Source organism: Pseudomonas putida, assembly GCF_009883635.2.
Lineage (GTDB): Bacteria > Pseudomonadota > Gammaproteobacteria > Pseudomonadales > Pseudomonadaceae > Aquipseudomonas > Aquipseudomonas putida_W.
Genome location: NZ_CP026115.2, coordinates 337,853 through 393,312, shown reverse-complemented (window position 1 = coordinate 393,312; position 55,460 = coordinate 337,853). Strand labels below are relative to the sequence as shown.

The 55,460-nt window shown below is 64.2% G+C and carries 52 protein-coding genes and 1 pseudogene (2 of these 53 running past the window's edge); 25 read left to right on the top strand and 28 right to left on the bottom strand.

The window, feature by feature from the left end:
- Window positions 1–109: the 3' portion of a GNAT family N-acetyltransferase gene (locus tag C2H86_RS01770; RefSeq protein WP_159411197.1), read on the top strand. 398 nt of this gene lie to the left of the window's left edge; 109 of the gene's 507 nt are visible here — the last part of the coding sequence; the start codon falls outside the window, past its left edge; its stop codon occupies window positions 107–109.
- Window positions 110–219: 110 nt separating this feature from the next.
- Complete coding sequence (locus tag C2H86_RS01765; RefSeq protein WP_159411196.1) at window positions 220–726, top strand: GNAT family N-acetyltransferase; 507 nt, start codon at window positions 220–222, stop codon at window positions 724–726.
- A gap of 135 nt (window positions 727–861) precedes the next feature.
- Here the strand turns inward: C2H86_RS01765 and C2H86_RS01760 are convergent, their stop codons facing one another.
- Together C2H86_RS01760 and C2H86_RS01755 are read right to left on the bottom strand one after the other, a co-directional pair.
- Window positions 862–3,894 (bottom strand): autotransporter domain-containing protein, encoded by a 3,033-nt coding sequence (locus C2H86_RS01760; RefSeq protein WP_159411195.1) that lies wholly within the window; start codon window positions 3,892–3,894, stop codon window positions 862–864.
- 218 nt (window positions 3,895–4,112) lie between these two features.
- Window positions 4,113–5,675, bottom strand: coding sequence for a winged helix-turn-helix domain-containing tetratricopeptide repeat protein (locus tag C2H86_RS01755; protein WP_163985932.1), 1,563 nt, complete (start codon window positions 5,673–5,675; stop codon window positions 4,113–4,115).
- 241 nt (window positions 5,676–5,916) lie between these two features.
- On the opposite strand from C2H86_RS01755, the gene C2H86_RS01750 reads away from it, so the two are divergent.
- The 4 genes and pseudogenes from C2H86_RS01750 (at window position 5,917) to C2H86_RS01735 (ending at window position 9,824) form a co-directional block, all read left to right on the top strand.
- Window positions 5,917–6,660 carry an SDR family oxidoreductase gene (locus C2H86_RS01750; protein ID WP_159411193.1) on the top strand — a complete coding sequence of 248 codons (744 nt, stop codon included), beginning with the start codon at window positions 5,917–5,919 and terminating at the stop codon, window positions 6,658–6,660.
- Window positions 6,661–6,697: 37 nt separating this feature from the next.
- Window positions 6,698–7,111, top strand: a complete 414-nt coding sequence (locus C2H86_RS01745) for a cupin domain-containing protein (protein ID WP_159411192.1) — start codon at window positions 6,698–6,700, stop codon at window positions 7,109–7,111.
- A gap of 57 nt (window positions 7,112–7,168) precedes the next feature.
- On the top strand, window positions 7,169–8,242 hold the full coding sequence (locus tag C2H86_RS01740; RefSeq protein ID WP_159411191.1) for an HlyD family secretion protein: 1,074 nt from the start codon (window positions 7,169–7,171) through the stop codon (window positions 8,240–8,242).
- A pseudogene (locus C2H86_RS01735) lies at window positions 8,239–9,824 on the top strand (MFS transporter). Before C2H86_RS01740 ends, C2H86_RS01735 begins: the two are co-directional and overlap by 4 nt.
- 20 nt (window positions 9,825–9,844) lie before the next feature.
- Here C2H86_RS01735 and C2H86_RS01730 read toward each other — a convergent pair.
- The 4 genes from C2H86_RS01730 to C2H86_RS01715 form a co-directional block, all read right to left on the bottom strand.
- Window positions 9,845–11,146, bottom strand: coding sequence for an Nramp family divalent metal transporter (locus C2H86_RS01730; RefSeq protein ID WP_159411190.1), 1,302 nt, complete (start codon window positions 11,144–11,146; stop codon window positions 9,845–9,847).
- A gap of 148 nt (window positions 11,147–11,294) precedes the next feature.
- Window positions 11,295–12,203 (bottom strand): glutaminase B, encoded by a 909-nt coding sequence (glsB, locus tag C2H86_RS01725; RefSeq protein ID WP_159411189.1) that lies wholly within the window; start codon window positions 12,201–12,203, stop codon window positions 11,295–11,297.
- A gap of 79 nt (window positions 12,204–12,282) precedes the next feature.
- Entirely contained in the window at window positions 12,283–14,070 is a 1,788-nt protein-coding gene (locus tag C2H86_RS01720) for an IlvD/Edd family dehydratase (protein ID WP_159411188.1), read from the bottom strand.
- A gap of 19 nt (window positions 14,071–14,089) precedes the next feature.
- A complete protein-coding gene (locus C2H86_RS01715) occupies window positions 14,090–15,271 on the bottom strand; it encodes a fumarylacetoacetate hydrolase family protein (RefSeq protein ID WP_159411187.1) in 1,182 nt (393 codons plus the stop codon).
- A 116-nt stretch (window positions 15,272–15,387) separates the two neighbouring features.
- On the opposite strand from C2H86_RS01715, the gene C2H86_RS01710 reads away from it, so the two are divergent.
- From C2H86_RS01710 to C2H86_RS01695, 4 genes are all read left to right on the top strand, one after another.
- Window positions 15,388–16,335: a LysR family transcriptional regulator gene (locus tag C2H86_RS01710; protein WP_159411186.1), complete on the top strand. Its 948-nt coding sequence runs from the start codon at window positions 15,388–15,390 to the stop codon at window positions 16,333–16,335.
- A 98-nt stretch (window positions 16,336–16,433) separates the two neighbouring features.
- Window positions 16,434–18,017, top strand: coding sequence for an aldehyde dehydrogenase (NADP(+)) (locus tag C2H86_RS01705; RefSeq protein ID WP_159411185.1), 1,584 nt, complete (start codon window positions 16,434–16,436; stop codon window positions 18,015–18,017).
- A gap of 74 nt (window positions 18,018–18,091) precedes the next feature.
- Window positions 18,092–19,477, top strand: coding sequence for an MFS transporter (locus C2H86_RS01700; RefSeq protein ID WP_430738569.1), 1,386 nt, complete (start codon window positions 18,092–18,094; stop codon window positions 19,475–19,477).
- Window positions 19,478–19,690: 213 nt separating this feature from the next.
- Window positions 19,691–20,203, top strand: coding sequence for a ProQ/FinO family protein (locus tag C2H86_RS01695; RefSeq protein ID WP_159411183.1), 513 nt, complete (start codon window positions 19,691–19,693; stop codon window positions 20,201–20,203).
- 247 nt (window positions 20,204–20,450) lie between these two features.
- On the opposite strand, the gene C2H86_RS01690 is transcribed toward C2H86_RS01695, so the two are convergent.
- On the bottom strand, window positions 20,451–21,176 hold the full coding sequence (locus C2H86_RS01690) for a tellurite resistance TerB family protein (protein ID WP_159411182.1): 726 nt from the start codon (window positions 21,174–21,176) through the stop codon (window positions 20,451–20,453).
- A 384-nt stretch (window positions 21,177–21,560) separates the two neighbouring features.
- On the opposite strand from C2H86_RS01690, the gene C2H86_RS01685 reads away from it, so the two are divergent.
- Both C2H86_RS01685 and C2H86_RS01680 read left to right on the top strand, forming a co-directional pair.
- On the top strand, window positions 21,561–21,743 hold the full coding sequence (locus C2H86_RS01685) for a type II toxin-antitoxin system Phd/YefM family antitoxin (RefSeq protein ID WP_159411181.1): 183 nt from the start codon (window positions 21,561–21,563) through the stop codon (window positions 21,741–21,743).
- Window positions 21,733–22,344, top strand: a complete 612-nt coding sequence (locus tag C2H86_RS01680) for a YitT family protein (RefSeq protein WP_159411180.1) — start codon at window positions 21,733–21,735, stop codon at window positions 22,342–22,344. Before C2H86_RS01685 ends, C2H86_RS01680 begins: the two co-directional genes overlap by 11 nt.
- A 197-nt stretch (window positions 22,345–22,541) precedes the next feature.
- Here C2H86_RS01680 and C2H86_RS01675 read toward each other — a convergent pair whose 3' ends face one another.
- Both C2H86_RS01675 and C2H86_RS01670 read right to left on the bottom strand, forming a co-directional pair.
- The gene (locus C2H86_RS01675; protein ID WP_159411179.1) at window positions 22,542–24,290 is read right to left on the bottom strand and encodes an OPT family oligopeptide transporter; all 1,749 of its coding nucleotides are present in this window, start codon (window positions 24,288–24,290) and stop codon (window positions 22,542–22,544) included.
- A gap of 98 nt (window positions 24,291–24,388) precedes the next feature.
- Window positions 24,389–25,210, bottom strand: a complete 822-nt coding sequence (locus C2H86_RS01670; protein WP_159411178.1) for a helix-turn-helix domain-containing protein — start codon at window positions 25,208–25,210, stop codon at window positions 24,389–24,391.
- Between the two features lie 107 nt (window positions 25,211–25,317).
- Here C2H86_RS01670 and C2H86_RS01665 point away from each other — a divergent pair, with 107 nt between their 5' ends.
- From C2H86_RS01665 to C2H86_RS01655, 3 genes are all read left to right on the top strand, one after another.
- Window positions 25,318–25,632 (top strand): DUF2834 domain-containing protein, encoded by a 315-nt coding sequence (locus C2H86_RS01665; RefSeq protein WP_159411177.1) that lies wholly within the window; start codon window positions 25,318–25,320, stop codon window positions 25,630–25,632.
- Window positions 25,629–26,057, top strand: a complete 429-nt coding sequence (locus tag C2H86_RS01660) for an MAPEG family protein (RefSeq protein ID WP_159411176.1) — start codon at window positions 25,629–25,631, stop codon at window positions 26,055–26,057. The genes C2H86_RS01665 and C2H86_RS01660 overlap by 4 nt, the downstream gene beginning before the upstream one ends.
- Before the next feature lie 97 nt (window positions 26,058–26,154).
- Window positions 26,155–26,532, top strand: coding sequence for a hypothetical protein (locus C2H86_RS01655; protein WP_159411175.1), 378 nt, complete (start codon window positions 26,155–26,157; stop codon window positions 26,530–26,532).
- A 15-nt stretch (window positions 26,533–26,547) separates the two neighbouring features.
- On the opposite strand, the gene C2H86_RS01650 is transcribed toward C2H86_RS01655, so the two are convergent.
- Both C2H86_RS01650 and C2H86_RS01645 read right to left on the bottom strand, forming a co-directional pair.
- Window positions 26,548–27,297, bottom strand: coding sequence for a class I SAM-dependent methyltransferase (locus C2H86_RS01650; RefSeq protein ID WP_159411174.1), 750 nt, complete (start codon window positions 27,295–27,297; stop codon window positions 26,548–26,550).
- A 39-nt stretch (window positions 27,298–27,336) separates the two neighbouring features.
- Window positions 27,337–28,107 carry an SDR family NAD(P)-dependent oxidoreductase gene (locus C2H86_RS01645; RefSeq protein WP_159411173.1) on the bottom strand — a complete coding sequence of 257 codons (771 nt, stop codon included), beginning with the start codon at window positions 28,105–28,107 and terminating at the stop codon, window positions 27,337–27,339.
- Between C2H86_RS01645 and trbK the strand changes: the two genes are divergently transcribed.
- Window positions 28,020–28,412, top strand: a complete 393-nt coding sequence (gene trbK, locus C2H86_RS28580) for an entry exclusion lipoprotein TrbK (RefSeq protein ID WP_346266754.1) — start codon at window positions 28,020–28,022, stop codon at window positions 28,410–28,412. The two genes, C2H86_RS01645 and trbK, sit on opposite strands and share 88 nt — an antisense overlap.
- A gap of 24 nt (window positions 28,413–28,436) precedes the next feature.
- Here the strand turns inward: trbK and C2H86_RS01635 are convergent, their stop codons facing one another.
- From C2H86_RS01635 to C2H86_RS01625, 3 genes are all read right to left on the bottom strand, one after another.
- Complete coding sequence (locus C2H86_RS01635; RefSeq protein ID WP_159411171.1) at window positions 28,437–28,979, bottom strand: AAA family ATPase; 543 nt, start codon at window positions 28,977–28,979, stop codon at window positions 28,437–28,439.
- A gap of 62 nt (window positions 28,980–29,041) precedes the next feature.
- Window positions 29,042–30,043, bottom strand: coding sequence for a 5'-nucleotidase (locus tag C2H86_RS01630; protein ID WP_159411170.1), 1,002 nt, complete (start codon window positions 30,041–30,043; stop codon window positions 29,042–29,044).
- Between the two features lie 126 nt (window positions 30,044–30,169).
- Window positions 30,170–30,598 carry an Rrf2 family transcriptional regulator gene (locus C2H86_RS01625; protein WP_159411169.1) on the bottom strand — a complete coding sequence of 143 codons (429 nt, stop codon included), beginning with the start codon at window positions 30,596–30,598 and terminating at the stop codon, window positions 30,170–30,172.
- 141 nt (window positions 30,599–30,739) lie between these two features.
- Between C2H86_RS01625 and C2H86_RS01620 the strand changes: the two genes are divergently transcribed.
- The 3 genes from C2H86_RS01620 to C2H86_RS01610 all read left to right on the top strand — a co-directional run bounded on the left by C2H86_RS01620 (window position 30,740) and on the right by C2H86_RS01610 (window position 33,358).
- Window positions 30,740–31,624 (top strand): NAD(P)/FAD-dependent oxidoreductase, encoded by an 885-nt coding sequence (locus C2H86_RS01620; protein WP_159411168.1) that lies wholly within the window; start codon window positions 30,740–30,742, stop codon window positions 31,622–31,624.
- Between the two features lie 321 nt (window positions 31,625–31,945).
- Window positions 31,946–32,734: a formate/nitrite transporter family protein gene (locus C2H86_RS01615; RefSeq protein WP_159411167.1), complete on the top strand. Its 789-nt coding sequence runs from the start codon at window positions 31,946–31,948 to the stop codon at window positions 32,732–32,734.
- 180 nt (window positions 32,735–32,914) lie between these two features.
- Window positions 32,915–33,358, top strand: a complete 444-nt coding sequence (locus C2H86_RS01610; RefSeq protein ID WP_159411166.1) for an acetyltransferase — start codon at window positions 32,915–32,917, stop codon at window positions 33,356–33,358.
- A 23-nt stretch (window positions 33,359–33,381) separates the two neighbouring features.
- Here C2H86_RS01610 and C2H86_RS01605 read toward each other — a convergent pair whose 3' ends face one another.
- From C2H86_RS01605 to C2H86_RS01595, 3 genes are read right to left on the bottom strand one after another with little or no spacing between them, the layout of a single operon-like run.
- Complete coding sequence (locus C2H86_RS01605) at window positions 33,382–34,359, bottom strand: D-2-hydroxyacid dehydrogenase family protein (protein WP_159411165.1); 978 nt, start codon at window positions 34,357–34,359, stop codon at window positions 33,382–33,384.
- Between the two features lie 18 nt (window positions 34,360–34,377).
- Complete coding sequence (locus C2H86_RS01600) at window positions 34,378–35,535, bottom strand: MFS transporter (protein ID WP_159411164.1); 1,158 nt, start codon at window positions 35,533–35,535, stop codon at window positions 34,378–34,380.
- 27 nt (window positions 35,536–35,562) lie between these two features.
- Window positions 35,563–37,242: an amidohydrolase gene (locus C2H86_RS01595; RefSeq protein ID WP_159411163.1), complete on the bottom strand. Its 1,680-nt coding sequence runs from the start codon at window positions 37,240–37,242 to the stop codon at window positions 35,563–35,565.
- A gap of 123 nt (window positions 37,243–37,365) precedes the next feature.
- Between C2H86_RS01595 and C2H86_RS01590 the strand changes: the two genes are divergently transcribed.
- Window positions 37,366–37,986, top strand: coding sequence for a TetR/AcrR family transcriptional regulator (locus C2H86_RS01590; RefSeq protein WP_159411162.1), 621 nt, complete (start codon window positions 37,366–37,368; stop codon window positions 37,984–37,986).
- A gap of 23 nt (window positions 37,987–38,009) precedes the next feature.
- Here C2H86_RS01590 and C2H86_RS01585 read toward each other — a convergent pair whose 3' ends face one another.
- Complete coding sequence (locus tag C2H86_RS01585; RefSeq protein ID WP_159411161.1) at window positions 38,010–38,921, bottom strand: LysR family transcriptional regulator; 912 nt, start codon at window positions 38,919–38,921, stop codon at window positions 38,010–38,012.
- A gap of 95 nt (window positions 38,922–39,016) precedes the next feature.
- On the opposite strand from C2H86_RS01585, the gene C2H86_RS01580 reads away from it, so the two are divergent.
- Complete coding sequence (locus tag C2H86_RS01580) at window positions 39,017–40,186, top strand: MFS transporter (RefSeq protein ID WP_159411160.1); 1,170 nt, start codon at window positions 39,017–39,019, stop codon at window positions 40,184–40,186.
- A gap of 161 nt (window positions 40,187–40,347) precedes the next feature.
- On the opposite strand, the gene C2H86_RS01575 is transcribed toward C2H86_RS01580, so the two are convergent.
- The 6 genes from C2H86_RS01575 to C2H86_RS01550 all read right to left on the bottom strand — a co-directional run bounded on the left by C2H86_RS01575 (window position 40,348) and on the right by C2H86_RS01550 (window position 48,206).
- A complete protein-coding gene (locus C2H86_RS01575) occupies window positions 40,348–43,083 on the bottom strand; it encodes an RHS repeat-associated core domain-containing protein (RefSeq protein WP_159411159.1) in 2,736 nt (911 codons plus the stop codon).
- 107 nt (window positions 43,084–43,190) lie between these two features.
- Entirely contained in the window at window positions 43,191–43,814 is a 624-nt protein-coding gene (locus C2H86_RS01570; RefSeq protein ID WP_159411158.1) for a glutathione S-transferase family protein, read from the bottom strand.
- Window positions 43,815–43,879: 65 nt separating this feature from the next.
- Window positions 43,880–45,127, bottom strand: a complete 1,248-nt coding sequence (locus C2H86_RS01565; protein WP_159411157.1) for an aspartate aminotransferase family protein — start codon at window positions 45,125–45,127, stop codon at window positions 43,880–43,882.
- Between the two features lie 35 nt (window positions 45,128–45,162).
- Window positions 45,163–46,068 carry a LysR family transcriptional regulator gene (locus C2H86_RS01560; protein WP_159411156.1) on the bottom strand — a complete coding sequence of 302 codons (906 nt, stop codon included), beginning with the start codon at window positions 46,066–46,068 and terminating at the stop codon, window positions 45,163–45,165.
- Between the two features lie 61 nt (window positions 46,069–46,129).
- Entirely contained in the window at window positions 46,130–46,666 is a 537-nt protein-coding gene (locus C2H86_RS01555) for a 2,4'-dihydroxyacetophenone dioxygenase family protein (protein ID WP_159411155.1), read from the bottom strand.
- Window positions 46,667–46,793: 127 nt separating this feature from the next.
- A complete protein-coding gene (locus tag C2H86_RS01550) occupies window positions 46,794–48,206 on the bottom strand; it encodes an amino acid permease (protein WP_159411154.1) in 1,413 nt (470 codons plus the stop codon).
- A gap of 206 nt (window positions 48,207–48,412) precedes the next feature.
- On the opposite strand from C2H86_RS01550, the gene C2H86_RS01545 reads away from it, so the two are divergent.
- Together C2H86_RS01545 and C2H86_RS01540 are read left to right on the top strand one after the other, a co-directional pair.
- On the top strand, window positions 48,413–48,925 hold the full coding sequence (locus tag C2H86_RS01545; protein ID WP_240349674.1) for a sulfite exporter TauE/SafE family protein: 513 nt from the start codon (window positions 48,413–48,415) through the stop codon (window positions 48,923–48,925).
- Between the two features lie 79 nt (window positions 48,926–49,004).
- Window positions 49,005–49,730, top strand: coding sequence for a hypothetical protein (locus C2H86_RS01540; RefSeq protein WP_159411153.1), 726 nt, complete (start codon window positions 49,005–49,007; stop codon window positions 49,728–49,730).
- A gap of 37 nt (window positions 49,731–49,767) precedes the next feature.
- Here C2H86_RS01540 and C2H86_RS01535 read toward each other — a convergent pair whose 3' ends face one another.
- Entirely contained in the window at window positions 49,768–50,205 is a 438-nt protein-coding gene (locus tag C2H86_RS01535; RefSeq protein ID WP_159411152.1) for a carboxymuconolactone decarboxylase family protein, read from the bottom strand.
- 201 nt (window positions 50,206–50,406) lie between these two features.
- Here C2H86_RS01535 and C2H86_RS01530 point away from each other — a divergent pair, with 201 nt between their 5' ends.
- Entirely contained in the window at window positions 50,407–51,603 is a 1,197-nt protein-coding gene (locus tag C2H86_RS01530) for a cyanate transporter (RefSeq protein ID WP_159411151.1), read from the top strand.
- Here the strand turns inward: C2H86_RS01530 and C2H86_RS01525 are convergent.
- Complete coding sequence (locus C2H86_RS01525) at window positions 51,596–53,029, bottom strand: PLP-dependent aminotransferase family protein (RefSeq protein WP_159411150.1); 1,434 nt, start codon at window positions 53,027–53,029, stop codon at window positions 51,596–51,598. The two genes, C2H86_RS01530 and C2H86_RS01525, sit on opposite strands and share 8 nt — an antisense overlap.
- 39 nt (window positions 53,030–53,068) lie before the next feature.
- Window positions 53,069–53,407: a hypothetical protein gene (locus tag C2H86_RS01520; RefSeq protein ID WP_159411149.1), complete on the bottom strand. Its 339-nt coding sequence runs from the start codon at window positions 53,405–53,407 to the stop codon at window positions 53,069–53,071.
- A gap of 172 nt (window positions 53,408–53,579) precedes the next feature.
- Here C2H86_RS01520 and C2H86_RS01515 point away from each other — a divergent pair, with 172 nt between their 5' ends.
- Complete coding sequence (locus C2H86_RS01515) at window positions 53,580–54,161, top strand: flavin reductase family protein (protein WP_159411148.1); 582 nt, start codon at window positions 53,580–53,582, stop codon at window positions 54,159–54,161.
- Window positions 54,162–54,194: 33 nt separating this feature from the next.
- Here C2H86_RS01515 and C2H86_RS01510 read toward each other — a convergent pair whose 3' ends face one another.
- On the bottom strand, window positions 54,195–55,460 hold the 3' portion of the coding sequence (locus C2H86_RS01510) for a malate synthase G (RefSeq protein ID WP_159411147.1). It continues 903 nt past the right edge of the window; only the last 1,266 of its 2,169 coding nucleotides appear in the window; its start codon lies off the right edge, out of view; the stop codon is at window positions 54,195–54,197.

Sequence of the window (55,460 nt, the reverse complement as noted above, 5' to 3'; positions counted from 1 at the left end):
GCGGGTTTGGGTACATACCTGCACATTCGACCATCCTGCCGCGCTGCGAAACTATCAGGCGCGTGGATTCCGTATTTTCAAACAGGAGGAGACGGCGCCAAGTTCGTGAGCAGGCGCTGCAGCTGCCACGCTCGCCGAGATACTGGCCCAGGCTGAGCTAGTCGGCTTGACGGATATCGATATCGCCTAAGCCAGTGAAACACACTGTCGGGAGAAAACATGGTGTTCGTACGCCCATTGGAGGCAAGTGAATGGCGGGTCTATCGAGCCTTGCGTTTGAGAGCCTTGCAAGACTCACCGGATGCTTTTGCAAGCCAATACGAAGGTGAGGCCGTCAGGGAGGATTCAGACTGGGCCGCTCGGGTCAGCGCAGCTGCGATGTCCACTAGCGTTCAGGTCTTGATTGCATTTCAACAAACCGAGCCCTGTGGCCTTGTGTGGTGCAAGTCCTCGGCTGCCGAGCCTGCTGTCGTCGAGCTTTTCCAGATGTGGGTAGGTCCTTCGGCCCGCGGACTTGGAGCGGGCAGGGCGTTGCTGGATGCCGCCATCGCCTGGGCGGTAAGGCGGGGTGCGGAACGTGTCTGCCTGGGGGTGACGATCGCACGGAGTGCTGCCATGCACTTGTATGAGAGCAGTGGGTTTTGTCCTGTCGGTGAGCCGGAGCCATTGCGGCCGGGGTCGATGCTGATGTCGCAAACCATGGAACTGCAATTGACGCGCTTCTGATGAGCTGATGGGTACTCCTGCAAGGTAGCGCTGGAGCTTGGATTGTTGGGGGCCGCTTTGCGGCCCATCGCCGGCAAGCGCGGCTCCCATAAAGTTACAGCGCAGGTCTCGAGATCCGCGCTGTAACTGCGAAAGCTAGAAGCGAACCGTAATCCCTGCATTCACCGAGTGGTAGCGGGCATCTGAGCCGAACTGGCCCTGATACGACAGCCCCACATCGGTCTGGCGGTTCAGTTTCACTTTCGCGCCCACTTCCGTCATCGCCACATCGCGCGTCTGGGCGATGCCCTGCACCGCGAAGTCAGGCCCACCGGCAAAGGCCTGGGTACTGCGCGGGTCGAGGTCACCGTACGCTCGCCGCCAGCCCAACGACCCATAGAACTGGGTTTCGTGTTCCGCCACGCGGGTACGGGTTGAAGCGCGCATGCCCACGGTCGAGAACCAGGTGTCCTGCTTCTCACTGGACACATCCAGCGCCGCAGCCCCACCTTTCTCATGGAAGCTGTCGGCGTCGTACTTCACGTACGACACGCCCACGAACGGCTCCAGCGCCACTTCACCCAGGCCGATGCGATAAGCCGCCTCGCCACTGGCCTGCAATGTGTTGGCGTCGCGCTCGCCCTTCAGGTGGTCGCTGAACCCGGCAAAGGCCACGTTGCGTTTGCTGTCGAGTTTGTGCCAGGTGTAGCCGACATCTGCACTCAGGCGCAGGGCATCGAGCTGGGCGCCGGTGTACAGGCCAAGGTGGTAGTTGTCGCTGTGGCCCTTGGCATCGCGGTCATCGGCATCGAACTTGGTGCGGCTGTAGCCACCGTAGAGGCCGGCGCGCCAGTCCGGGGTAATGCTGCCGTCGGCGCCAATCAGCACACCGCCAGTGCGCTGGTGCAGGCCGCCGGCACCGTTGTTGCCGTCCAGCTTCGACCAGTTGCCGAAGGCTTGCGCCCAGGCGCCGCCTTGCGCTTCAGGGGTGGTTGGCATGAAGTTCGCGGCGCCGAGCGGCATGCGCACTGCGGTGCTGTCGAACAGGTCGCGCAGGCGGGTGTTCAGCACGCCGGAGACCACTTGGCTGTTGGCGATCAGCGCGGTGCCGGTGCTGCCGTGGTAGTCGCCGGAGAGCTGGTCGATGGCAGTGCGCGCGGTGTCGGCATCGAGCACCAGCAGGTTGTTGTACAGGCGCAGCGGCTCGCCGCTCTGCTGCAGGTCGCTCAGTGCGCCTGCGGTGTTCCATTGGTTTTCGGTGAGCGCCACGGTCTGGAAGATGCCTGGGGTGGCTGGCCCGCCGGTTTCTGGCGGCTGGACCGGGGGCTGGACCGGTGGCTGTACGGGCGGTTCGACAGGGGGCTCGACGGGAGGTTGAACCGGTGGCTCGACGGGCGGCTGCACCGGTGGCGTGACGGGTGGCTCCACGGGGGGCTCTACCGGGGGCTCGACCGGTGGCTCCGGCGTGGTGGGTTTCTGCGCGATGGTCAGGTTCAGTTCGTTGGCCGTGCGCTGCAGGCTGACGTCGAGAAACGCCGAGTTGGTGAACGCCTGTGCATAGGCAGTACCGGCAGCCGCACCGTCCACCACGCCGCCCTGGGCGGCCAGCAAGGTATAGGTTTGCCCGGTCTGGTAGCTTTGCGCGTCATTGAGCGTGGTGACATCGACCCGTGTGCCACGCAGGGTGGCGGTGCCGCTGACGTTGACGTGATCGGAGCCACCATCACCGGCGATGTCGGCGGCGTAACGCGAGCCGGCCGCCATGTCCAGGTCGCCGTTGATCCTCAGGGTACCCAATGCACCTTCACCCGGCGAGAGGGTGCCGCCCGAGGCGACCTGGGTGGTGCCGACCTGGCCGCTGCCGGCCAGCACACCACCGTCCAGTACCTGGGCGCGGTTGCTGTAGTTGCCAAGGGCGTCGGTGTGGCCGACGGTGCCGTTGACCACCAGGGTGCCGTTGCCGATGCTCAGCAGCGAGGTGCCGCGCGGGTTGCTCTGGTCGACATCGCCGGCCAGCACCAGGCGCCCGCCACGTACCACGGTGCTGCCGGACATCCCGTTCAAGTCGCCGCTCAGGGTGGTGTTGCCGCTGAAACTGTAGACCCGGCCCGCACCGCTGATGCTGTTGCTCACTTGCAGGTCGCTGTCGGTGTGGTTGAACGACAGCGCGCCGCTGCCGGCGCCGAAGCGGATCGCCGTTTGCGGGTCGAGACGGCCGGCGGCTTGTGCGGCGCTGGCGCTGATGGCGTCGATATCGGTGCGGCTGTCGTCCCTGACCACTGCCCCCCCGATGCTGAGGGCGCCGCGTGCGGCCGAGTTGATGCTGGTCAGCTCGCTGATGTCGATGCCTTCGCTACTGCTCAGCTCGGCGCCGTTGGCCAGCACCAGGGTGGTGCTGGAGGTGGTGGTGCCCAAGGTCAGCGCGCGCGTGGCCAGGCGCGTGCCTGCGCCAGTGACGCTGACCACGGTGTTGCGGCTGAGGTTGGCCGAGCCTAGCCTCATCGTGTCGCTGGTCAGTACCGCGCCGTCGCTCAGGCTGAGGTCGTTGCGGTTGGTGAAGCTGCCGGTGTTGTCCCAGCGGGTGTTGGCACCGGACAGGTCGCTGATCGAGTTGATGGCCACACGGTCGCTGAGCAGCTGCCCGCCATTGCGCAGGGTGATGCGCGAGTCGTAGAGGAAGGTGCCGCCGGAGGTCACCTCGACGGCATCCACCTTGGAACCTTGGCCGTCGACCACCAGGTTTGCCCGCGACAGGCCATTGCCGGCATTGCCGTTGTCGCTGAGCTGCAGGTCGCGCACAAACACTTCGCCGCCGTCGAGCACGTTGAGCGTGCCCTGGCCGGCGCCGCCGACGACGATGGTGTTACCTAACACGGCTGTGGTGCGCGGTACGAACCAGCGGGTACCTGGGCCTTGTACCGTGACAGTGGCCATGGCCGTGCTGGCTTCGCTGTTGGTGGACGAGCCACCGATTCGCCCACCTTTGCTGGTGAGTTCGGCACCGTTGTTGATGGTCAGGGTGGCGGGCACGCCGTTGCCGGGGCGCAGCGACACCGTGCCATCGTAGGCGCGGTCGCTGCTGAAATTGTCTTCGCCGCTATCGAGGGTGTAGTCCACTGCGTGGGCATTGGGCAGCATGGCGAGGGTGATGGCGAAGGCGAGCGGGGATAGTCTGAAAAGGGGGTTCATGACGACTCCGGATATTCCATTAGATGCCACGCACGTGGCTGCCAGCCCTGCGGGCGATGGCGTTCCTTGGGTGCAACAAAACAAGGCTGGAAGTATCGGGAGGGGGTTGCGCGGTGAGAATAGTACGCATGTACTAGCGGTTTTCGGAACGTGACGTGGCGCACACCGTGGGCTGCGGCTACTGGGTGTTACCTGGGCCGTCCGTCACAGCTGTGCCCTTACTCTGGCAACCCCGCCAACCTCAGCCCTTCGGCCAACCGCGCCAAATCCTCATCCCGATGAATCGGCAACCAGGCCCGCAACTGCGTCAGCCGCAGTGCCGGGTCCAGTGCGCGCAAGCGCTGCATCGCCTGGTGCGCGCTATCCATTCGCCCGCTCAGCGCATGGCTTGCCGCCAGCAGAGCCACTGCCGCCAGCAGACTGGGCAGGTTCCCCAGCGACTTTTCTGCCCATGCCGCAGCTTCATCGAGGCGGCCGGCAAAAAAGTGCGCCAACGCCATCCCCACCTGCATGCGGAACATTTCCGGGTCGAGCGGGCTAAGCCGTGCGGCGTGGTTGAGGTTGTCGATGGCTGTCTGCGTTTCGCCCCGCAGCGCTCGCAGTATCCCGCCCAGGTACCAGGCTGGGGCCAAGTTGGGATTGAGCAGGCGCGCCCGGTCGAGCAGGGCGATGGCACCATCCAGATCGCCGGTCAGATGCCCTAGCGCATGCCCGCCGCGGGTCAGCGCCACAGCGTCGTCACGCCCCAGTTCAACGGCCAGGCGCGCCAGGCGGGAGCCCTCGGCAATTTCCTCGGCACGGTCATCCATCCAGCCGTTGAGCTTGCGCCAGAAGTAACACCATGCGGCCATGCCGTAGGCCGAGGCGTATTCCGTATCGCAGTCGATGGCCTGGTAGAGCAGCGGCAGCGCCTGGGCAATGGCTTCGCGGGTGCCGTTGTGCAGTTTGGCGGTGCCGCGCAGGTAGTAGTCGTAGGCGCACAGATCGGCTGTGGGCTTTCGCTTGGCCCGCTCGATCTCGGCACGCTCCAACTGGGGCGCGATGGCGCCCACCACGCTTTCGGCCACTTGATCCTGCAGCTCGAAAATGTCGTCGAGCTGACCCTCGAAGCGTTCTGCCCACAAATGCTCGCCGGTACTGGCTTCGATCAGCTGGCCAGTAATGCGCACCCGTTTGCCGGCCTTGCGCACACTGCCTTCGAGCACGTAGCGCACGCCAAGGGCCTGGCCCACCTGCTGCACATCGTAACGTTGGCCCTTGAAGGTGAAACTGGAATTGCGGGCGATGACGAACAGCCAGCGGATGCGCGACAGCGCGGCGATGATGTCCTCGACCATGCCATCGGCAAAATACTCCTGGTCCGGGTCACCGCTCAGGTTGTGGAACGGCAGCACGGTGATCGAGGGTTTGTCCGGGAGCGAGAGTGCAACGGTGACGACAGGTTCGGCAGCTGCGGGGGCTTCAGCGGGCTTGGTTTGCACCACTTCGCCTACGAAGCGATAGCCCTTGCGGGCAACGGTGCGCAGCAGTCGCTGCTCTTCGCCGGAGTCTCCGATGGCCCGGCGCACGGCATTGATATGGCTGGTAATGGTCGATTCGGAGACGATCTTGCCATTCCACACCTGCGCCAGCAGCTCTTCGCGGCCCATGACCCGGTCACGGTGGGTGACCAGTTGCAGCAGCAAGTCGAACACCTGCGGGCCAATGGTCACGGCCTGCCCGCACAGGGTCAGCTCCCTGCGCTGTTCGTCGAGCACAAAGCCGTCAAACTCAAATGGCACGTGGTGTCCCTCGCACGCCCTAGGCTTCGTGTCCGAGGCGACTGTTATCAGGTATGGGCCGATGATAAAGCAGCGCTTCGCTGGCTGCATAGGCTTGGGCGCGTATTGAACAGTTTGGACGCAAAACCAAGCTTGCCTGGAGCTAAAACCAGCCGGCGGGCAAGGACGCTGCACCCGCTGCGGCGCATGCTGGGCCCCAGACGACGGCAATGGTTGCGGTCGTGCAAGCGGAGACAGCCCCATGAAAATCGTGGTCATCGGAGGCACTGGCCTCATAGGTTCCAAGCTTGTCAATGGCCTGCGCGAGCGCGGCCATCAGGCCGTACCGGCGGCACCCAGCACGGGAGTGAACAGCATTACCCGCGAGGGTCTGGCCGAAGCAATGAACGGCGCGGATGTGGTGGTGGATGTGGCCAACGCTCCGTCCTGGGAGGACCAGGCGGTGCTCGAATTCTTCGAAACCTCCACCCGCAACCTGCTGGCGGCCGAGAAGGCGGCGGGCGTCGGGCACCATGTCGCGCTGTCGATCGTCGGCAGTGAGCGGCTACCGGAAAACGGCTACTTCCGGGCCAAGGTGGCGCAAGAGGCGCTGATCAAGCGTGCCGAGGTGCCCTACACCATCTTGCGCGCCACGCAGTTCTTCGAGTTTGTCGAAGGCATCGCCCAGGCCGGCGCGACAGGCGAGGAGATTCGCTTGTCGCCGGCACTGTTCCAGCCCATGGCATCGGACGATGTGGTCCAGGCGCTCACCGACGTGGCACTGGCACCTGCGGCCAATGGCACGCTGGAAGTGGCAGGCCCCGAGGCAGTGCCGCTGGATGAACTGGTGCGGCGGTACCTGCGCTTGAGCGGCGATCCACGCCGCGTGGTGGCGGATGTGCACGCACGCTACTTTGGCGCCGAACTGGACGACAAGGCCCTGACCCCGGGCGAAGGCGCGCGGCTGGGCACCACCCGTTTCGAGGCCTGGCTGGCACGCCAGTGAATCATCCAACCCGGTAATCAACACGAGGAGTATCACCATGTTCACCCGTACTCTCCTGGCCGCCGCGTTCAGTGCGCTGGCCGTCAGCTCGGCGCTGGCCGCCGAGCCACCGCGCAGCAACGTCACCGTGGTATTCGACCGGCCGCTGCCGAACGTGCCGGGCAAAAGCATGCGCGGGGTAATCGTCGACTACGCCCCGGGCGCCGCGTCGCCTGCGCACCGGCACCCGAAATCGGCCTTCATCTATGCCACCGTGCTCGAAGGTGAAGTGCGTAGCAGCGTCAATGGCGAGCCGGCCAAGGTCTACAAACCTGGCGAAAACTGGTACGAGGCGCCCGGTGCTTTCCACGGTGTCAGCGCCAATGCCAGCGACAGCAAGCCCGCCAAGCTGATGGCCGTGTTCGTGCTCGACAGCAACGAGACGGTACTGGTCACGCCGAGCGACAAATGAGCCTTCGGCCCTGCTGGCCGGCACAGGTCGGCAGGGCCGAGTACAGGACAACCCATCATGAACACACATGAACCAGAGCAGGCCGTCGCATCCATGACCGCGCGGCGGGCCAGGCAAAAGAAACTAGGCGCCGGCCTCTGTGTAGTGGGCTTGCTGGTGCTGGCGGTTGGCTGGGTGATGTTGCGCGCGGGGGAGGCGGCATTTACCGACAACGCCTACGTGCGTGGCGACATCACATCACTGTCGGCAAAGGTGTCAGGTTATGTCACGGCGGTCGAAGTCCAGGACAATCAGCAGGTCGCTGCGGGCGATGTGCTGTTCCGCATCGATGACCGCGACTACCGCGCGCACCTGGCCGAGGCGCAGGCCAACCTGAAGGCCGCGCAGGCGCGCCTGGCTGATGTCGAGGCCCAGGCCCGCCTGCAGCAGGCGCAGGTTCGCCAGGCCGAGGCCCAGCGCCGGTCAGCCTGGTCCGAACGGCAACTGGCCGACAAGACCCACGAACGCAGCCGTAAGCTGATCCAGTACAGTGCGGTCAGCCAGGCCCTGGTCGATCAGACCGAGGCTGCCCGCAGCAGCGCCGAGGCCGGGTTCACCGCTGCTACGGCGACGCTCGATGCCCAGCGCCTGCGTATCGACGTGCTGGAGGCCCAGCGTGAGGCGGCAGTCGCAGCCATCGCCCAGGCCACGGCAGCACGCGACCTGGCCTCGCTCGAACTGGAGCACACTGTGGTAAGGGCACCGGTAGCCGGGGTAATTGGCAACCGGCAGGTGCGGGTAGGGCGCTTCGTCACGCCGGGTGGCGGCTTGATTGACCTGGTGCCGGTTGATGGCGTGTGGATCGTGGCCAACTTCAAGGAAACCCAGCTCGAGCATATTCAGCCAGGGCAACGCGCCACGGTCACCCTTGACGGCTACCCTTCTGGTAGCCTTGAAGGTGTCGTCGACAGCTTTGCACCCGGCAGTGGGGCGGCGTTCAGCTTGCTGCCGCCAGATAACGCCACTGGTAATTTCGTGCGCGTGGTGCAGCGGGTACCGGTGAAGATTCGCCTGGCCCATAACCCACTACCGGGGCGCATCGTGCCGGGGCTCTCGGCGCGGGTGCGGATCGAGGCAGGAGGCGGCTCGTGAATGCCCGGCAGGTGGGCAGTCGCGCAGACAGCGGCTGGCTGCTGGTAGCCGGTATCGTATTGGCCGCCCTTACCGATGCCATCGCCAGCAGCGTGCTGGCGCTCGGGCGCAGCGACATCATGGGCGATACCTCTGCCACGCCGGATGAGATCGCCTGGCTGGACGTCGCGTATACCGCCTGCAAGCTGATGGGGTTTCTGTTGGCGCCCTGGCTGCTGGGCCGCATGGCGCCGCGTACGCTGCTCATCGGCGTTACCTTGCTGATGGGCGTTGCCTGTGCGGGCGCTGCGTGGACGGTGGACCTGAACGGGCTGGTCACCTTGCGGGCCTGCCAGGGCATGGCGGGCGGCGTAATGCTGGTGGCGGGGCAAACGGTGGTCTTTCTGGCTTGCAGCAAAGACCGGCAACCCCTGCTGCAAGGGCTGTTCGCCATCGGCGCGGTGGTCGCGCCCGCAGCGCTGGTGCCTTGCCTGCAGGGTTGGCTGATCGACAGCCGTGACTGGACTTGGCTATTCCTCAGTGTGCTACCGCTGGCCTTGGCGGCGGCCGGTGTGCTGCTGATCGCCGAGCCACCTGCCCATGCTCCGCCAGGCCAGCGGCGCTTCGATGGGCCGGGCTCCATACTGGCAGCCATCGCGCTGCTGTGCCTGACCTACGTCCTGAGCCAGGGCAGCCGCTGGGACTGGTTCGAGGCCTCGCACATACGCTGGGCTGGCGTGGTCGGTATCGCGGCGATGTTGCTGTTGCTTGGCCAGCAGTTATTGTGCGAAGGGCAGGGACTTCTCGACTTCAGCGTGTTCCGCTCGAGCGACTTCACTTTCGCCTTCATTGTCAGCTTCGTCGCTGGCGCCGCATTGTTCGGCAGCGCTTACGTCATCCCGGCCTTTGCAACATCGGTGCTGGCCTTCACCGCTAGCGACGCGGGCTTGCTGCTGTTACCCAGTGGGGGCGTGTTCATTGCGGTGCTGTTGGGGGTGGCTTACCTGATCCAGCGGCGCGGGCTCGCGCCTTTTGCCACGGTGCCTTTTGGAATCGTGGCGATCATGGTCGCGATGTGGATGCTGTCAGGGTCGACCCAGCAGAGTGGCATGGGCGACATGATGGCTGCAGTGATGCTGCGCGGTGCCGGGCTGGGTTTGCTGTTCCTGTCGTTGACGCTGATCGCCTTCGGCAACCTGGGCCGGAGCAACCTTGCCAGCGGGATCGGCTTGTTCAACACTGGCCGCCAGGTGGGGGACTGCTGGGGGTGACGGGGTTGCAAACGCTACTCGACCGCCACGCCGTGCTCAACACTCAAACGCTCGGTGTGTACGTCAGCCCAGGCACGGCAGCCGTGATTGAACGGTTGGAATCCACCACGTCGATGTTGAGGCTGGAGGGCATGGACCCACTGGCGGCTGGCCGGGCTGCGCTTGGCCTGTTGGGGCGGGCGATTGCGGGGCAGGGGGCGGTTATCGCCTTCGACACCGCGTTCAATGCTGTGGCCGTGCTTTTTGCCGTGGCAGCGCCACTGCTGGTCTGCATCAAGGTGGTGTTGGCTCGTAGGGCCGGAGGTGGCAAAGACAGCCCCGGCCACCATTGAGCCGGGGCCACCCGTTATCCTCAGGCGATCAGGTCCGTTGCCAGCTGGAAGGCCACCCACAACGCCAGGCCGGTGGCGAAGGCCAGCGCGATGTTCTCGAACCAGTTATTGCGGTATTCCTTGCCCAGCAACGATTTCTGGTTGGACATGATCAGCAGGCCCAGCGAGATCACCGGCAGCCCGATGATGTTCAGCGCGCTCACGCCGATGGTGAGGGTCACGAAGTCGGGCATCCCCGGGATCGACCACACCAGTGGCGTCACCAGAATGAACAACATGAACCACTTGTGCATCGGGTCGTTGTGGAATTCCTTGCCATAGCGCTCGCGGCGCCCGGGCTTCACATGCTGGAACGCGTCGGTGATCAGCATCGGGAACGCAGTGGTCTTGCCAGAAATGCTGGCGAACAAGGTGGCGAAAACGCCGACAAAGAAGATGTACCAGCCGATCGGGCCGAAGAACATCTCCAGCGCCTTGCCCAGGTCGCCCAAGGTTTTCACCTCGATGCCGTTGGGCCGCAGGATTTCCGCGCCAACGATCCAGATCGCCAGGTTGATGACGATACCCACGAAAACGGCGAACAGCAGGTCGTTACGCTGAACGCGCTTGTGTTGCGGACCGACCCAGCCTTTTTCACGCATCACGTAAGGGTGCACGAAGTTGGCGACCGAACCTGCCACGGCGCCGATCACCGAGACCGCTACCAGCAAGGCGCCGTGCACGCCTTCGTCGGCTGGGATGCTGAAACCGATGGTGCCTTTGACGATACCTGCAACGTCCGGACCAGACATCAGCGCCAGCGCCAGGAAGGCCAGGGTCATCACGGCCAGCAGCACTTTCATTACGCCTTCGATCATCGCATAGATGTTGCGCCCCACCAGCATCCACACCGCCAGCACCACGGCGATGGAGCACAGCAGCGGGTAGTCGATGCGTAGCAGCATCGCCAGCGCTTCGCCGGCGCCCTTGATCATGTAGGCGTTCATCAGGTGCCCCATCAGCAGGGCATAGGCCAGCATGAACCAGGCGAACACCGGGTGCAGCTGCGCATAGCCCTGCAGGATGGTCATGCCTTGGTTATTGCACAACTGGAAGCGGGCGATGATGTTGACGATCAGGTAGCGCAGCAGCAGCGAAACGGCCAGCACCCACATCATGGCGTAACCGTAGTTTGCGCCGGCGACCGATGAGGTTATCAGATCTCCTGCGCCTAGCCACGACAGCACCGCGATGATACCGGGGCCAAGCAGCTTGACCAGTTTTGCAAGGCGGTTTTGAGGGGCTGCGGCAGCTTTTCCCTCGACAGAAGGTATGCTCGACATGGTGACTCCATTTGTTTTTTTTGTGAGAGCAGCGCGTAGTCGATCATAGTAGATAGGATGTCGTACAACTTAAATTCGCACAAAAATGTTTCGCAGTATTACAATCCTGGCCGGGGTGCTGGGGCTCACGCAAATGCAGGTAGGCTGATCAGAATACCGACCATCCAATTCGTGAACTGAGCAGCTCCAGCGCCGCCATCCCTGCGTAGGAGTTGCCCGCCGCATTCAGCTCTGGCGACCACACGCACACGGTAAATTGCCCCGGCACGACGGCCACGATCCCGCCGCCCACGCCACTCTTGCCGGGCAACCCCACGCGGTAGGCGAAGTTGCCGGCCTCGTCGTAAAGGCCGCTGGTGGCCATGATCGAGTTCACCTGTTGGGTCTGGCGTCGGCTCAGGATCTGCTCGCCGCTGTGCTTGCAGAACCCGTCGTTGGCCAGGAAGCAGAACGCCCGGGCCAGGTCCAGGCAACTCATTTGCAGCGCGCAGTAGCTGAAGTAGCTGCGCAGTACCGTTTCGACTTCGTTGTGGAAGTTGCCGAAGGACTGCATCAGGTAAGCCATGGCCGCGTTGCGCGCACGGAACTGGTACTCCGAATCGGCGACGCGGGCATCGATCGCGATGTGCGGGTTGCCCGACAGTCGGCGGACGAAATCGCGCATCGACAACGTGGGCGCGGCGAAGCGCGACTGGTTGATGTCGCAGATGACCAGTGCGCCGGCATTGATGAAGGGATTGCGCGGGCGCCCGCGCTCGAACTCCAGCTGCACCAGCGAGTTGAACGGCTGGCCCGAAGGCTCGTGGCCCAGCCGCTGCCAGATGGCTTCACCGGAATGGCCAATCGCCTGGACCAGGCTGAACACCTTGGAAATGCTCTGCACCGAAAACGGCACCAGGGCGTCGCCTGCGCAGTAGTAGCTGCCATCGTTGCCATACACGGCGATGCCCAGCTGTTGCGCTGGCACATCGGCCAGCGCAGGAATGTAGTCAGCCACTTTGCCCTTGCCGATCAAGGGGCGCACTTGGTCGAGAATCTCGTTCAACAGCGTTTGCATGGAAGGCCTTGTGGTCAGTCCCCAGACGACGGCGAGGGGTAGCGCTTCTGACGAAGACTGAACCACAGAGATCACACACTTAATGCGAATGCCGCGGCATCCCGCCTTCCCGGGCAATCACACGCATGTGCAGCGTCGCCGGTTCCAGGCAGCCACCGGTGGACAACTGTCCCACAAGCTGACGGTAGAGTTCCTGCCAGGGCGTCTGCGAGGCCGGGATGTTCGGCTTCCATGCCGCGCGACGGCGCGCCACTTCGTCATCGTCCACCAGCAGGTCGACGCGGCGCTGGTTGAGGTCCACACGCAGCCAGTCGTTGGTCTGCAGCAAGGCCAGGCCGCCACCGACCGCCGCTTCCGGCGACATGTTGAGGATCGACGGGCTGGCCGAGGTGCCGCTCTGGCGGCCGTCGCCCAGGCAGGGCAGCGAGTCGATGTCTTGCTTGATCAGCGCGGCCGGGGGCGCCATGTTGACCACTTCGGCGCTGCCCGGGTAACCCACGGTACCGGCGCCGCGGATCACCAGGATGCAACGCTCGTCGATGTCCAGCGAAGGGTCGTCGATGCGCGCGTGGTAGTCCTCCGGGCCCTCGAACACGATGGCCCTGGCCTCGAAGCTGTTTTCCTTGCCGGGCTCGGCCAGGTAGGTCTTGCGGAAAGCCTCGCCGACCACCGACATCTTCATGATCGCGCTGTCGAAGAAGTTACCGCTGAGCACGATGAACCCTGCACTGTGCTTGAGCGGTGCGTCGTAAGGCAGGATCACCTCGCGGTTGCTGGTAACCGTATCGCTGACCACCTCGCCGATGGTCTTGCCGCTGACCGTGGCACAGGCCTCGTGCAGGCGGCCGGCCTTGCGCAGTTCGTGCATCACCGCTGGCACGCCACCGGCGCGGTGGAAGCCTTCGCCCAGGTACTTGCCGGCGGGCATGCAGTTGACCAGCAGCGGTATGTCTTCGCCGATGCGCTGCCAGTCGTCCAGCGACAGCTCGATGCCCATGTGCCGGGCGATGGCGATCAGGTGCGGCGGGCAGTTGCTCGAGGCGCCCAGTGCCGAGGCCACGGCAATGGCGTTTTCAAAGGCTTCGCGGGTCATGATCGAAGACGGGCGCACGTCCTGCAGCACCAGTTCGCAGATGCGCCTGCCGGTCGCATAGGCCATCTGCCCACGTTCGCGGTAGGGCGCGGGGATGCTGGCGCAGCCTGGCAGTGACATGCCCAGGGCTTCGGCAAGGGCGTTCATCGACAGCGCCGTGCCCATAGTGTTGCAGTGGCCCACCGACGGCGAGGCGGCGGTGGTCATTTCCATGAAGCCTTCGTAGTCGATTTCGCCAGCGGCCATCAGGTTGCGGGCGTGCCACAGCACCGTACCCGAGCCAATCAGCTGGCCTTTGTGATGGCCGTCGAGCATGGGACCGCCCGACAGCACGATGGCCGGCAGGTCGGTGGTGGCCGCGGCCATCAGGCAGGCCGGGGTGGTCTTGTCGCAGCCGGTGGTCAGCACCACGCCGTCCAGCGGGTAGCCGTGGAGGATCTCCACCAGGCCCAGGTAGGCCAGGTTGCGGTCCAGGGCGGCAGTGGGGCGGCGGCTCTGCTCGGCGATCGGGTGGACGGGGAACTCCATGGGAATGCCGCCGGCATCGCGGATGCCGGCCTTGACCCGTTGCGCCAGTTCGATGTGGTGGCGGTTGCAGGGGGTGAGGTCGCTGCCAGTCTGGGCAATGCCGATGATCGGCCGGCCCGACTGCAGTTCGTCGCGGGTCAGGCCGTAGTTCATGTAACGCTCGACGTACAGCGCGGTCATGTCGGCGTGGCTCGGGTCGTCGAACCATTGCTGGCTGCGCAGCGGGCGTTTCGCGGTATCGGTCATGTCATGCTCTCTTGTTGTTTTAGCGATGCAGCAGGCCGCGGGCGGCGAGGTTGCGCATCATGGCGCCGAGGCCGAAGGTCCACGGCGCTGCCTGGTCGCTGGTGGTGACCTGGTTGTGCAACTGGCCAAGCAGGGGGCTGGCGATGCGTACCCGGTCACCGGTCTTGTGGGTGAACCCCGCGCCGGGCTGGTCGCGGTCCTCGATGGGGGCGAACAGCGTACCAAGGAACAGCAGGAAACCGTCGGGGTATTGATGGTTGGCGTTGAGGGTCTGGCGCACCAGGTCTTCAGGGTCGCGGCTGATCTGGTCCATCGAGCTGCTGCCGACCAGTCGGTAGCCGTCCTCGCCTTGGACTTCGAGACCGACCACGCAGTGGCGCACCGCGTCCAGGTCGAACGTGTCGTCGAACAGGCGGATGAATGGGCCGACGGCGCACGAGGCGTTGTTGTCCTTGGCCTTGCTCAGCAGCAGCGCGCTGCGGCCTTCGAAGTCGCGCAGGTTGACGTCGTTGCCCAGGGTGGCGCCGTGGATGCGCCCGCGGCTGTCGACCGCCAGCACCACCTCAGGTTCGGGGTTGTTCCACGCCGAGCCGGGGTGCACGCCGATCGCGCTGCCGCTGCCAACCGCCGCCAGCACCGGGGCCTTGGTGAACACTTCGGCATCCGGCCCGATGCCCACTTCCAGGTATTGCGACCACATGCCTTGTTCGATCAGCAGCGCCTTCAGGGCCATGGCCTGTTGTGAGCCAGGGCGCACCGCGCGCAGGTTGTCGCCGATCACCGAATGCACGGTGGCGCGTACTGCTTCGGCCTTGCTGGCGTCACCGGCGGCCTGCTCTTCGATCACTCGCTCGATCATGCTGGCGGCGAAGGTCACGCCGGCCGCCTTGATCACTTGCAGGTCGACCGGGGCAAGCAGGTAAGGCTGGTTGGCGTCGAACGCCTCGCCGCTGTTGGCCAGCAACGCTTCCAGGCTGCCCAGGAAGCGGCCCGGGGTGCTGCGCACGGCATGCAATGGGTCTTCGCTTTCCAGCAGCTGGCTGAGGGTGGCGAAGCGTTCGGACAGGTCGAACACACCGTCGGGGCGCAAGGCGATCGGGGAGGGGCCGCCGGGTTCGCCGGGGGTCCAGGCGCGGCCGATCAGGGTGCCGGTCAGGCCGTCCGCAGGCAGGGTGTTGGCGGGGGTGAGGGTCATCGGCATGGCATCGCAATCTCTCGGAACGTGAGAGCTGCACGCTAGGCAAGCGGCGCGATAAACTCCAATGGCTTAATCTCACCATTCAATAACAAGCGGTTATCGCAGCGACAGGGGCTTGCATGTCGGACCTTTCCTTTTCCCACGTTTGCAACTGGCTCAAGTTCCGCCATCTGTTGCTGATCGAGACCCTCGGGCGCACGCACAACATGCATGTGGCGGCGCAGCAGATGAACCTGACCCAGCCGGCGATCAGCAAGATGCTCAAGGAGATCGAACACCTGCTCGGTTTCGCCCTGTTCGAACGCTTGCCGCGCAGCATGCCGCCCACCGCGCTTGGCGAGCAGGTGCTGCGCTATGCCCAGGTCGCCTTGAACGATGCGCGCAACTTCGTCGACCAGATTGACAACTTGCGCCAGGGCGGGCACGGGCACTTGAAGGTAGGCGGCATCTTTGCCGCCACTGCCGTGGCGCTGCCGGATGCAATCGTCGAGATCAAACAGCGCAAGCCATTGCTGTCGATCGAGGTGGTGGAGCAGACCAGCGATCACCTGATGGCCATGCTTGAAGACAAACACTTGCACTTGGCCGTGGCCCGCTTTACCGACGCTTCCCAGCAGCAGCGCTTCGACTTCCAGCCGCTGGCGCCGGAACCGTTCTGCTTCGTGGTCAACGATCAACACCCGTTGAGCGGAGCCGGCCCGGTTACCCTGCCGCAACTGCTGGAGTGGCCGTGGATTCTCTACCCCAAAGGCACACCCATTCGCGGGCGCATGGAGCGGGCATTCGCCGAGGCTGGCGTGGCGGTACCGCGCAATACCATCGATACCATCTCCATGCAGACTTTCCTCAAGGTGCTGCTGGGCGGGCCGATGATCGGCATGTTGCCCCAGGCGATGGTCGAGCCGCACCTGGCCAGCGGGGTGCTGGTCAACCTCGACACCCCACTGCACCTGGCGCCCCAGGATTACGGCATCCTCACCCGCAAGGGCGAGCCGTTGAGCGGGGCGGCGCTGGAGTTCGCTGAAATCCTGCTGGCCCACGCGGGCCGAGGGGGAGGAGAGCGATAACGCGGCGTTATCGGATGATCGATAAATGCCATTGGGAAAGCATCGCTGAGCCGCCTAGATTAGCCCCCCATGTCTTTCGCAATGCCGAGGAATCATCCATGACATCCCAAGCAGGCCAGCAATTCATCGGCGGGGTTCGCCGCGCCACCGGTCAGGCGGCCTTGTACAGTGTCGATGCGCGCACCGGGGAGCCACTGCCAGGCGCGTTCCACCAAGCCAGCGTCGAGGAAGTTGATGCCGCCGCCCAGGCCGCGGCCGCGGCCTATCCCGTGTACCGGGCCTTGCCCGCCGCCCGCCGTGCCGAGTTTCTCGACGCAATCGCCGATGCACTCGATGCCTTGGGTGAAGACTTCATTGATACCGTATGCCGGGAAACAGCATTGCCGCCAGCCCGTATCCACGGCGAACGGGCGCGTACCAGCGGCCAGCTGAGGCTGTTCGCCACGGTGTTGCGCCGTGGTGATTTTGCCGGCGCGCGCATCGACCGTGCGCAGCCCCAACGTACCCCGCTGCCGCGCCTGGACATCCGCCAGTGCCACATGGGGCTGGGGCCGGTCGCGGTGTTCGGTGCCAGCAACTTCCCCCTGGCGTTCTCCACGGCCGGTGGCGACACCGCCGCGGCGTTGGCCGCCGGTTGCCCGGTGGTGTTCAAGGCCCACAGCGGCCACATGGCCACGGCGCAGTGGGTGGCCGAGGCCATCGTCGCAGCCGCCGAGCTTTGCGCAATGCCGGCCGGGGTCTTCAACATGATCTACGGTGGCCGGGTTGGCGAGGCGCTGGTCAAGCACCCGGCCATCCAGGCTGTGGGTTTCACCGGCTCGCTCAAAGGTGGCCGTGCCCTGTGCGACATGGCGGCGGCGCGGCCGCAACCGATCCCGGTGTTCGCCGAGATGAGCAGTATCAACCCGGTGCTGGTGCTGCCTGGGGCGCTGGCCGCGCGCGGTGAGGTCGTGGCCCGCGAACTGGCCGCATCGGTGGTGCTGGGCTGTGGGCAGTTCTGCACCAACCCGGGCCTGGTACTGGGGGTACGCTCGCCGGCGTTCAGCGCCTTTGTCGAGCACCTGGCTGTGCAGATGGCCGATCAGCCGCCACAAACCATGCTCAACGCCGGCACCCTGGCAAGCTATGCCCATGGCGTGGCCACGCTCAAGGCCCATGCCGGCGTGCGCCTGCTGGCCGGCGCCGAGCAACAGGGCAACCAGGCCTGGCCGCAGCTGTTCCAGGCTGATGCGCAGTTGCTGCTGGCGGGCGAAGCCCTGCTGCAGGAAGAAGTCTTTGGCCCGGCCACCGTGGTCGTCGAGCTTGCCGACCAGGCCCAGTTGCTGGCTGCGCTGCAGGCGCTGCGCGGGCAGCTGACCGCCACGCTGATCGGTGAGCCCGACGACCTTGCGCAGGCTGCGCCCCTGGTCGCGCTGCTGGAGCAGAAGGCCGGCCGTGTGCTGGTCAACGGCTACCCGACCGGTGTCGAGGTGTGCGATGCCATGGTCCATGGCGGCCCGTTCCCGGCCACCTCCGACAGCCGTGGCACCTCCGTCGGCACCCTGGCGATCGACCGTTTCCTGCGCCCGGTGTGCTACCAGAACTTCCCCGATGTGTTGCTGCCCGAGGCGCTGCGCGATGCCAACCCGCTGGGGCTGCTGCGCCTGGTCGACGGGCAGCCCAGCCGAGATCCGATCAGCTGACAACCGCTACAAATAGTCCCCCCGGTGCGCTGGCACCCCGGGGCTTCCAATAACAACAATCAGGCATGCACGACATGCCAAGAGGCTTGGCCATGGCTCATTCATCTGTCGCCCCCACCCACGATCAGGCGTTCGAAGACCGAACTTACCGCAAGGTCATCCTGCGCATCCTGCCGATCCTGTTGCTGTGCTACATCGCCGCCTATCTTGACCGGGTCAATATCGGCTTTGCCAAGCTGAGCATGCTCGACGACCTGCAGTTCAGCAACACCGTCTATGCCCTTGGCGCCAGTGTGTTCTTCTGGGGCTACTTCCTGTTCGAGGTGCCCAGCAACCTGCTGCTGCATCGCTATGGCGCGCGCTTCTGGATCGCGCGAATCATGCTGAGCTGGGCGATCATCTCGATGGCGGTGGCGTTTACCCAGCCATTGGCGGCGTTCTTCCACCTCGAATCCAGTACCATGTTCTACGTGCTGCGCTTCTTGCTGGGCATCTGCGAAGCCGGTTTCTTCCCCGGCGTGATCCTCTATCTCAACTACTGGTTCCCGACCCATCGGCAGAGCCGGGTCATGTCGGGCTTTTTGATGGCGATGCCGGTCAGCCTCACCCTGGGTGGCGTGCTGTCGGGCTGGCTGATGACCCGCCTGGATGGCTGGCAGGACATGGCGGGCTGGCAGTGGATGCTGCTGATCGAAGGCGTGCCTTCGGTGATCATGGCCGTGGTGGTGTTCACTTGCCTGTGCGACAACATCGACAAGGCCACCTGGCTCACGGATGCACAAAAGAAGCTGCTCAAGGCCAACCTGCAACAGGATGCGGACGGCAAAGTCTCGCGCCTGGGGGATGTGTTCTTCAACCCGCGGGTTTGGCTGCTGGTGCTGATACTGCTCACCTTCAACACGGGTTTCTATGGCCTGGCCTTCTGGATGCCGTCGATCATCAAGAGCGCGGGCGTGACCAGCACCCTGGAGATAGGCTTGCTGACCGCCATTCCCTACAGTGTGGCCGTCGTTGCCATGTTCCTGAATGCGCGCCACTCCAACCGCACCGGCGAGCGTCGCTGGCATGCTGCGATCCCTGCATTCATCGGTGGCTGCGGCCTGATCCTCAGCGCCGCGTTCGCCCATGACGTGGTACTGTCGATCCTGTTCCTGACGGTGGCGGCGTCGGGTGTGCTGAGCCTGATGCCGATCTTCTGGACACTGCCAGGCACGGTGTTGTCCGGTGTCGCGGCGGCGGCGGGCATCGGAATGATCAACGCCATCGGCAACCTGTCCGGCTTCACCGGCTCGATGATCACGGCCACGGCAGAGAGCCTGACCGGTGACATCAACGACGGCACCTATGTATTGGGCGTGTGCCTGTTCGTCAGCGGCCTGCTGATCCTGGCGATACCTGCCGCGATGCTCAAACGCTCGGGCGCCGAGACGCACGGGCAACTGGAACTGAAGGTGGCCTGAGCGGCGCTGACCCAGCAGCCATTCAATGGGCTAATCACTTGCCGTTCAAGATCATCGCATGGGGCATCAGCTGCTTGCGCAGTGGCGCTTGAAAGGGCGTCTGGCCATGCCTGGTGACTAAATCAGCAGCAATTCATCCTCTTTCTGCTGCTCCCAAGCGCTGCATGGCTTATCCTTGCGCCACGCAATCAACGTAGAAGCAGTGAATTAACGATGGGTTTTGAACAACTAGCTGAGTTACGTGACCGCCTGCGGTCTGAAAAAGAGCAGCAGGCAAAGGCCGAAACCCCGCGCCCTGCCAAGCGCAAGCCCGCCCCGCAGGCCAAGGCGCGTGAGCAGGACCCGGCGGTGGAAGCGATCTGGCCACTGCAGAAGCATTTCCCGTTGGCCTTCCCGGTAAACCCGGCCCCCAAGGTGCCGCTCAAAGAGGGTATCTTCAAGGATGCCGAGCAACACCTGGAGCTGCTGGGCATCACCAGTGAACAGCTCAAGCTGGGCATCTCGACCTGGTGCCGGGGCAACCGCTACTGGGCCAGCATGGTGGAGAACGCACCGCGCCTGGACCTGAATGGCCAGCCTGCAGGCATCGTTACCGCCGGCCAGGCGCTGTATGCCAAGCAGCAAGCTTCGCGGCAGCGCGGCAAAAGCCGTAAGGACCGTGCGAAGGCAAAGGCGTCCGCTCCGGCCCCTGTCGCCGAAGCCGCAGTGGAGCAGGCCGCAGACTGAGTCCAGTCACGCTTGGCCCTGTAGCATTCAGAGGATGGGTGCAGGGCCTGGCGTATCTTGTCCCGCGAAGCAGGCGGCGCGTTGGATGGCACCGGCTTCGCCGGTGTTCGCGGGACAAGCCCGCTCCCACAGCCCCGCAAAATCAACGAGTCATGTGCAGTTCTATGACCGCCGCGCTTGTCGTGGCGACGAACCGCAGCGATGGGCCGCCTCAAGATCAGCCAGCCAATAAGCCCATCTCAGCCTATCAAGCGGCTCCCTTCGCCTGCTGCTCCAAATGCACCTGCAACGTCGGATCAATCTGAAGCGCGCTGGCCAGTTCATCAAGGTAGGCCCGCTCTGCATCCTGCTGGTCATCTACCAGCATCACGCTGGCCAGGTACATTTCCGCAGCCATGGCCGGGTCTTTGGCCGACAGCGCCACCTCGGCCGCATCGAGTGGCTTGTTGACTTCTTCATCCAGCCATTGCTGCAGTTGCGGGTCGTCGGCCTGGCGTTTGATTTCCGCGTAGATCAGCTGTTCTTCCTGCTCGTCGATGCGACCGTCCGCCTTGGCGGCGGCAATCAGCGCGCGCAAGATGGCGTGGCTGTGGTCCTCGGCCTCGGGGCCGGACAATTGATCGACGGTACGCACCGCCTGTTGCGGGGCTGCCGCCTGGCTGCGCTGCCAGCTTTGGTAGGCCTTAAACGCCATCATGCCCAACGACGCCAGGGCGGCGTAATTGATGCCATCTGCGGAGCGCCCTGGTGTTGGGCTGCCAGCGCTGCTGCCACTAGCGCCACCCAACAAGCCGCCCAGCAGGCCACCCAGGCCATTGCCACTGGCCGCTGCGCTTCCACCGCCAAGCAGACCGCCCAGCAAGCCACCCAACCCGCCCAGGCCGTCTTGCTCTGGCATGCCAGCGCTGCCTCGTTGCGCTGGCGAACCTTGCCCGGCCCGCAGTAACTGTTCGAGCAGATTAATGGTGTTCATGGCTCTACCCTCGATTGGTAGTGGTTGCCCTGACAAGCAACGATAGCCCTCTCAAAACGATACACCATGACCGTTTGGCTGAAGGCCAAGAGGGCGATAGCGGCATCCTGGATCTCGTGAGTGTGTCGGGAGCGTTGGCTAGGGTTGCCAAAGGCTAACGGGATACTTGAAGAGCGGTAACGGTTATGGCCCTTGGATTAAACTATTCGGAATACCGTGATTGTTTGGAATATTTATTCTTCCTGAGCTTGTTTCTACGCATATTTAGAAATCACTTTTCCGCCTGTAAGCATCATCATATTGCCGTGTCAGGCCAACCCGGCCGCGCGCTGCGAGGCGAACCCGCCTCCCTCCCGCAATAGCGATCCCAAAAGGAAACCCTTCATGCACCAGGTGAAATATGACTTGTCCGAAGCTCAATCAAGCCTTGAGTTCATCCTTGAACAAGTGATCTACGGAACTGAGGTGGTCATCGTCCGCCACGGCGTCGAGGTAGCGCGCATCAACCCCGTGGAAGGCTTGCGGCAACGCGGCACCGTCCTGCTGGAAACGCCGTATGAGCTGTGAGGCTGCTGCATATCCGCGCCACAGCACACTGGATGACGCATACGGCCTGTTTACCGGTATTGCCTTGGCGGCCACGGGGATTGCCATCCTGGGCAAGAGTGGACTTATCACAGGGGGGATTGCCGGGATGGCGTTGCTGGGCTCATTTGTCAGCCCCTACCCGACTTCGGTGCTGGTACCTGCGATCAACGTACCTTTCCTGCTGTTTGCGCTGTTCACCATGGGCCGCAATTTCACCCTCAAAAGCGTCCTGGTAAGTTTCGGACTCGGTGCAGGCGTGAAGTTCGTGACACCTGCACTGAACACAGCGGGCATCGACCCCGAGATTGGCTGGGTGGTTGGAGGGACGCTCCTGGGCATGGGCATCCTGTGCCTGGCCAGACACAATGCATCCATGGGTGGAACGGGCTCCGTTGTTCTTTGGGTTCAGCGCAGGTTTGCGGTCAACGCCGGGGTTTCCCAACTGGTCTGCGACTGCATTCTATTCATCATCGCCGCAATCTATCTGCCGCAGGAAAAGCTCGTCTGGTCGCTTATTGGTACGGTCGCGATGAACCTGGTGTTGATCATCTGGCATAAACCCGGACGCTATCGAGGGTAAACAATGAGTAACAGCAAGTCGCAATAGCCAGGAAGGTGCAGTCGGTAACTCTCAGGTAGTGCAGGGGGAGGGCCGGTGAACTCACTTTCTTCGCGGCAAAAGAAGCCCGCTGTAATCCGGCTGGAGCCTAGGGACTGAATGTCCCTAGGCATCGATGGCTCCTGAAAGGCCTCATGGCAAGGCGCATATGCCACGATCTACAACCCCTGCAGCATCTCCCAGAACGACGCCCCGACCCCCATGATGCTCTCACCGGCAATCAACCCCGCCGCCGCAGTAATTGCAAACCGCTCCGTCACACTGGGCCACCGGCAACTGACCAGCCAGGTCACCACGGCGCCAAGCCCCATCATCAGGCTGATCGATGCCGGCAAGATGAACGCCAGCCCCAACGCCGCCGTACTCGGCAGCCAACGGGCCGCCCGTTGCGGCAACAGGCTGTCCAGCGCCCCCAGCAGCACGCCAACGCTGCAACCCGCCACGATTGCCCAGCGCAGTTCCAACGACAGGGCACCCAGTCCCTGCGTAAGCGTCTGCGCCACCGCTTTCCAGGTGGCCACGGCCGGTGCCGGCCACTGCTCGGTGAGCAACAAGGCCTGCGGATCGGGAATCAGCACCCGATACACCAGCACGCCGACCACGCTGCCGATGAGAATGCCGATGCACTGAGCAACCAGCTGCTTGTGCGGCGTAGCGCCAATCGCCAGGCCAACCTTGAAGTCGTTCATCAGGTCGGTGGATTGCCCAGCCGCGCCTCCCGCCGTGTTGGCGCTCATCAGGTTGATCGCCACCTGCCCCGGGGCGATCGCGCCGAAGCTCAGCTGCGACAGCTTGCCGATGGCGCCAATCGGCGCAATGCCCGTGGCGCCGACCACGCGCGCCGCGACCACGGCAAGGCACACCGCCAACGGAATGCTCAGCAGCGCCATCCACCCGTCGATCCCGAACAACAGCACTTGCAGGGTCACGACCAGCGCCATGGACAGCAGCAGCCCCGACGCGGGCCATGGGGTAAAGCGCATCCTGGCGCGTGGCGTGCGCTGCTCAGCGGGCGGTCGCCGGGGTACCTGGAACAGACGAACCGACAACGAAGTCAGGGTCGCACAGACCATCAGGCTCACACCTGGCCACAACAGCCATTCCACCAGCGCGGCGAACTGTGGCCCGCTGGCGTTCGGGGCCAGCACCACCAGGGCATGTTCGATCAGCCACGGCGCCAATCCGCCCCAGGCCAGCGCAGCGCCGATCAGCAACGTCAGCCCAACGCGAATGCCGATGATGCTGCCGAAACCGATCAGCATCAGCGAAGGGTCGACCGTGAAGGTCAGGCGCTCGAGCGCCGGCGTGGGCGCCCAGCGCGGTATCGCCCAGACGAACCCGTCTACCCATTTCACCAGTCCTGAAAGCAGCGCGGCGCTGCACAGCACCCTGATCCGCGCCATGGCTTCGCGCCCGTGGTTGTAGATCTGCTGCAGCGTTTCCAGGGTCGCCATGCCTTCGGGAAACTTCAGGCCATGGTCGTTGAGCAGGGCGGGGCGCAGGTACCAGGCAATCCAGATGCCCAGGAAGCTCACCGAGAACACCCAGGCCATCATCGGCACCGGGTCCAGTTGATGACCGGTGAGCAGGGTATAGGCGGGGATCGGCGCCACCAGCCCGCCCGACACGATGGAGGCTGCGGCCGAGGCCACGGTCTGGTTGATGTTGCTTTCGTGCAAGGTCCACGCGGGGCGGTGCTTGCGGCGCCCCGCCAGGCCCTGCCACAGGGCGAAACCGACCAGCAAGGCGATGATCGACATGTTGAATGACCAGCCGATCTTCAGCCCTGCGTACACATTCGAGGGCGTGAGCATGATGCCCAGCACTGTGCCGGTGAACACCGCCCGCAAGCTCAGTTCACGTTCGACGCGAACCTGGGGGAGGGCGGTGGAGGATGCATGTCCCATGGCAGTCCTTTGTCGACGTCGCAAACGCGCTCTGGACAACTGAGCCCTGACAGCCACGAAGGTTCACTGGCGCCTCCGGTCCTACAGCTATCAGCGCCTTATTGGCCGTGATCCACGCGCCATTGTTCGAAGGCTTGGGTCATCCTTCGCCGGGTCGATTCATCGGCAGGAATCAGATGCTCGATACGCAGTGACTCTACAGTGATGTCCAGGGGTAGCCCGAAGGTGGTGAAGGTAGAGAGAAAGCTCAACTCGTCATCTGCGGTGCGTACACGTGTCAGCAGCACGGGGCTGGCAGTTGCCGCCTGCAAGGCAATGGCCGGTGGCGGGAGGCTGCACAGGCGCTCTGCGAGCGCAGGGTTGCTGACTGACTCCCTGGCCGCGCGTTGCCACGCGGCAGCACGGATCTCCTGGGCATTGGCCAGGCGATCACCCAGGCCTCCGGGGCTCAGCAGTGTTTCCAGTAGGTTGAGGCCTGATGATACCTCCTGCGTCACACCCGCCAGCGCCAACAGCAGGCCAGTGCTCACGTTGGCAGCAGTGATATCCCAGTTGCTGTCGATGACGATGGCAGGCGCCGGATTGTTCGCATGCAGAATATGTTCGATGGCCGTATGCACCACTCCCATGGCGGGTGCATCGAGCGGCGTCGCGGCGTAGCGCGGCGCGTAGCCAGCCGCAAGAAAGACTTCGTTGCAGTGATCCAGTGGGGCCCCAAGGGCCGAAAGTATGGCATGCAAGGTGCCGGGGCTGGCTTGCGCGCGCCCGGTTTCGACGCAGCTGAGGTGGCGCTGTGAAACCCCGGCCATCAGTGCAAGGTCGAGCTGGCTGAGCCCCGCCTGCCGACGCAGGTTGCGCACATGCCGGCCCGCCGTTGTGGTCGGTGCGGGGGTTTTTTGATGGAACAATGGGTAACTCATGCTTCGTCTCTGCCCGTCCTTGTGCTCGGGCTCAATGACCTCAGAGGTCATTGAGCCTCAACAATCCTACCCCTACTGTGCCAGGAAAACCTACCAAGGACAGGACCATGGCACTTCGCTTTTTTGCGCTGGCATCGCTGGTGCTCTTTTCGATCTACACCGGCTGGACAATGTCGATTGCCGAACAATCGCTGGTGGCCTTCGGTCGCGAGCTGATTTCGCGACCGAACACGGCCCAGGTGGTCATCGACTTGTACTTGATGGCTTTGCTGGCCTGCCTCTGGATGGTGAAGGACAACCGCTCACGGGGCAGGTCGCTCATCGCCATGCTTCCCTACCTGCTGCTGACGGCGGTATTCGTGTCCGCCGGGCCGCTGCTTTATCTGGCGGTGAATGGCCTTGATCGGGAGAGCCAGGTATGAACGGTGCCTTGAACGTCTACGCGCTGTGCGTGGTTGTGCTGTTCCTCAAGATGTTTGCGGTCTCCTGTTACCAAGGTTGGTTCCGACTGCGACACAGAGCATTCACTAACGCAGAGGACGCTGCTGTTTTCAATCGGGTTGCCCGCGAGTCTGAGCTTGCACAAGTGATTCGGGCGAGCAGGGCCTGGGCAAACGACCTGGAAAACATCCCGGCCTTTTTCGCGCTTGGTGGGTTGGCCATTGCCATGAATGCACCTGCAGCCGCCACGGTAGGGCTGAGCATTCTATTCACCGTCGCCAGGGTCCTGCATACCTTGGCTTACTTGAGTGGTGTTCAGCCATGGCGCACGGTTTTCTATGGGGTTGGGGTACTTTGCCTCTTGGGGTTCTGCGGGTCGCTCACGGTAACAATGTTGCTGCGCTAGGAGGCCGAGGCAGGCCCCTGGCGCCGGGCGCCTGAAGGCGTATTCGTTGATCCAGGCAATCAGTCATAATCGGCTGCCGAACCAGGACTGAAACGCCATGAATCCTTACCTACAAGAAGTCATCGACCTGCACGTACTGATCGAGGCGCTCTTCGCCAGAGGGGAGGGCCAGGTAGAGGCCATGATCGAGCGCTTCACGCCGGACTTCTCCATGATCACGCCGACTGGCCAGCAGGTATGCCTGCAGGATGTAGCCACCCTGTTCGCCAAGCGTGCCGGTAGCCAGCCAGGGTTGACCATCGAGCTCACCGGGTTGGAAAGCTTGGCGCAAGGGCCGGACGGCGCAGTGGTCCGCTATCAGGAGACACATCGGCTGCCCGGCCAGGACACTAAGACACGGCTCTCGACGGCACTGTTCAGCCTTCAGGGAGATCGCGTTCTGTGGCGCCATCTCCATGAAACCTGGGCGGCGTGATTTCCCGCTTGGGCCTCAGCCAAGTCGTTGGCAGAGGTACGCCTGGGTCTGATAGGGAAACGCGATGGTTTCCTGGCCCCGCAACGCCGGATGCGTCTGGATCAGCTCGCGCAGTTGCCGGGTAACCTCGGCCTTGTCCGCAGGCGCCAGGCTGGCGATGAAACTGACCGACAGAATACGGTCCATGATCACCGTTTCGGCGCTGCCGAGGTGACTGTGCGCGAAGCAGGTCAGCTCAGGCGCCGAGAAACCTGAGCCGTCGAACGCGGTGCGCCATTGGCCGGTATGAAAACGCGGTGTGTCACCCTCGTAAGGGGAGATGATCCGGGTAATCGCCGCCACCCAATCGACCGATTCGTCCCGTACGTTCCACACCAGCCCCAGGCGCCCGCCAGGCGTCAGCACCCGATGGATTTCTGCCAGTGCCTGGGCGTTCGCGAACCAGTGGAAGGCCTGGGCGCACAGCACCACGTCGGCGCTGGCAGCGGGCAAGGGTATGGCCTGGGCTGTTCCGGCAAGCACCTCGATGCCGGGCACACATTTAGCGAACTCCTGGCGCATCGCATCGACGGGCTCGACGGCCGTCAGGCGATCCGTCAGCGGCAGCAGCAAGCGCGTGAACTTGCCGGTGCCGGCACCAAGATCGACCACACGCGTCTGCCCGTTGATCATCAGCCTCTGCTGCAGCCAGTCCGGCAACAACAACTGCAATGCGCTGCTGAGCGCCGCCGGGCAGTGCCGCTGAATTGAGCCGGTCGCCAGCATCCAGCGTGGTGCTGGCGGGTAGTGGGTTGGGTGATGCGTTCACCATTCGATCGTTCGCCCATCCCACGCCCAGAACCCTCCGCTGTCCGTGGGCCCCCACCGCCCGACCTGCTCGATGACGCACTGCGCTGCGAAAGCAGGGTCAAACAGCTTCCCCGCCGGCACATTCCCCTGAAACGGCCGCGACAGCTGCGTGTCAGTGGTCCCGGGATGCAGCGCCAGCACGGTGGCCGCCGGGTTCAGGCGCCTCAGCTCGATGCTGGCGGTGTGCAGCAACTGATTGAGCGCCGCCTTGCTGGCCCGATAGCTGTACCAACCCCCCAGGCGGTTGTCGCCGATCGATCCCACTCTGGCTGACAGCGCCGCAAAGGTGGCGCGCTCCTTGCGCATCAAGGGCAACAGATGCTTGAGCAGCAGTATGGGCGCGAAGGCATTGGTCGCGAAGCTTGCCTGCAGGCCGGCCAGGTCCAGCTGTGCCAGTGATTTCTCTGCCTTGGCGCCGTCCTGGTGGAGGATGCCCAAGGTGCTGATGACCAGGTGAAGGTGAGCGCAGGTCTGTGCAAGCTCTGCCGCCAATGCTGCGAGCGCTTGCTCATCACGCGCGTCGCAATCCATCAGTACCAGGCGCTCACCGTGATGCCTGGCGAGTAGCGCGAGGTCGTCATTGCCTGTGGCGTTGCGTGAAACGCCCCAAACCTTGGCCACATCATCGCGGGCCAGCAATGCCGAACACAGTGCCAGGCCGATGCCCCGGCTTGCGCCGCCTATCAGGACTTCGGCCTTGCCATTCAGGCCGGGTATCAGGCTCATGCAGTGCCTCCTGGGGCTGTAGGGGGCTCAGTGACAGTCTGGCATTGAACTCGTCCTGTGGCGCGCTACGCTTTTTGCAGGAATCTTTCTTTTGCCAGACCTCCGCCCGTCAATGGAGTGAGCAGATGATTCGCAAAGCCCTACTTGTGATTGTCAGCGTTGTCCTTCTGGCGGCCTGTGGCGACGACTCCTCCCACTACGCGGTGTCCGATGAACACTGCCAACCCGATCGTCTGAAGACACTCCCCAACAATCCCAACCGGGATACGTTGGTCGAGAAGTGCATGCCTCGACAATCCCCTTGATACCGCGCAGGGGCCGCAAGATGTTCAAACGCCTTTCAGCATCGATACCGGGCTGCCATCGGCTGCGGGTAACCCTTCGAGAAATGCCCTGACTTCCCGCTTGCCGCGCAAATGCAACACCGGCACCTGCGGCCCGACCTTCTGGCGAACGGCTTCGATGCCTTGCCGATAGCCACGGTCGAACGTCCACACGAACTTGAGAAACTCAATGTCGAGCTTTTCTTCACAGCCATCGGCACGATCAGGCCGAGGCTGGTTGCGAAGCAGGCGCAGCAGCACCCGCCTGAAGCAGGTCAGCCGAGGGGTATCGAGCCAGATGATCAAGTCAGCACGTGGCAGGCGCAGGTCGAAGGTGCGGCGGGCATAGTTGCCCTCGCAAACCCAGGCATCGCCAGCGACGGCTTCGCGGACACGTTGGCGGAACTGCTCAGCGTCAGGCTCGGCCCAGCCGGGCTCCCAGAACAGCTTGTCCAGGTGGACCACGGGGAAGTTGAGGCGCTCTCCGAGCAGGCGGGCGAGGGTGGACTTGCCGCTGCCACCGTTACCGAGGATGACGATTCGTTGCATGGGGACTCCCTGTCGCAAGCAAACCGGCGATTCTATCGATGTGCGCTCAGGCCTACAAATGCTCATGCCTCTCCAGATAATCGGTCTTCAGGTTTTACCTGCGTGATCGTTGCCGGCTTTGCCGGTTGCGGCGTGCGCACTTTGTTCGCGATTCCAAACGGCACATGGACCATCGGCAGGTCCCCCGCCGCCGAGAACAAGTGACTGCGCTGGTCATCGAAGAACATGTGCGGCTTGAGAATCTGCAATACCCGGTCCTTCTCCATCCCGCCAAGGAAGAACGACTCATCCGGCGAAACCCCCCAGTTCTTCAGCGTCGTCACCACCCGCTCATGGGCAGGCGCATTGCGCGCCGTGACGATCGCGATGCGCAGGATCCGTTTGTACGCCGGATCTTGCGCCAACTTGCGGTCTTCCAGTTTGCGAATCAGCGACAACTTGCGGTACAGGTCCGCCAGCGGCCCCGGCTGGTGCGGGATAGCCTTGCGGTCCCGTTCATGGGCCTGGAAGTCGTCAAGATTCAGGCTCTGCTTGTACACGCTCTCCGCCTCGTCATCGGCAATCACGCCATCGAAGTCGAAGGCCACCCGCAGCTCGGTGTCGATCTCGTCATCGTAGATCTTCGTCGGCAGCACCAGGCCCGCCGGATAGTCGGCGTCGATCGCACGCTGCACATCGCCCTCATGGGCGCTGAGGAACAGCGAGGCGTTGAACGCGGGGATGTACTCGTATGGCGAACGGCCGGACATGAATGCGGCGCGGGTGATGTCCAGGTCGTAATGGTTTATCGAGCGGAACACCCGCAAACCGGTTTCCGGCGAGTTGCGCGAGAGCAGCACCACTTCCACCGGCAGTTGCTCGGGGAAGGCCTTGTTGATGCTCAGGAAGCGGCGGATGAACGGGAAGGCCACGCCCTTGGGGAAGGGCACATCGAGGTTTTCTTCCTGGTGCAGGCGATAGGCTTCGACCCCGTCGCTCTGGTAGATGTTGTCGGAGACGGTCAGGTCGAACAGGGCGCTGGAGGCGACGCCGACGACGAGTTTCTGCTCGATGGGGTAGGGCATGGCTGGATTCCTGAACCTGTGTCGGCCAATGTACGGTAGCGCTGTCACACGACCCTTGTCGATTATTGCCGCGGCCCTTCAACCAGCCGCAGTTCGCCATGCCGAGGCAGCGGCGCGACCGCCAGGCTACAACGCCTGGTAGCGCCCCTCGAAGTCACTCGCCAGCTGCTCCAGCGTCACGCTCCCCAGGCGCTCCAGCAGCAACGCCTGCGCCGCCTCGAAGGCATCGGTCAGTGCCGCATTCACCGCCTGTTCCACCAGGCACTGCGGATGGTCGGTGGACAGCCCGATGGCGAAGATCGACGCGCCGCCCAAGGCCTGATGGATATCCAGCAAGGTGATGTCGGCCAGCGGCTTGGCCAGCGTCCAACCGCCGCGGTGCCCCTTGACCGAGCTTACGTAGCCTTGCTCCTTGAGCAGGGCCATGGTCCTGCGCACCACCACTGGGTTGGTCCCGAGCATTTGCGCGATGGTTTCCGAGGTGGCGGGTTTGTCGAGCCGGGCCATGTGGATCAGCACGTGCAGCATGCGGGACAGGCGGGTGTCATTTCTCATGGGTAATCGGCGTTCGGGATATTCCGCGCAGCCTCACACGAAACAACAAAGGTTACAAGACCATTGACGCATTGCCTTCATGTAACTTACGTTGTGTCGTGAGTGCCATGAACGGGTCTTCGGCCCTGGGAGTTTGAGCAAATGTTCGACGTGATCATTGTGGGTGGTAGCTATGCCGGTGTTTCTGCGGGTTTGCAGCTGGCGCGGGCGCGGCGCAAGGTGCTGGTGATCGATGCGGGCGTGCGGCGCAACCGTTTCGCCCAAAGCTCCCATGGCTTCCTCGGCCAGGATGGGCGCAACCCGGGTGCGATTGCCGAAGAGGCGCGTAGCCAGCTGCTGGCTTACCCGACGGTGCAGTGGTTGACGCAGTCTGCCGTTTCGGCAGTCAAGGAGGGCGATGGATTCGTGGTGGGCACTGCGAACGGCGAGCAGTTCAGCGGGCGCCGCTTGATTCTGGCCTCCGGTGTAGTGGATGAGTTGCCCGCGATCCCTGGCTTGGCAGATCGTTGGGGCCAGAGCGTGTTTCACTGCCCGTACTGCCATGGCTACGAGCTCGATGGCGGGCCGATTGGTGTGCTGGCGGCGTCACCGGTGGCGATCCATCACGCCATGATGTTGCCCGACTGGGGGCCGACCACGTTCTTCCTCAACGGCGTGTTCGAACCCGATGCCGAGCAGCTGGCACAACTGCAGCGGCGCGGTGTACAGCTGGAGCGGGAAGGCGTTGTGGCTGTGGAAGGGGACTGCGCCAATGTGACCCTCGCCAGCGGCCGCGTGGTCGAATTGGCGGGGCTGTTCACTCAACCCCGTACGCGCATGGCCAGTCCGCTGCCAGCGATGCTCGGCTGCGCGTTCGAAGACGGGCCGATGGGGGCGTTCATCAAGGTCGATGCGATGCGTGAAACCAGTGTGCCGGGGGTTTTTGCCTGTGGCGATGCGGCGGTGGCGGCTGGCAATGTGGCGATCGCGGTGGGCGAGGGTGCCAGAACAGGTGGCGCGGCACATCACTCGCTGATCTTTCGGTAGTGTCAGGGCTGACAGTTGCATGCCAGCATGACTTCGGCGGGTTTGAGATCGAGCGCCGCCCGCGCGGCGCTGGATCGCGAAGGCGCTGAAGATGCGCGTCGCTACACGCCCCTCATCGACCCTATCTATCAACCCATCCACCCTATCAATTTGACTGCGACATTCTGCCTCAGTAACGTGCGCGGCTCTTCGTTGTAGCCCCAGAGACCACCCGTTTTGCCTTCCCCCTGAACCACCCCCGCATTACCCCGCAACCCGTAAATTTCTGACTTCCGGCATGCCCCTGGGCATGGCTGTCGTCCCTGCGTTCGAGTTTCTGAAATGTCTGTCAATGCCCCCTCCCGGATCACCGAGCTCGTCATCGAGGCCGGTGCCAAGAAAGCCCAATTGCCTACCCGCGCGTTGCTCATCCTCGGCTTCCTCGCCGGCGGCTTCATTTCGATGGGCTTCATCCTGGCCATCCATGTCAGCGCGATGATTCCCGGGCAATGGGCCTCGCTGGGCAACCTGCTGGGCGCCGCAGTGTTTCCGATTGGCCTGATCCTGGTAATTCTGGCCGGTGGCGAGTTGCTTACCGGCAACATGATGAGCCTGCCGCTGGCCATGTTCGCCGGGCGCATTCGCCTGGCCGCGGTGGCGCGCAATTGGCTGCTGGTGACATTGGCCAACTTGCTGGGCGCGTTGTTCGTGGCGTACTTCTTCGGCCACCTGCTCGGCCTGACCGAGGGCGCCTACCTGGACAAGACCGTGGCTGCCGCTACCAGCAAGGCCAGCGCCGACTTCGTCCATGCCTTCGTCTCCGGCATCGGCTGCAACTGGCTGGTGTGCCTGGCGGTGTGGCTGGCTTTTGCCAGCCGAGAGATGAGCGGCAAGATCCTCGGCATCTGGTTCCCGATCATGGCCTTCGTCGCCATCGGCTTCCAGCACGTGGTGGCCAACATGTTCCTGATCCCGGCTGCGATCTTTGCCGGGTACCTGAGCTGGGGTGCGCTGGTCCACAACCTGGTGGCGGTGTTCCTCGGCAATGCGGTGGGCGGGGCGATCTTCGTCGGCCTGGCGTACTACGTGTCGTTCGGCGCTGCGGCCCAGGAGCAGGTGGCGGCGCCGTAAGCGCCTTTACCTCGTCGGCAAGAGGGGGGTAGCATTGGCGCCTCCTTCCTTTCCGGCTGTTCTGCCGTGCACCGCCCAGGCGTTGATTCGCGAAGCGGGCATACATGATGCCGACATGAGTACGGTCGCCTTGCCAAGGCGCACCGATAATCCGTCATCAAAAATTATCAGGATGATTCCATGATCATTCGCCAAGCGCTCGCTGCCGATCACCCTCGGCTGCTCGACATCTGGCTGCGCGCCGTGCGCGCAACGCATCAGTTCCTGCAGGCGTCCGACATCGAGGCACTGCTGCCACAACTGCGCGATGTCTACCTGCATGCCGTCGAGCTATGGGTGGCTGTTGACCCTGAAGACACGCCGCTGGGCTTTATCGGGCTCAACGAGAACCACGTGGAAATGCTGTTCATCGACCCTGACCTGCGTGGTCAGGGTATCGGCCGCGAACTGTTGGATTTCTGCCGCCGCTCACGCGATACCCTCAGTGTCGATGTGAACGAGCAGAATCCGCAGGCAGTGGGTTTTTACCTGCACTACGGCTTCGTGCAGACCGGGCGTTCGCCGCTGGACGGCGAAGGCCGGCCGTTCCCTTTGTTGCATATGGCTTTGCCTGACAAGGCGTAAGCAACAACGCTCGATCCTCGAGATCAGCGCCGTACTGCAAGCGCCTTAGGGTTGGCAACGTTCTTCGCGATGCCTTGGGCAAACGCCACCACGTTGTCGAAGGCATCGCCGAAGTACAGCTCGTAGCCGTTCTTTTCCACATAGCCCAGGTGCGGCGTGCTCAGCACCCTTGGGTGCGTGAGCAGGGGGTGGTTCGGCTCGAGTATCGGCTCCTGTTCGAAAACATCCACTGCGGCGAAGCCCGGCCTGCCGGCGCCGAGCGCCTGCAGCAGGGCCCCGGGTGCAATCAGCTCGGCTCGGCTGACATTTACCAGCAGGGCATCAGGTTTCATCCGCGACAGGTCGTTGAAGGTCACCCCGTGGCGCGTTGTCTCTGACAGCCGCAGGTTCAGGCTGACGATATCCGCCTCGGCAAAGAATGCCTCGCGTGATGTCGCCGCCTGGTGCCCATCCGCTTCGGCCGCCGCCCGGCTGCCTTCGCTGCCCCACACTAGCACTGGCATGTCGAACGCCTGGGCATAGCGCGCCAGGCGCTGGCCGATCTTGCCGTAGCCCCAGATCCCTAGTACCTGGCCGGCCAATGCCTGGCCCAGGTTGACCTGCCACTGGCCCAGCTTGAACGCTTCGATCGCCGGTACCAGCTGGCGCCGGGCATTGAGAATCAGCGTCCAGGCAAGCTCCGCCGGTGCCACTGGCGAACCGCGGCCTTCGGTCACGACGATGCCGCGAGCCGTGCAGGCTTCCAGATCGAGATGGCCAGCGACCTTGCCGGTCTGGCTGATCAGCTTGAGGTTCGGCAGCCGGTCGAGCAGGGCAGCATCGATGCGCGTGCGTTCGCGGGTGAGGACCAGGGCGTCGGCGTCGGCGAAACGGGCGGCCAGTTCCTCCAGCGAGGCGGGCTGCTTGTCGTGGAACACGCTCACTTCATGCCCGGCCAGGCGTTTGAAGCAGTCGAGTGAGCGGATTACGTCCTGGTAGTCATCGGGAATGGCAATGCGCATGGTGGTCGGCCCACTCGGTCATTGTAGAAAGGGGTTGGCACGGCGTGGCACTACTCCGGCAATACACTTGAGCACAAACCCCAGCACCACCGCCACCCCGGCGCTGACAAAGATCGTTTCGTGCCCGGCGCTCTGCTGCTGCAAGGCCACGAACGCCGGTGCCAGCGCCGCCGCCGCGACCTGCAGGATGCTCACCCAGGGCGTCAAGGTGCCGCGCGGGTCGTTGGTAGCGATTGCGCCCATGTAGTAGGTCAGCGCCAGTACCCAGCCAAAGTTCATCAGGAACAGCGCCACGCATAGCTGCTCGGCATCCTGTGCGTGATGAGCCAGCAACACGATCGACAGCAGCACCAACAGCGAGCCGACGGCGATCATCGGCCCACGTCTCACACGTGCGCCCAATACGCTGGGCAAGGCCCCGCCGGGCAGGCCGCCTAGAATGCCCAAGCCGAACGCCCAGCCCACGTCCACCGGGCTGACCCCGCGCTCGCGAGCCAGTTGGTCGACAAAGCCCCAGATGCAGTAGATCGCCAGTTGCAGGCACAGCATCCCCAGCAGGGCATAACGCCCCAGGGTGGCACAACCGACGCCGCTCTGGGTCACGGGTACCGGCGCCTCGCGGTGCAGGCGCCGGGGAATGGCCAGCGCGACCAGGGCGATGAGCACGAACCAGAAGCCGATGCTTGCCACGGCGCCACGGTTGCCCAATACCTCGGCCAACTGCGGCATGCAGGTGGCGTACAGCGCGAACACGGCGGTCTGGATCAGCAGCGACAAACCGTACGAGCGATCCTGCCCCGGCAAGCGCCCCAGCCCGCTGATCGCGCCGGCATACAGCAAACCGGTGGCGACGCCGCAGGCGAGGCGGCACAGCACCAGCGCTGCCAGTGAGTCCAGCGTGGCACTGAGCACATTGAGCGCCAGCGCGGCGAACGCGCCCGCCAGGTACAGGCCGCGCCCACCAAAGCGCCGGCCCAGCAGTGGCAGCAGCAGGCTGCCGAGCAAGGTGCCAGTCATTTCGCTGGACAGGACCCAGCCTTGCTGGCTCAGGTCCAGGTTCAGCCGTTCGGCCACAAGGCCGATGAAGATCGGTTGCACGCCAATGATGATCAGCGCCGTGGCGGCGATGTAGATCAGGGCGGCACGCAATAGCAGGTCGTTCTTATTGTTGTGCATTGGAGTTTCCTGGGTGGCGCTTCAGGTTCAGCCGTGGGGGAGGGTGCCGGCGTCGTGGGTGATGCGCCCGTTCATCACGGTCAGCGCCACATCGGTCTTGCCGATCTCATAGCGATCAAGCTCGAACAGGTCCTGTTCAAGGATGATGATGTCGGCGCGCTTGCCGGCAGTGATCGAGCCAATTTCCTTTTCCAGCCCCAGCTGGTAGGCACCGTTGAGGGTGTAGGCGGCAATCAGTTGCGGGATGCTCAGGCGTTCGTCGGCATCGGGCATGACCGGCGCATTGGGCTCGCCGCTGAGCTGGCGGGTGTGGCCCGACTCGATGTGTTCCACCGGTTTGTGCTGGCAGCGGCACTGGCAGACCAGGCCGTCCATGCCGATCGACACGGTCACGCCCTGGTCGATGAAGGTGCGGAACTTGTACATCGAAGCCCAGCGCTTGAAGCCATACGACTGCTGGATCGCCTCGGCGTAGGCATCGACCACCCCCCATTGCAGCTGGGTGTTGGCCATGACGCCGATGCGTCGGAAGCGCGGGATGTCGTCGGGGTGGGTAAGGAAGGCATGGGTGATCACATGGCGGCGGTCGCGTGGCGGGTTGCTGGCGAAGGTCCGCTCGAACACGTCCAGCGCCATGCGCACGGCGGCATCGCCCACGGCATGCACCATCACATCGATACCGGCGGCATCGGCCTGGCGTACGTGGTTTTCGAACACCGCTTCCGGCATGGTCGTCGAGCCACAATGCGGCTTGTCGCAGTAGGGTTCGAGCAGGAACGCGGTATGGTTGAGCTCGGTGCCGTCGAGCATCAGCTTGAGGGTCTGCGCCTTCACCAGCGGCGAATCATAGCGGCTGCGCATGCCTTGCAGGATGCTCACCGGGTCATCCTCGGTACCCATGTTGATGTAGCTGCCGACCACGCGCAGTTTCAGGCGCTCTTCGCGCTCCAGCTGCTGCAGGGTTTCGTACAGCAAGGTCTGGTCGCCGGCCGGGTCGAGGAAACCGGCGTCGAACACCGTGGTGATGCCGGCAGCGACCAGCTTCTCTTGCCAGAACGGGATCGAGCGCAGGTACAGGTCGATGCCAGTCGGCAGGTAGCCCGCTTCGCTCAGGCGCTGCATCAGCAGCGAGTAGGCCGCGCAGTCGATGATCACGCCGGTGGGCTCGCCGGTGACCGGGTCCTTTTCGAACCAGCTGGCGCCTTCTTCCACGGCCGGGGTGTCGCGGTCGATGCCGGCAGCCTTGAGCGCGTAGGTGTTGACCCACATGGTGTGGTAGTCAGTGGACAGCAGGCACACCGGCTTGTCCGGGCAGATGTCATCGAGCACTTCGCGGCGCAGCATGTCGGCCGGCATCAGTGGCTGGATCCAGCCCATGCCGGTGATGGCTTTTTCGCCTGGGTTGGCTGCCACGTAGCGCTTGAGCAGCGCCAGCACCTCGTGCGGGTCTTCATGGTTGACCAGTGCCTGGAAGGCGAAGGCGGTGCTGGAGAAATGCCAGTGCGATTCGACGAAACCCGGCAGCACCAGCTTGCCGGCAGCGTCCAGCAGGCGCGTGGCGGGGCCGGCATGGGCCATGACGCTGGCGTGGTCGCCAACGCAGAGGATGCGCTCGCCCTGCACGGCAACGGCGCTGGCCCATGGCTGGTGCGGGTCGACGGTGTAGAGGCGGGCGTTGTGGATGATGAGATCGGCGGCGGTGGTCATGGCGGCTCCCTGGGGCAAAATGCCGCGCTAGTTTTGTGTCGGTTAAAAGTTTTAGTCAATAAAATATTTTTACGGCTTGGCTTTGCTGTATGCTGGCCACCCGTTTTGACAAAGGGTTGCGAAGTGAGCGGATTGCGCGAGCAGCAGAAGGCGCTGCGCCGGGAGACGATCAGCCGTACGGCACTGGGCCTGTTCGAGCGCCAGGGCTTCCAGACCACCACCATGGAGCAGATCGCCCGCCTGGCAGCGGTGTCGGTGCCCACGGTGTTCGCCTATTTCGGCAGCAAGCAGGAGATTCTGCTGGAGAAACTGCGCGAGGCCGACCACCGCGCGGTGGCGGAGGCGCGCAGGCGCCTCGCGGAGTTCGACCAGGCGCTGGATGCGTTGTGCTTTTACGAATCGCACCTGACCGATTACGCTTTCGAGGTGCTGCCGGCGCCGCTGTGGCGCGAGATCCTGCCGCCGTTGCTGCCGCTGCTGGGTAGCAAGCAGTGTGATGTGCCCCATGCCTACAAGCGAGTCAACGACGCGCTGGTCGAGGAACTCAAGCACCTGCTTCAGGACTTGTGCGACAGCGGCAAGCTGCGCGCCGACCTCGACGTGGGCTACGCGGCGTTTCTGATCAACGACTACGGGCACTTGCAGTTGCTGCGTTTATGCAGTTGCGAGCCGCTGGACCTGATGGCGCACCGCGAGGATGTACGCCGCTTCATGGGCTTCCTGCTGGCCGGTATGCAAGGTTAAGCAACCAGTGGGGCGGTCTTGTGTCAGGGCGGGTTAAGCGGCCAGTCCTGGTGATGCTCCACCAGAAAATCCACAAACACCCGCACCCGCGCCGGCATCGCCGGCCCGCCCACGAACACCGCATGCAGTGGCTCGCGGTCGCCCGGGTTGTACTCCTCCAGCAGCGCCAGCAATTGACCGTTTTTCAGTTCATCGACTACGGTGAAGGTCCCGATCCGTGCAATGCCCGCTCCCAGCCTGGCCAGTTGCGCCAGCGCCTCGCCACTGCTGCACTCGATGTTCCCCGCCACCTTCAGTGAAAACGCTTCCCCCGCCCGGCGAAACGGCCAATCCGGCGCTGCCCGCCGGAAGTTGAAGCGCAGGCAGTTGTGCTGCGCCAGGTCCTCCGGCACCTGTGGCGTACCGCAGCGCGCCAGGTATTCAGGCGAAGCTACCACCACCTGGCCGGTATGGCCGATGCAGCGCGCGCTCAGCGAGCTGTCCGGCAGTGGCCCAAAGCGCAGCGCCACATCGGCCTGGCCGCCATGGATATCGGCGATTTCGTCACTCAGCGTCAGGTCGACCACAATCTGCGGGTAACGGGCGCTGAACGCGGTCAGCAACGGCACCACCGTCAGTCGCCCATGCCCCAGCGCCGCGCTGACCCGCAACCGCCCGCGCGGCACGCCCTGATCAGTGATCGCCTCTTCGACTTCGAGCAGGTCCGCCAGGATGCGCCGCGCTCCGCGCAGGTACGCCTCGCCCTCGGTGGTGAGGGTGATCGCCCGGGTGGTGCGCAGCAGCAGGCGCGTGCCCAGGCGTTGCTCGGCGCGGGCGATGATGCGGCTCACCGCTGACGGCGTCAGGCCCAGCACCCGCGCTGCAGCGGACAAGCTGCCTTCATCCACCACCCTGGCAAACACCTCCATCTCCCCGGATCGCCCGTGGTAGTCCATCTGTGCCTCCAGCGCAAAGGTGATTGCCGAAAACTCGGTCTAGTGCATTCAACAGCTGGATCGTAGCATTCCCGTCATAGATAAGGAGCCCTTGTATGCGTATCAATCCCCCTCTCGTGGCACTCGCCATCGGTGCCTTCGGCATCGGTGTCACCGAGTTCGCCCCCATGGGCATGCTGCCCAGCATCGCCGCCGACCTCGGCGTGTCGATTCCTGCCGCCGGGCTGCTGGTCAGCGCCTACGCGGTCGGCGTGCTGCTCGGCGCACCACTGATGACCCTGGCCACCGGCAAGATCCCACGGCGCTATCTGCTCATCGGGCTGATGGCGATCTTCACCCTGGGCAACCTGATGTCGGCGATGGCCACCGATTATCAAAGCCTGATGGTCGCGCGCATCGTCACTTCGCTTAACCATGGTGCGTTCTTTGGTGTCGGCTCGGTGGTCGCGGCCAGCGTGGTTCCACCCGAGAAGCGGGCAGGCGCGGTGGCTGCCATGTTCATGGGCCTGACCCTGGCGACCATCGGCGGTGTGCCGCTGGCTACCTGGTTCGGTGAGCTGCTGGGCTGGCGCACGGCATTCTGGGGTATTGCCGGCCTGGGCCTGGTGGCGATGGTCTCGCTATGGTTCGCACTGCCCAACCTGCCGCTGCCGAAAAGTGGCGGTGCGATGGCCGAAATCCGCGTCCTCGGCCGGGGGCCGGTATTGTCGGCTCTGGCGCTGACCGTGGTCGGCTCCAGTGCGATGTTCACTGTCTTCACCTACATCGCGCCGATCCTGCACGCCGAGGCACAGGCTTCGACGACCTTCATCACCGCCATGCTGGTGCTGTTCGGCATCGGTTTGACCTTGGGCAACATGTGGGGTGGCAAGGCGGCGGACCGCTCGATCGAGCGGACCTTGATGGTGTCGCTTGCAGTGCTGATCGCCGTGCTGCTGGTGTTCCCGGCCACCTTGGGCTGGTCGCTGCCGACTGCGGTGGCGATCCTGGTGTGGGGGATAGCCAGCTTCGCCCTGGTACCGCCGTTGCAGATGCGCGTGATGGAAGCCGCCAAGGACGCGCCGAACCTGGCGTCGGCGGTGAACATCGGCGCGTTCAACCTGGGCAACGCGATTGGCGCGGCGCTGGGTGGCGCGGTGATCAATGCGGGGCTGGGGTATCCGGCGGTGTCGTATGCCGGGGCAGGAATGGCGGTGCTGGGGCTGGTGCTGACCCTTGCCTGGCGGGCTCGCCCGGTGGTGCCGGTGCAGCAGGCGACGGTATAACTGACAGTGGGCTGCAAGGCAGCCCCATTTCTGTAGACTTGCCCAGCCCCGATAAGGTAATCACCATGCATCCCGCCCAGGCCGATATCGAAGCCCTGCTGACCTTCTATACCCCGCGTACATCTTTGTTGTGGGGAACGCTGAGTTTCCAAGGTTTCCTGCTACAGAGAGAGATATCGCTTTTGACGGTGGCCACTTCGTCGATAAGGGCTCCTTGAACGATCCTGACCTACACAATGCCTTCTAATGGCAGTCCCGCTTAATGAAGAATGAGCGGAGTCAAGGTGCGGGTCGGGCAGGGAAACACCGAACGATCCGGGTAAAGGTGACGTAGAGCCTGAAAACTGCTGAAGTTCGAAGCCTCCAGATGCTGAGCCAACACTGGCAGGCCGCATTTCGGTAATCTCGGGATCCTCGGGATCTGGAACATTCAGGTCAGGCGTATCTTCGCTCGGTCGGCGGGTTCGGCGGGATTCAACGTGAATGTAAAATCCATAGCTTTCACTGAACGCGGGGAGGTAGGTCGTACCGATCTGCATGAGTGAGGCAGCCGTTACAAGCCGCAGCCCCGCGACCGGGTCTTCTGAGTGGTACCTGCGGACCGCACTGATGGTTGTCAGGGTCAAGGCAGCGATCCTGGCCGCGATGGACATCATACCTACTGCACCCAGACGTGTTCTGGCCTGGCGCCTTAAGTCGGCAACGACGCGCCTGGGTACATCGTGCCAACGGTCAGCTGCCCGGCCCGCGTGTATGAGCGAGTCGAGGATAGGGATGGCAGTGTTGATCAAAGCATGTGAACCATAGATCAGATTTATGGCCAATACGTACCGCATCCAATGCTCGTTTGGATCAAGAAAGGCCCAGAAGTCGGGTTCAGTGGATGCGTCCTCACCCACCAGCCCCCTATCGTCGCGATTGCGGACAGGATTGTTTCTCACCATCCGATACAGGTTGAGTCCGTCAACGGTCCCGCCTGGATCTGCACTCAGCCATCGGGCCAGCCCAGGTTGATAGTAACGCCAGCCGTAGTAGTAGAGCCCGGTCGCATCACGCTCCTTGCCTGAATAGCGCCATGTTCTATGAATCAGGGCATCTGCCTCCGAAGCGGTCTCATCCAGCCCCGTGGTCTCCCCGAACGGCGCATATTCTTCACGCGTGACCAATTTCCCGGAACGATCGGTTTCCCCACCAACGCTGCCAAGGTGGTCGCTGAACGAATAACGCAAATGGATTTCATCGCCCAGCCGATCATGTACCCAACGCAGGCCAGCGGTTTCACTGATCACAACGTCCTTGTGCGGCAGCGGCTGGTTGGCGAGTAGCCGTTGGCGAAGTTCCAAGCCTTGCAGATAGGTCGTGATGATCTTCTGCCAGGCTCCTGCTGTGCTTAGCGTGGTGATCTTGCGCGTACGCGTGCTGCCGTCGGCGTAGTGGTAATGCTCCCTGTCGTCAGCCTCGCCATCTGAGCGGTCAACCAGGCATACCTCACGCAGTTGATTGTCTGCCTGCCACGCCAATGGCCTGCCAGCAGCCAGCAGTTTCTGCAGGCCACCGGCGAGGAAGCCGGTTTCCGGAAGTAAACCAAGGCCGTCCGGCAAGGCCCGGTTGCTCTGGCTGGTAACGACAAGCTTGCGGCTTCGCGCACCGGCGCCACCGTTGTGGCTAAGGGTGGTCAGGTTGTCGCCGTCGTCGTAGCTGTACTGCTCGCGGTATCGGCTCCAGAGCCTGCCACCCCGGCGGTCCCCAGCACTGAAGGCCGCCGTCCGGAAAGCGCCAACCACAGCGTACTCGCGGCCAGTGGCATGCACCAGACGGTACAGGGTGTCATAGGCATATTCCCGCACGCCGCTGACCTGCTGGTTGTGGTGCCATTGCGGGTCGACGCTTCGATCATCGAGGGCCTGCAGGTTGCCGACCGGGTCGTAGTGGTAATGCAGGTCGCAGATCACCAGTGCGCCCAGTGGGTGCCCGGCTGGGCGTGAAGTCTTGTGACGGGCAAGGCGCTGCGTGGTGGGTGAGTAGGTAAAGGTGTCGATTACGCCGTTGCCAGCGGCCTGCGACAGTGGCGCACCGTCGGCCCGGCGCTGCACGGCGTTGAATGCCACGGCTTGAGCATTGCCTTGCTGCAGCCGGGTTTCGCTTATCGCACCGCTGATGTCATAGGCAGTCAGCAGGGTGACGTGCGCGGGATTGGTGCTAGCCAGCACTGCGCCGGTGGCATCGTGGCAAGCGGTCATGCGCAGGGATGAAGGTTCCAGTTCGCTTTCGCTGCCGCCCGCCCAATCCGGCAGTTGTGCCTCTACCTGTAACAAGCGCCGCTGGGTTTCCATTACCTGATCGGTCAACGATCGCGAGCGGGTGTGAAGGTACCCGGCATTGTCGAACTGTTTGATGATGCTACCCACCAGGTTGCGGTCGCGTTCGGCCGAAGTCGTTTGTGCATGCAGCATGCGTTCGCGCTGACGTGGCATGCCACCCGCCGGTTGTTCGAACGTTGCGAGCGGGCGACCACCTTCAGCGGCGGCTTCATACAGGGACCAGTTGCGTGTGCCTTGGGCATTCTGTGCCCACAGCAAGCGCCCGGCGCTGTCGTTGAGTGCCAGGGCGGTATCGCCGTCAGCCGTGTGTCGTTCGAGCGCCTGTCCGTCGAGGCCGCTGACCGTGGTGGCGTCGGGCAGCAGCGGCGCTGTCGGGGTCGCTCTGAGTGGGCGGGCCCCGAAGACCCTGGTTTTACGTGTGAGCAGGTCTGCCTCGGTACGTGTGCGCAACAACCGAGCCTGCGGGACATCGGGGTGGCGCAACAGGCGCAGGGCCAGCAGCGGGCTGTCGGCGCTCGACCGGACAGCCACACTGGGCGTGTTCGCATGAAGGACGGCGGTTGCAGCCTTGTGCATCGGCAGTCTCCGCTTGGGGGCTGTGCCCGCTACCAGGTCATGAGTCTATTGCCGTGACCTGGCTCCCGCACCTGGCAAAAATACCAGTTCTCGCAGCGCAGGCATGTTCAGGGCAGGCCGTTGCGCCCGTGGGCAAGATACCCCGGGCGCAGGCTCAGGCGTTCGTAATAGGCACTCACGGCCGGCAGTTGGGGATGGTCTATCGGTGTGGCGAACCAGCGCTGCACCGACAGGCCGATGGGAATGTCGGCCAGCGTGAAGTGCTCCCCGGCGACGAACGCGCCGGTCGCAACCAGTTGCCGATCGAGGATGCCCATGTAGCGCGCCCACTCTGCGCAACCGGCGGCCAACGCCTCAGCATCCTGATGTGCGGACGAGAGGCGCACCAGTGACATGAACGGGTAACTCCACGCCCGGTTGAGATCCGAGGCCTGCCAGTCGATCCACTGGTCGATGCGCGCCCGCGCCTGCGCTTCACTCGGGTAGCAGGCCGCATCGCCATAGCGGTTCGCCAGGTAGCGAATGATGCTGTTGGATTCCCACAGGGTGAAGTCGCCGTCCTGGATCACCGGGACCATGGCGTTGGGATTGAGCGTGAGGAACTCGGGCGCGTCGGTGGGCTGAAAACCGTTGCCCCAGTCCTCGCGCGTGAAAGGGATGTTGAATTCGGCGCAGGCCCACAGCACCTTGCGTACGTTGATCGAAGAGGCCCTGCCCAGTATCCGTAACATGCTGTCATCCTTGATGGAGGGAGCGCTGATCGTCGATCAGCCGGCTCCCTTCGGTCAAGCGGGTTCTAGCGGCTGGCGAACTGCGGTGCGAGCTTGACCGCGGCGCGTTCGAAGGCCGCTTTCATCGCTTCCACCACGGCGTCGTCGTGCTCGAACGACAGGTACAGGCGCCCATACGGTGAAGGCATCACCAGCACCCCGGCCTCGCGCAGCGCCAGGTGCAGCGCCTGGCTGAACGCCGCGCTGCCCACCGCCAAGGCCTGCTCGTAGGTGGTCGGTGCCTGGCGTGACGGCCACAGGCTGAAGACATTGCCATAGCCACTGGTGCTCACCACGATGCCCTGGGCTTCGAAGATCGCCTCTACCGCCTGGCGCAACTGCTGGCCACGGGCAATCAGGCCGGGGTAATCGCGCTGGTCGAGTTGTGCCAGGGTGCTCATCACCGCCGCGCAGGCCAACGGGTTGCCACTGAAAGTGCCGCCGCGCAACACCTTGCCTTGTTCGAAAGCGTCCAGGACCTGCGGTTTGCCGACGATGGCCGACACCGGCACGCCATTGCCGATGGCCTTGCCGACGCTGGCGATATCTGGATCGAGCCCGGCCAGCTGGCTGGCCAGCCCGGCGTGCAGGCGAAAGCCCATCAGCACCTCGTCGGCAATCACCAGTGCGCCGTGGCGGCGCGCGACCTGCTGCACGTGCTGCAGGTAGCCGGGGGTCGGCATCAGGCAACCGGCGTTGGCCAGCATCGGTTCGAGGATGACGGCGGCAATGTCCTGGTCCTCGGCGAACAGCCGCTCGACGTCGTCGAAGTCGTTGAAGCGCAGCAGTGTCGTGCGGGCCGTGGCGGGGCGCTGGCCATCGGCGAACGCGGCCTCGGTGGAGCCAACATTGCCGAAGCTGACATCGTCGAACCAGCCATCGAAGCCGGCCGCCATCTTGGCGATGCGCGCCCGCCCGGTGTGGGCCCGGGCGGCGCGGCAGGCCAAGTGCACCGCTTCGCTGCCAGAGTTGGTGAAGATCACCTTGCTCAGCGCGCCGGTGTGCGCGGCCAGTGCCGTGGCGGCGACGTGTTCGCGCACATGGGCCCACGACGGCGAGGCGGAGTCGGCGAGGGCCGCAGCCACCTGGCCATTGACCGTGTCGTTGGCGTGGCCGAGCAGCACGGCGCCGAAGCCGAGCGCGGTGTCGATGTAGCGGCGGCCCTGGTCGTCGTGCAGGTACGGGCCCTTGCCGTTGCGGATGAACAAGGCCTGGCCGTCGAGGTCAGGCAGGATACGGGCGGCGCTGGAAACATCGCCTACGAGATTGCGCATGGGTACCTCTGTGTTCTGGTCGGGTGCTAGGGGGCTCAGCGGGTATTCCACGGGCTCTGCGCGAGCTTGTGTTCGAGGAAGTCACGGAACACGCGGATACGCGGGCTGAGGTGCTTGCGATTGGTGTAGATCAGGTAGATCGGCTCGACGCTGTCGGCGCTATAAGCCTCCAGCAACGGCACCAGGCGGCCTTCCTGGATGTCCTGGCCAATGTGGAACTCCGCCAGGCGCACGATGCCGGCACCGCCGAGGGCCAGGTCGCGCAGCAGGTCGCCCTGGGCGAAGGTGGCCTTGGGCACCACCGGCACGGTCATGGCCTGGCCATCGACGATGAAGCTCCAGGTGTTCCACACGCTGTTGAAACCGAAGGAAAAGCACGTGTGCGCGAGCAGCTCACCGGGGTGCGCCGGGGTGCCGTGGCGCGCCAGGTATTCGGGAGCCGCGGCGAGAATCCAGCGGCTTTGGCCAATCTTGCGAGCGATGCGCGTCGAGTCGGGCAGCACGCCACTGTGGATGGCCACGTCCAGGCCCTGGTCGAACTGGTCGGTGAATTGCGCGCCCACCTGGATATCCACGGTCAGCCCTGGGTAGGCGGCCAGGAACTCCGGCAGCCAGGGGATGATCTGGTGCTTGGCGAAGGTGGTCATGGTATGCACGCGCAAGGTCCCGCTGACCCGGGTCGGGAAGGCCTCGGCCAGCGAATCGGCCTCGGCCATGGCATTGACCACCGCTCGTGCGCTGACCAGGTAGGCGCTGCCTTCCTCGGTCAATGTCAGGCTGCGTGTGCCGCGCTGGAACAGGCGCACCTGCAGGCGATCCTCAAGCCGTGAAATCAGCTTGCTGATGGCCGAGGGCGTCATCCCGCAGGCGCGTGCAGCGGCAGAAAAATTGCCGTGCTCGGTGGCCCAGAGAAACGCCAGCAGTTGCGTGTAGTTGTCCATGTTCCGCCTCCGGTGATTGAGCAGAAGACTGGCAGCGCAGCCGGGTGCTGGCAACCTGTGGTCAGCGAATGAACTGCTCGATGTAGTCGTCCGGCAGGCCCAGCGCCTTGTAATGGGCGCGGGCGCTTTCCAGCTTGGTGAAAACATCCTCATAACCCACCGCCACGCCCTGCGGATCGACGTAGGTGTAGCCGCCCTGCACATGGAACCAGGTGATCATCTCTTCGACATCTTCCGGCACGAACAGGGTGTGCGTCTCGCCCGGTGGCTCGTAGGCGAACGAACCTTCCTCGGCGACCCAGTCGTGCTCCAGGTAGTACCAGCGGCCCTTGAGCACCAGGGCATGTACGCCGCCGGTATGGCGGTGGCGCGACAGCACGCCGCTCTGGCGCACCCGCAACAGATTGATGTAGTAGCCGCCGGAGACGTTCAGCAGCAGGGGCTTGAACGACACCGAGGCGGTCACCGGGACCCACAGTTGGTCATCTTCGAGCCATTTGCCCAGCACACCGGGGTGGACCATGTCGGGTGACATGAAGGGGACTTGCGGCAATTGATAGGGGATCGCCAGTTCATCAGGTTTGCGTGCTACGGTCATGAGAGGTTCCACACAGTTTTCTTGGAGTGTCCGGGGCGTTCTGCCCCGGGGTGTCATCAGGTTAGGGGTGTGCTGCTGGCTGAAAAAGGCGCTGGCCGGCACACCCGCTGTGAAGCGGTGTCACAGTTCAGGCGTTGGCAGGTTCGTCCAGGCGCAGCCCGGCGCGTTGGGCCGACAGCGCTGGCTGGCGCTTCTGCAGATAGGCACCGATGGCTACCAGCACGCCGGTCAGGCCGAGGGTGGAGAGCAGCTCTGCGCGCTGCCCCGGGAAGGCCGCCATGACCGCGAATACGCCGACGATGAAGGCAATGGTCAGCAGGGTCAGCCAGGGGAACAGCCACATGCGCACCTCCAGGCGTTTGCCCAGCGCCACCAGCTTGCGGCGCATGCACAACTGGGTGACGGCGATCACCAGGTACATCAGCAGGGCCAGCGCGCCGCTGGTGGCCAGCAGGAACTGGAACACCTCGGCGGGCAGCAGGTAGTTGGCCGCCAGAGCCGCCAGCGCGGCGCCTGCGGTCAGGGCGACGGCCAGCAGCGGCACGCCTTGCGCAGTCGTGTGCGAAACCGCCTTCGGGGCGTCGCCGCGCCGGGCCAGCGAGTAGGCCATGCGCGAGGCGGTGTAGATCGCCGAGTTCAGGCAGCTGGTCACTGCCACCAGCACCACGATGCTCATGATGCCCGGCGCCCAGGGGATGTTCATGGCGTTCAGCACCGCTTGGTAGGAGCCTTGCGCCAGGCCGGGTGCATTCCACGGGATCAGGCACACCACCACGAACATCGAACCGAGGTAGAACAGGCCCAGGCGCCACACCACCGCGCGGATGGCCTTCTTGATGTTGGCTTTCGGATCACGCGATTCGGCCGCGGCAATGGTCACCACTTCGCTGCCCTGGAAGCTGAACATGGCGGTCAGCAGGGCCGCGACGATGGCCACGTTTCCTTTGGGGGCGAAGCCGCCGTTGGCCCACAGGTTGCTGATACCGCTGGTGGACGAGCCTGGCATCAGGCCGAAGATCGCCAGCACGCCAAGCACGATGAAGGTGACGATCGACACCACCTTGAACAGCGACAGCCAGTATTCCAGGGTGCCGAACGAGCCGACGCTGAGGCTGTTGCTGCCGATCAGCACCAGGCTGATGGCAAAGGCGGTGAAGGCGTGGGGTAACCCCAGCCAGTCGCCGAGGATGTTGCCAGCGACGATGGCCTCGATGGCAATCACCAGCACATAGAACCACCAGTACAGCCAGCCGATCGAGAACCCGGCCCAGCGGCCGATGGCCTGGTCGGCGTAGGAGGAAAACGAGCCGGTGTCCGGCCGGGCCGTGGCCATCTCGCCGAGCATCTGCATCACCAGCACCACGATCGCTGCCGCAATCACATAGGCCACCAGCACCGCGGGCCCGGCCGCGGCGATGGCATTGCTCGACCCCACGAACAGCCCGGCACCGATGACCCCACCGATCGAGATCATCGTCACCTGCCTGCCTTTCAGGCCATTCCCCAGCTTGTCGTTTTGCATCTGTCGTTCGCCACGCATCGGCTCGCACCTCGGTTGCACGCTTGTTGTTGTCATAGGCCATCGGCGAGACGGCCTTGATCGCTACCTTATGCGGCAAACCGGCGGAGGATTAGGTGCTGTGGCGGCACAGCGGGTGTGACGAACGTTCACAGGAAGGGACGTGATGGCAGACATTCGCCCCAGGCTCTGGCAAGGTAGAGCGCCGATCACACCAAGCTCGAATCGTGGCCGGCATCCCGCTGGGGGTGTGGGTGCTGCCGTACCTGGACATGCTCTGGTTCAAGGCCGTGTTCGGTACGCTGCTGGTGCTGTGGTGCCCGTTGATGCTGCTGGCGCCACGCTTGCCACGGTTGCCGGGCAACCGCATGGCCGATGGTGCGGTGGGCCTGGTGGGCGGGGCGTTGGGCGGAATCGGTGGCTTTACCGGCACAGTGCCTACACTGTGGTGTACCTTGCGCGGCTTCGAGCGTGATACTCAGCGTGCGGTGATCCAGAACTTCAACCTGTCGATGCTGCTGGTGACCCTGCTCACTTACCTTGGCACCGGGGTGGTGACCCGCGACATGCTGCCCGCGTTCGGCGTGGTACTGCTGGCCATGGCGCTGCCGGCGCTGCTGGGTACGCGGCTGTACCTGGGGATCAGCGAGCTGGCGTTTCGCCGGGTGGTGCTGGGGCTGCTGACCGCCTCCGGGGTGGCCATGCTGATGGCATCGCTACCGGAATTGTTGAGCCGTTGAGCGCTTGCCTGGCGACGCTTAACTTGGCACCCTTTGCGCCGCATCTATCCTCCGTGCCGTAACAGAAGGAAACGCACCGTTGAGTTGGGACAAAGTCGGCAAACGCCTGGTCGCCATGCTGTTTGGCCTGATGGTCTTGTTGGTGGTCTATGGGCTGCTCAAGGACCACCCACGGCTCGACGCGACCCTGACTTACGCCTACCTCACCTATCCCAGCCAGTTCAGCGAGCGCATCAGCAAGGCCAACGAGCAGCTCAAGTACGAGCAGTTGCAGCCGCGCATCAACCGTATTGGCGACGGTGCATTGAAACCGTATCAAGTCGACAAGCTGATCGAACTGGTCCAGGCACCTTATGTGCAACTCTTCGCCAAGCCCTTCGAAGCCGGGTTGGTCGATCATCGTACCGGCTTGCTCATCGACCTGCGCAACCTTGGCGACAGTGACGTGCGCGCGGTGAAGATCCGCCTGCCAGCCAAGGGCCTGGTGCAGGTGCGCGATGCGGCAGGCAACGACACGCTTTACGAAGCGGCGACGGCGCAAGTGGAGATCCCGGCCATCGAGCAGGGCAAGGCATGCAAGGTCTGGGTGTATTTCGATGCCGACTATTCGCAGATTCGCCAGGGCGGCATCAGTGTCAGTTTTGCCGGTGGCGAGGCGGATGTGCGGGTCTATCGTGAGTTCACCGGGTTCCCGGCGCTGGTGGCGCGCTACAGCCGCGAACTGGTGGGGCTGTTGGGGGTGTTGCTGCTCGGCGTGCTGGGCATGGGGTACGCCTGCCTGACCCGGCGGCGCACCCTCGCCTGAGTTCATCCTGTACCGGCCTCTTCGCGGGCAGGATGACTCACACCGGGACCATGGCAAACCCTACGCCAAAGCGGTTCCAGGCGTTGATGGTGGCAATGGCCAAAGTCAGGTTGGCCACCTCGGCCGGTTCGAAGTGCTGCTGCAGCGCTTCGTATTCCGGTTGCGGGGCGCCTCGCTCGGGCAGCCGGGTCAGGCATTCCACCCAGGCCAGTGCGGCACGTTCGCGAGGCGTGAAGTAAGTGGTCTCCTGCCAGACGCACAGGGTCTGCAAGCGCGCCTCGGTATCGCCGGCCTTGCGCGCATCATTGGCGTGCATGTTCACGCAGTAGGCGCAGCCGTTGATTTGCGAAGCCCGCAGGCGCACCAGCTCCAGCAGTGAGTTTTCCAGGCCACTCTTGGCCAGGGCCTGCTCCAGGCCGACCATGGCCTTGTAGGCTTCCGGCGAGTGTTTGGCCCATTCGATACGATTGTGCATGGTGTGCTCCAGGGAATACGTGGTGGACATGACGCTACCTTAGCGCCCACCGCCCATTGGCCCGATAGCCAATCGCACGCTTTGCCGGGAGGCCAATCGGGCCATTAAGGTGGCCACTGACCTGCATCCAATCTCTTCATTTCTACCCTGACTGCTTGGACAGGATAATGGCCGGGTCTTGCTTGGGAGTATCGATTCGTGATGAGAGGGGCGTTGAACCTGTTGCTGGTGATCTTGCTGGCATTGAACCTGAGACCGATCCTGACCAGCATCGGCCCGTTGCTCGAGCCAATGCGAGCGAGCACCGGGCTGGGTTACCAGCAGGCGGCGCTGCTGACCGCATTGCCAGTGCTGTGCATGGGCCTGGTGCCGTTGCTGCAGCCCTGGCTGCGGCGCTGGATCAGCGAACACGGCGGCATGCTCGGCGGCCTCACTGCCATTGCCTTGGCCTGCCTGTGGCGGCTGCAGCTGGACAGCGCCTGGGCGCTGATCGCCAGCGCGGTGCTGGCCGGGTTGGGCGTGGCGGTGGTGCAGGGCATGATGCCGGGCCTGGTCAATCGCTGGTTCCCCAGCCGCCTGGCCGGGACCATGGGCCTGTACTCGGCGGCGCTGATGAGTGGCGGTGGCCTGGCGGCGGTGCTCGGCCCGCATATAAGCGGGTACTTCGGCCACTGGCAGGCCGGGCTTGGCTTGTGGGCGATCCCGGCGCTGCTGGCGGTGCTGGCCTGGGCCGTGCTGCGTCCTCGGGACAGCGCGCCAACGCTGGCCGGTGCCACGGGCGGGCACTGGTTCGGCACGCGCCGTGCCTGGTTGCTGGCGCTGTACTTCGGCCTGATCAATGGCGGCTATACCAGCATGGTCGCGTGGCTGCCGGCCTATCACCTGGAGCACGGTGGCACCGCGCAGGGCGGGGGCGACCTGGTCGGCCTGATGACCATTTTCCAGGTCTGCGGAGCCCTGGGCCTGCCGCTGTTGTTGCGCGGCTTTGCAGACCGTCGCCCGGGCTTGTGGCTTGCGCTGTCGATCCAGTTGGCCGGCTTCCTCGGCTTGCTGCTGGCTCCGACGCTGGCCATGGGCCTGTGGGTAGCGATGATCGGCTTTGGTCTTGGCGCCTGCTTCAGCCTGAGCCTGACCTTGACCCTGGAGCATCTCAAGACGCCCGCTGAAGCCGGCAGCCTGGCGGCGTTCGTGCAGGGCATCGGCTTCATCATCACCGGTATCATCCCGTACATCACCGGCTGGTTGCGCGATGTCAGCGGCGACTTCCAGGCATCCTGGACGTTGCTGACCGTCACGGTGCTGGCGATGCTGTTGGTGACTGCCTGTTTCGCTCCGCGCGGCTATGCAGCGGCCATCGCCCGGCCCAAGCAGGATGGCCAGGCGGCGCTGGTCAACTGAGGCGTTGCAGGGTATCGCGAACCCGGTCCAGCGCCGGGTCGATATCCAACAGCTCGATGGCGCCGAAGCCCAGCAGCAACCCCTGGCGCACCGGGGCTTCGCTGAAGAACGGCGCCAGCGAGTACAGGCCGACTTCCACCTTGCGGGCGAGGTTGGCCAGCAACTCGACATCCACCCCCGGCTGCGCCAGCGCGCTCAAGTGGAAGCCGGCACTGGCGGGCACGGCGCTGAACCAGGGCGCCAGGTCGCCGCCCAGCCGCGCCAGGATGCGCTCGCGGCGGCCGCTGTAGATGTCATGGCAGCGGCGGATGTGCTTGTTCAGGTGGCCCTCGCCAATGAACCGTGCCAGCGCCCACTGCAACAAGGTCGGGCTGTGCCAGTCGCTCAGGTGCTTGGCCACGCAGGCGGCGCTGAGTACCGCCGGTGGCAGCACCGCGTAACCCAGGCGCAGCTCCGGCAGCAAGGTCTTGGAGAACGTCCCGACATACGCCACCAGCCCTTGCTGGTCGAGGCGCTGCAGGGCATCGGCGGCCGGGCCCTGGTAGCGGAATTCGCAGTCGTAGTCGTCCTCGATGATCAAGGCGCCGAGCTCGGCGGCCCGTGCCAGCAGGGCATGGCGGCGGGCTTCGCTCATCGGCATGCCGAGCGGAAACTGGTGCGAAGGGGTCACGTAGATCAGCCGGGTGCCCTCGGCGATGTGCGCCACGCACATCCCCTCATCGTCCACCGGTACGGACTGCAGCTTTGCCCCCAGGGCCAGGAACAGCTGGCGGGCCGGCGGGTAGCCGGGGTCTTCCATGGCCACCTGGCAGCCGGGCTCGACCAGCACCCGGGCGATCAGGTCCAGGGCCTGCTGGGCGCCGTTGCACACCAGCACGTCCGCCGCACTGCAATGCACGCCGCGGGCGTAGGCGATGTGGTGGGCGATGGCCTCGCGCAGTTCGGGCAGGCCCTGGGCGGAAAACTGCCGCTCGGGGTGCCGCTGGCTACGGCGCAGGGCGTAGTTCAGGCAGCTGCGCCACTGGTCGAAGGGGAACTGCGCCTTGCTCGAGGCACCGCCGACGAAGTCATAGCGCGAAGGGGCTTCCTGGGTGCGCCTGGCGAGCACCGTGGCGCGTTGCTGCCAGCGCTGCAGTGATGCGGCAGCGGCCAGGGTCACGGCTGGCGTTTCACCGCTGTGCTGCGGTTGGCGCGGCGTGATGAACGTGCCACGGCCGACCACGCCACTGAGCAGGTTGTCGTAGGTCAGGCGCGAGTAGGCTTCGGCCACGGTCTTGCGTGACACGCCCAGTTGCTCTGCCAGCAGCCGGGTCGGCGGCAGTTGCGTGCCGGCGGCCAGGTGGCCGCTGTCGATGCCGGCGCGCAGTTGCTGGTAGAGCTGGTCGGCCAGGCCTTTGCGGCCGTCCAGGCGGATATGCAGTTCCATGATCACTGTCCGAAGCATGAGAGTGCTGAGGATAGCGGATCAGAGCCGGGCGGTGCTCACCGTGATGTAGCCCTTGTCGTTCAGGTCGATGCGTATCACCGTTTCATCCACCGAAGCCTTGCGCTTCTGCTTGATGCACACGCCCTTGACGCCGATGGCGCGCATCCGGTGGTGGATGGCTCGCCCGCAAGGATCGAAGAAGATTTCGCTGGCCAGCAGTTCGATGCGTTCGACCAGTTGCCGGGTGTGCTCGTCGGTGGCGCAGAAGAACAGCACGCCTGACATGTGCGGGTCGTCGTCCGGGTTGTTGACGTCGTGGGCCAGCAGTTCGCGCAGGGCGTTGCGCAGTTCGGCGTTGGTGCGGGAATCTGGGTGCATGCGCAGCCTCCTCTGGGGCGAAGATGTCGATCTTGTTTTCACCGACCCAAGGCGACAAGTAAGACACTTCCGAATTTGCCGTAGGAAGTTTCTAATTGTGCGAGGAGGGTGCTTGCGCTGCGGGGATGCGGCACAATTCTTCGCCTGAATTCTGCGCTGAGCGAGGACCCCGATGAACAGCCACTTCCAAGCCGTCGACCTGCAAAAGGCCTACCGCCTGCTCAACCACGGGCCGACCGTACTGGTGTCGGCCAGCCACGAGGGGGTGGACAACGTCATGGCTGCGGCCTGGGCTTGTGCGCTGGACTTCGACCCACCCAAGGTCACCGTGGTGCTGGACAAAAGTGCCCGTACCCGGCAACTGGTCGAGGGCAGTGGCTGGTTCGTGATCCAGGTGCCAACCGCCGCCCAGGCGCAGCTGACCCATCAGGTGGGGACTCGCAGCCTGTTCGACCAGCCGGACAAGCTGGACAGCATCGGCGTCGAGCTGGCGCGGGTGAAGGGGCACGTGGCGCCGCTGGTCCAGGGCTGCTCGGCCTGGTTGATGTGCCGGGTGATCGACGAGCCGCACAACCAGAGCACCTATGACCTGTTCATTGGTGAAGTGGTGGCGGCCTGGGCAGATGACCGGGTGTTCCGCGAGGGGCATTGGGCTTATGAGAATGCCGACCCGCAGTGGCGCAGCCTGCACTATGTGGCGGGTGGGCATTTCTATGCGATTGGTGAGCCGGTGGTGGTCGACACGCAGGATTGATGATCCCTATGCCGACCTCCTGCAAGGCCGGTGTTATTGTTTAACTTCCTGTTTGAACTTCAAGCGCCACCCATGCAGCAACGGCTCGGTATACCCGCTTGGCTGTTCACGCCCCTTGAACACCAGCGCCTGCGCTGCACGGTACGCATGCGAACCCGCGAAATTCCCGGCCATCGGCCGGTACGCCGGATCCCCGTCATTCTGCTGGTCCACCACCGTGGCCATGCGCTGCAAGGTTGCCTCGACCTGATCATTGCCGACCACCCCATGGTGTAGCCAGTTGGCGATGTGCTGGGCCGAGATGCGCAAGGTGGCGCGGTCTTCCATCAGCCCCACGTCATGGATGTCCGGCACCTTCGAGCAGCCCACCCCTTGCTCGACCCAGCGCACCACGTAACCCAGGATGCCTTGGCAGTTGTTGTCCAGCTCAGCCTGGATATCGGCTGTACTCCAGGGACGGTCCGGGCTCACCGGAATGCTCAGCAGGTTATGCAGCAGCTGCTGGCGTTCGGCGCCCAGGTCAATGTTCTCCAGTTGTGCCTGCACCGCTGGCACGTCCACCTGGTGATAGTGCAGGGCATGCAAGGTGGCGGCGGTGGGTGAGGGCACCCAGGCGGTGTTGGCGCCGGCGCGGGGCTGGGCGACCTTCTGTTCGAGCATGGCCGCCATCAGGTCGGGCATGGCCCACATGCCCTTGCCGATCTGGGCCTTGCCGCGCAGGCCGCAGGCCAGGCCAACCAGTACGTTGCTGCGTTCGTAGGCCTGGATCCAGGCACTGCCTTTCATGTCGCCCTTGCGCAGCATGGCGCCGGCTTCCATGGCGCTGTGCATCTCGTCGCCGGTGCGGTCGAGGAAACCGGTGTTGATGAACACCACCCTCTCGGCTGCGCTGGCGATGCAGGCCGCGAGGTTGACGCTGGTGCGTCGCTCTTCGTCCATGATGCCCATCTTCAAGGTATGCCGGGGCAGGCCCAGCAGGTCCTCGACACGGCCGAACAGCTGGTCGGCGAAGGCCACTTCGGCCGGCCCGTGCATTTTCGGCTTGACGATGTACAGGCTGCCCTCGCGGGAGTTGCCGCGGCGCTTGAGGTCGTGCAGGCCGATCAGGCTGGTGACCACGGCGTCTAGGATACCTTCGGGGATCTCCCGGCCATCGCGGTCGTGGATCGCCGGGTTGGTCATCAGGTGGCCGACGTTACGGATGAACAGCAGCGAGCGGCCGGGCAGGGTCAGTGGTTGGCCATCCGCGCCGTGGTACTCGCGGTCCCTGGCCAGTGCACGGGTGAAGGTCTTGCCGCC

Coding starts and splice junctions, on each gene's coding strand:
- C2H86_RS01765 (WP_159411196.1), top strand. CDS start 220: ATGGTGTTCGTACGCCCATTGGAGGCAAGTGAATGGCGGGTCTATCGA.
- C2H86_RS01760 (WP_159411195.1), bottom strand. CDS start 3,894: ATGAACCCCCTTTTCAGACTATCCCCGCTCGCCTTCGCCATCACCCTC.
- C2H86_RS01750 (WP_159411193.1), top strand. CDS start 5,917: ATGAAAATCGTGGTCATCGGAGGCACTGGCCTCATAGGTTCCAAGCTT.
- C2H86_RS01745 (WP_159411192.1), top strand. CDS start 6,698: ATGTTCACCCGTACTCTCCTGGCCGCCGCGTTCAGTGCGCTGGCCGTC.
- C2H86_RS01740 (WP_159411191.1), top strand. CDS start 7,169: ATGAACACACATGAACCAGAGCAGGCCGTCGCATCCATGACCGCGCGG.
- C2H86_RS01730 (WP_159411190.1), bottom strand. CDS start 11,146: ATGTCGAGCATACCTTCTGTCGAGGGAAAAGCTGCCGCAGCCCCTCAA.
- glsB (WP_159411189.1), bottom strand. CDS start 12,203: ATGCAAACGCTGTTGAACGAGATTCTCGACCAAGTGCGCCCCTTGATC.
- C2H86_RS01720 (WP_159411188.1), bottom strand. CDS start 14,070: ATGACCGATACCGCGAAACGCCCGCTGCGCAGCCAGCAATGGTTCGAC.
- C2H86_RS01715 (WP_159411187.1), bottom strand. CDS start 15,271: ATGCCGATGACCCTCACCCCCGCCAACACCCTGCCTGCGGACGGCCTG.
- C2H86_RS01710 (WP_159411186.1), top strand. CDS start 15,388: ATGTCGGACCTTTCCTTTTCCCACGTTTGCAACTGGCTCAAGTTCCGC.
- C2H86_RS01705 (WP_159411185.1), top strand. CDS start 16,434: ATGACATCCCAAGCAGGCCAGCAATTCATCGGCGGGGTTCGCCGCGCC.
- C2H86_RS01700 (WP_430738569.1), top strand. CDS start 18,092: ATGCCAAGAGGCTTGGCCATGGCTCATTCATCTGTCGCCCCCACCCAC.
- C2H86_RS01695 (WP_159411183.1), top strand. CDS start 19,691: ATGGGTTTTGAACAACTAGCTGAGTTACGTGACCGCCTGCGGTCTGAA.
- C2H86_RS01690 (WP_159411182.1), bottom strand. CDS start 21,176: ATGAACACCATTAATCTGCTCGAACAGTTACTGCGGGCCGGGCAAGGT.
- C2H86_RS01685 (WP_159411181.1), top strand. CDS start 21,561: ATGCACCAGGTGAAATATGACTTGTCCGAAGCTCAATCAAGCCTTGAG.
- C2H86_RS01680 (WP_159411180.1), top strand. CDS start 21,733: ATGAGCTGTGAGGCTGCTGCATATCCGCGCCACAGCACACTGGATGAC.
- C2H86_RS01675 (WP_159411179.1), bottom strand. CDS start 24,290: ATGGGACATGCATCCTCCACCGCCCTCCCCCAGGTTCGCGTCGAACGT.
- C2H86_RS01670 (WP_159411178.1), bottom strand. CDS start 25,210: ATGAGTTACCCATTGTTCCATCAAAAAACCCCCGCACCGACCACAACG.
- C2H86_RS01665 (WP_159411177.1), top strand. CDS start 25,318: ATGGCACTTCGCTTTTTTGCGCTGGCATCGCTGGTGCTCTTTTCGATC.
- C2H86_RS01660 (WP_159411176.1), top strand. CDS start 25,629: ATGAACGGTGCCTTGAACGTCTACGCGCTGTGCGTGGTTGTGCTGTTC.
- C2H86_RS01655 (WP_159411175.1), top strand. CDS start 26,155: ATGAATCCTTACCTACAAGAAGTCATCGACCTGCACGTACTGATCGAG.
- C2H86_RS01650 (WP_159411174.1), bottom strand. CDS start 27,297: ATGCTGGCGACCGGCTCAATTCAGCGGCACTGCCCGGCGGCGCTCAGC.
- trbK (WP_346266754.1), top strand. CDS start 28,020: ATGCCGAACACAGTGCCAGGCCGATGCCCCGGCTTGCGCCGCCTATCA.
- C2H86_RS01645 (WP_159411173.1), bottom strand. CDS start 28,107: ATGAGCCTGATACCCGGCCTGAATGGCAAGGCCGAAGTCCTGATAGGC.
- C2H86_RS01635 (WP_159411171.1), bottom strand. CDS start 28,979: ATGCAACGAATCGTCATCCTCGGTAACGGTGGCAGCGGCAAGTCCACC.
- C2H86_RS01630 (WP_159411170.1), bottom strand. CDS start 30,043: ATGCCCTACCCCATCGAGCAGAAACTCGTCGTCGGCGTCGCCTCCAGC.
- C2H86_RS01625 (WP_159411169.1), bottom strand. CDS start 30,598: ATGAGAAATGACACCCGCCTGTCCCGCATGCTGCACGTGCTGATCCAC.
- C2H86_RS01620 (WP_159411168.1), top strand. CDS start 30,740: ATGTTCGACGTGATCATTGTGGGTGGTAGCTATGCCGGTGTTTCTGCG.
- C2H86_RS01615 (WP_159411167.1), top strand. CDS start 31,946: ATGTCTGTCAATGCCCCCTCCCGGATCACCGAGCTCGTCATCGAGGCC.
- C2H86_RS01610 (WP_159411166.1), top strand. CDS start 32,915: ATGATCATTCGCCAAGCGCTCGCTGCCGATCACCCTCGGCTGCTCGAC.
- C2H86_RS01605 (WP_159411165.1), bottom strand. CDS start 34,359: ATGCGCATTGCCATTCCCGATGACTACCAGGACGTAATCCGCTCACTC.
- C2H86_RS01600 (WP_159411164.1), bottom strand. CDS start 35,535: ATGCACAACAATAAGAACGACCTGCTATTGCGTGCCGCCCTGATCTAC.
- C2H86_RS01595 (WP_159411163.1), bottom strand. CDS start 37,242: ATGACCACCGCCGCCGATCTCATCATCCACAACGCCCGCCTCTACACC.
- C2H86_RS01585 (WP_159411161.1), bottom strand. CDS start 38,921: ATGGACTACCACGGGCGATCCGGGGAGATGGAGGTGTTTGCCAGGGTG.
- C2H86_RS01580 (WP_159411160.1), top strand. CDS start 39,017: ATGCGTATCAATCCCCCTCTCGTGGCACTCGCCATCGGTGCCTTCGGC.
- C2H86_RS01575 (WP_159411159.1), bottom strand. CDS start 43,083: ATGCACAAGGCTGCAACCGCCGTCCTTCATGCGAACACGCCCAGTGTG.
- C2H86_RS01570 (WP_159411158.1), bottom strand. CDS start 43,814: ATGTTACGGATACTGGGCAGGGCCTCTTCGATCAACGTACGCAAGGTG.
- C2H86_RS01565 (WP_159411157.1), bottom strand. CDS start 45,127: ATGCGCAATCTCGTAGGCGATGTTTCCAGCGCCGCCCGTATCCTGCCT.
- C2H86_RS01560 (WP_159411156.1), bottom strand. CDS start 46,068: ATGGACAACTACACGCAACTGCTGGCGTTTCTCTGGGCCACCGAGCAC.
- C2H86_RS01555 (WP_159411155.1), bottom strand. CDS start 46,666: ATGACCGTAGCACGCAAACCTGATGAACTGGCGATCCCCTATCAATTG.
- C2H86_RS01550 (WP_159411154.1), bottom strand. CDS start 48,206: ATGCGTGGCGAACGACAGATGCAAAACGACAAGCTGGGGAATGGCCTG.
- C2H86_RS01535 (WP_159411152.1), bottom strand. CDS start 50,205: ATGCACAATCGTATCGAATGGGCCAAACACTCGCCGGAAGCCTACAAG.
- C2H86_RS01530 (WP_159411151.1), top strand. CDS start 50,407: ATGAGAGGGGCGTTGAACCTGTTGCTGGTGATCTTGCTGGCATTGAAC.
- C2H86_RS01525 (WP_159411150.1), bottom strand. CDS start 53,029: ATGGAACTGCATATCCGCCTGGACGGCCGCAAAGGCCTGGCCGACCAG.
- C2H86_RS01520 (WP_159411149.1), bottom strand. CDS start 53,407: ATGCACCCAGATTCCCGCACCAACGCCGAACTGCGCAACGCCCTGCGC.
- C2H86_RS01515 (WP_159411148.1), top strand. CDS start 53,580: ATGAACAGCCACTTCCAAGCCGTCGACCTGCAAAAGGCCTACCGCCTG.